Origin of the sequence: Nocardia beijingensis NBRC 16342, assembly GCF_001612785.1 — a bacterium.
In the GTDB taxonomy this organism is placed as follows: domain Bacteria; phylum Actinomycetota; class Actinomycetes; order Mycobacteriales; family Mycobacteriaceae; genus Nocardia; species Nocardia beijingensis.
Window position 1 is genome coordinate 57,672 of record NZ_BDBC01000029.1, and the last position, 57,671, is coordinate 115,342.

General features: G+C 68.4%; 37 protein-coding genes and 1 pseudogene (1 of these 38 only partly in view). 13 read left to right on the forward strand and 25 right to left on the reverse strand.

The window, feature by feature from the left end:
• The 3 genes from pglW to NB3_RS35915 form a co-directional block, all read right to left on the reverse strand.
• Positions 1–2,208, reverse strand: the 5' portion of a protein-coding gene (gene pglW, locus NB3_RS17850) for a BREX system serine/threonine kinase PglW (protein ID WP_244891950.1). Its footprint begins 2,304 nt before the window's first position; only the first 2,208 of its 4,512 coding nucleotides appear in the window; the start codon lies at positions 2,206–2,208; its stop codon lies off the left edge, out of view.
• A gap of 307 nt (positions 2,209–2,515) precedes the next feature.
• Positions 2,516–2,833 (reverse strand): Rv1352/Rv1906c domain-containing protein, encoded by a 318-nt coding sequence (locus tag NB3_RS17855; protein ID WP_067804316.1) that lies wholly within the window; start codon positions 2,831–2,833, stop codon positions 2,516–2,518.
• 127 nt (positions 2,834–2,960) lie between these two features.
• The gene (locus NB3_RS35915) at positions 2,961–3,377 is read right to left on the reverse strand and encodes a hypothetical protein (RefSeq protein ID WP_218020589.1); all 417 of its coding nucleotides are present in this window, start codon (positions 3,375–3,377) and stop codon (positions 2,961–2,963) included.
• Between the two features lie 159 nt (positions 3,378–3,536).
• Between NB3_RS35915 and NB3_RS17860 the strand changes: the two genes are divergently transcribed.
• From NB3_RS17860 to NB3_RS17870, 3 genes are read left to right on the forward strand one after another with little or no spacing between them, the layout of a single operon-like run.
• The gene (locus NB3_RS17860) at positions 3,537–5,537 is read left to right on the forward strand and encodes an N-6 DNA methylase (RefSeq protein WP_084823443.1); all 2,001 of its coding nucleotides are present in this window, start codon (positions 3,537–3,539) and stop codon (positions 5,535–5,537) included.
• Positions 5,534–6,169 carry a restriction endonuclease subunit S domain-containing protein gene (locus tag NB3_RS17865; protein WP_067804320.1) on the forward strand — a complete coding sequence of 212 codons (636 nt, stop codon included), beginning with the start codon at positions 5,534–5,536 and terminating at the stop codon, positions 6,167–6,169. The genes NB3_RS17860 and NB3_RS17865 overlap by 4 nt, the downstream gene beginning before the upstream one ends.
• A gap of 41 nt (positions 6,170–6,210) precedes the next feature.
• A complete protein-coding gene (locus NB3_RS17870) occupies positions 6,211–7,629 on the forward strand; it encodes a serine/threonine-protein kinase (protein ID WP_067804324.1) in 1,419 nt (472 codons plus the stop codon).
• A 439-nt stretch (positions 7,630–8,068) separates the two neighbouring features.
• Here NB3_RS17870 and NB3_RS17875 read toward each other — a convergent pair whose 3' ends face one another.
• The 11 genes from NB3_RS17875 to NB3_RS17925 form a co-directional block, all read right to left on the reverse strand.
• Positions 8,069–9,826: an Hsp70 family protein gene (locus NB3_RS17875; protein WP_067804327.1), complete on the reverse strand. Its 1,758-nt coding sequence runs from the start codon at positions 9,824–9,826 to the stop codon at positions 8,069–8,071.
• Positions 9,823–11,265, reverse strand: coding sequence for a hypothetical protein (locus NB3_RS17880; RefSeq protein ID WP_157111843.1), 1,443 nt, complete (start codon positions 11,263–11,265; stop codon positions 9,823–9,825). The genes NB3_RS17875 and NB3_RS17880 overlap by 4 nt, the downstream gene beginning before the upstream one ends.
• Before the next feature lie 8 nt (positions 11,266–11,273).
• Positions 11,274–12,845, reverse strand: a complete 1,572-nt coding sequence (locus tag NB3_RS17885) for a hypothetical protein (RefSeq protein ID WP_157111844.1) — start codon at positions 12,843–12,845, stop codon at positions 11,274–11,276.
• A 178-nt stretch (positions 12,846–13,023) separates the two neighbouring features.
• Entirely contained in the window at positions 13,024–19,029 is a 6,006-nt protein-coding gene (proA, locus tag NB3_RS17890; protein ID WP_067804336.1) for an anti-phage protein ProA, read from the reverse strand.
• A gap of 349 nt (positions 19,030–19,378) precedes the next feature.
• Entirely contained in the window at positions 19,379–22,858 is a 3,480-nt protein-coding gene (locus NB3_RS17895; protein ID WP_157111845.1) for an AAA domain-containing protein, read from the reverse strand.
• A gap of 353 nt (positions 22,859–23,211) precedes the next feature.
• Positions 23,212–27,018 (reverse strand): multifunctional oxoglutarate decarboxylase/oxoglutarate dehydrogenase thiamine pyrophosphate-binding subunit/dihydrolipoyllysine-residue succinyltransferase subunit, encoded by a 3,807-nt coding sequence (locus tag NB3_RS17900; protein WP_174553220.1) that lies wholly within the window; start codon positions 27,016–27,018, stop codon positions 23,212–23,214.
• A 106-nt stretch (positions 27,019–27,124) separates the two neighbouring features.
• A complete protein-coding gene (locus tag NB3_RS17905) occupies positions 27,125–30,892 on the reverse strand; it encodes an ABC transporter ATP-binding protein (RefSeq protein ID WP_084823445.1) in 3,768 nt (1,255 codons plus the stop codon).
• 51 nt (positions 30,893–30,943) lie between these two features.
• Complete coding sequence (locus NB3_RS17910; RefSeq protein WP_067804345.1) at positions 30,944–31,726, reverse strand: ABC transporter permease; 783 nt, start codon at positions 31,724–31,726, stop codon at positions 30,944–30,946.
• Positions 31,723–32,703: an ABC transporter ATP-binding protein gene (locus NB3_RS17915; protein WP_067804349.1), complete on the reverse strand. Its 981-nt coding sequence runs from the start codon at positions 32,701–32,703 to the stop codon at positions 31,723–31,725. The genes NB3_RS17910 and NB3_RS17915 overlap by 4 nt, the downstream gene beginning before the upstream one ends.
• Positions 32,700–33,431 carry a hypothetical protein gene (locus NB3_RS17920; protein WP_067804597.1) on the reverse strand — a complete coding sequence of 244 codons (732 nt, stop codon included), beginning with the start codon at positions 33,429–33,431 and terminating at the stop codon, positions 32,700–32,702. The genes NB3_RS17915 and NB3_RS17920 overlap by 4 nt, the downstream gene beginning before the upstream one ends.
• A gap of 138 nt (positions 33,432–33,569) precedes the next feature.
• Positions 33,570–34,595 (reverse strand): glutathione S-transferase family protein, encoded by a 1,026-nt coding sequence (locus NB3_RS17925; RefSeq protein WP_067804352.1) that lies wholly within the window; start codon positions 34,593–34,595, stop codon positions 33,570–33,572.
• Between the two features lie 38 nt (positions 34,596–34,633).
• Between NB3_RS17925 and NB3_RS17930 the strand changes: the two genes are divergently transcribed.
• On the forward strand, positions 34,634–35,428 hold the full coding sequence (locus NB3_RS17930; protein ID WP_067804355.1) for an enoyl-CoA hydratase/isomerase family protein: 795 nt from the start codon (positions 34,634–34,636) through the stop codon (positions 35,426–35,428).
• 92 nt (positions 35,429–35,520) lie between these two features.
• Positions 35,521–36,774 carry a class I adenylate-forming enzyme family protein gene (locus NB3_RS17935; protein ID WP_067804358.1) on the forward strand — a complete coding sequence of 418 codons (1,254 nt, stop codon included), beginning with the start codon at positions 35,521–35,523 and terminating at the stop codon, positions 36,772–36,774.
• A 7-nt stretch (positions 36,775–36,781) separates the two neighbouring features.
• Here the strand turns inward: NB3_RS17935 and NB3_RS17940 are convergent, their stop codons facing one another.
• A complete protein-coding gene (locus tag NB3_RS17940; protein ID WP_067804361.1) occupies positions 36,782–37,528 on the reverse strand; it encodes a tyrosine-protein phosphatase in 747 nt (248 codons plus the stop codon).
• Between the two features lie 416 nt (positions 37,529–37,944).
• Between NB3_RS17940 and NB3_RS17945 the strand changes: the two genes are divergently transcribed.
• Together NB3_RS17945 and NB3_RS17950 are read left to right on the forward strand one after the other, a co-directional pair.
• A complete protein-coding gene (locus NB3_RS17945; RefSeq protein WP_067804364.1) occupies positions 37,945–38,427 on the forward strand; it encodes a TetR family transcriptional regulator in 483 nt (160 codons plus the stop codon).
• 43 nt (positions 38,428–38,470) lie between these two features.
• On the forward strand, positions 38,471–39,649 hold the full coding sequence (locus NB3_RS17950) for an amino acid deaminase/aldolase (RefSeq protein WP_067804367.1): 1,179 nt from the start codon (positions 38,471–38,473) through the stop codon (positions 39,647–39,649).
• On the opposite strand, the gene NB3_RS17955 is transcribed toward NB3_RS17950, so the two are convergent.
• The gene (locus tag NB3_RS17955) at positions 39,619–42,981 is read right to left on the reverse strand and encodes an AAA domain-containing protein (RefSeq protein WP_244891951.1); all 3,363 of its coding nucleotides are present in this window, start codon (positions 42,979–42,981) and stop codon (positions 39,619–39,621) included. The two genes, NB3_RS17950 and NB3_RS17955, sit on opposite strands and share 31 nt — an antisense overlap.
• A gap of 116 nt (positions 42,982–43,097) precedes the next feature.
• Positions 43,098–44,888 (reverse strand): DEAD/DEAH box helicase, encoded by a 1,791-nt coding sequence (locus NB3_RS17960; protein WP_067804371.1) that lies wholly within the window; start codon positions 44,886–44,888, stop codon positions 43,098–43,100.
• Positions 44,889–44,950: 62 nt separating this feature from the next.
• On the opposite strand from NB3_RS17960, the gene NB3_RS17965 reads away from it, so the two are divergent.
• Together NB3_RS17965 and NB3_RS17970 are read left to right on the forward strand one after the other, a co-directional pair.
• The gene (locus NB3_RS17965; RefSeq protein WP_067804373.1) at positions 44,951–45,805 is read left to right on the forward strand and encodes a carbon-nitrogen hydrolase family protein; all 855 of its coding nucleotides are present in this window, start codon (positions 44,951–44,953) and stop codon (positions 45,803–45,805) included.
• A 12-nt stretch (positions 45,806–45,817) separates the two neighbouring features.
• Positions 45,818–46,441 carry a phosphoribosyltransferase gene (locus NB3_RS17970; RefSeq protein ID WP_067804375.1) on the forward strand — a complete coding sequence of 208 codons (624 nt, stop codon included), beginning with the start codon at positions 45,818–45,820 and terminating at the stop codon, positions 46,439–46,441.
• Here NB3_RS17970 and NB3_RS17975 read toward each other — a convergent pair whose 3' ends face one another.
• From NB3_RS17975 to NB3_RS17995, 5 genes are all read right to left on the reverse strand, one after another.
• Positions 46,442–46,966, reverse strand: coding sequence for a gamma carbonic anhydrase family protein (locus NB3_RS17975; protein WP_067804377.1), 525 nt, complete (start codon positions 46,964–46,966; stop codon positions 46,442–46,444). It lies immediately after the preceding gene.
• A gap of 136 nt (positions 46,967–47,102) precedes the next feature.
• Positions 47,103–47,927 (reverse strand): ESX secretion-associated protein EspG, encoded by an 825-nt coding sequence (locus NB3_RS17980; protein WP_244891952.1) that lies wholly within the window; start codon positions 47,925–47,927, stop codon positions 47,103–47,105.
• Positions 47,909–49,222: a WXG100 family type VII secretion target gene (locus NB3_RS17985; protein WP_157111846.1), complete on the reverse strand. Its 1,314-nt coding sequence runs from the start codon at positions 49,220–49,222 to the stop codon at positions 47,909–47,911. The genes NB3_RS17980 and NB3_RS17985 overlap by 19 nt, the downstream gene beginning before the upstream one ends.
• Positions 49,215–49,649, reverse strand: a complete 435-nt coding sequence (locus NB3_RS17990; protein WP_084823446.1) for a hypothetical protein — start codon at positions 49,647–49,649, stop codon at positions 49,215–49,217. Before NB3_RS17990 ends, NB3_RS17985 begins: the two co-directional genes overlap by 8 nt.
• A 34-nt stretch (positions 49,650–49,683) precedes the next feature.
• Entirely contained in the window at positions 49,684–50,394 is a 711-nt protein-coding gene (locus NB3_RS17995) for an alpha/beta hydrolase (RefSeq protein ID WP_067804387.1), read from the reverse strand.
• Positions 50,395–50,502: 108 nt separating this feature from the next.
• On the opposite strand from NB3_RS17995, the gene NB3_RS18000 reads away from it, so the two are divergent.
• Entirely contained in the window at positions 50,503–51,414 is a 912-nt protein-coding gene (locus tag NB3_RS18000; protein ID WP_067804604.1) for an SMP-30/gluconolactonase/LRE family protein, read from the forward strand.
• Positions 51,415–51,665: 251 nt separating this feature from the next.
• Here NB3_RS18000 and NB3_RS18005 read toward each other — a convergent pair.
• Positions 51,666–52,636, reverse strand: a pseudogene (locus NB3_RS18005) (helix-turn-helix transcriptional regulator).
• 96 nt (positions 52,637–52,732) lie between these two features.
• On the opposite strand from NB3_RS18005, the gene NB3_RS18010 reads away from it, so the two are divergent.
• Entirely contained in the window at positions 52,733–53,872 is a 1,140-nt protein-coding gene (locus tag NB3_RS18010; protein ID WP_067804390.1) for an epoxide hydrolase family protein, read from the forward strand.
• 8 nt (positions 53,873–53,880) lie between these two features.
• On the opposite strand, the gene NB3_RS18015 is transcribed toward NB3_RS18010, so the two are convergent.
• Positions 53,881–54,591, reverse strand: a complete 711-nt coding sequence (locus NB3_RS18015; RefSeq protein ID WP_067804393.1) for a hypothetical protein — start codon at positions 54,589–54,591, stop codon at positions 53,881–53,883.
• A 205-nt stretch (positions 54,592–54,796) separates the two neighbouring features.
• Between NB3_RS18015 and NB3_RS18020 the strand changes: the two genes are divergently transcribed.
• Both NB3_RS18020 and NB3_RS18025 read left to right on the forward strand, forming a co-directional pair.
• Positions 54,797–55,969 (forward strand): acyl-CoA dehydrogenase family protein, encoded by a 1,173-nt coding sequence (locus tag NB3_RS18020; protein ID WP_067804395.1) that lies wholly within the window; start codon positions 54,797–54,799, stop codon positions 55,967–55,969.
• A 9-nt stretch (positions 55,970–55,978) separates the two neighbouring features.
• Positions 55,979–57,103: an acyl-CoA dehydrogenase family protein gene (locus NB3_RS18025; protein ID WP_067804398.1), complete on the forward strand. Its 1,125-nt coding sequence runs from the start codon at positions 55,979–55,981 to the stop codon at positions 57,101–57,103.
• A 39-nt stretch (positions 57,104–57,142) separates the two neighbouring features.
• On the opposite strand, the gene NB3_RS18030 is transcribed toward NB3_RS18025, so the two are convergent.
• Positions 57,143–57,571, reverse strand: a complete 429-nt coding sequence (locus NB3_RS18030; protein WP_067804401.1) for a hypothetical protein — start codon at positions 57,569–57,571, stop codon at positions 57,143–57,145.
• Between the last annotated feature and the right edge of the window lie 100 nt (positions 57,572–57,671).

Genomic DNA, 57,671 nt, shown 5'->3' on the forward strand with positions numbered 1-57,671 from the left:
GCCCGACGCCATCTCGTGCAGCGTCACCGCCAGCGCGTAGCGTTCGGCCTGCGCGTCATAGACACTGCGGGTCAGGGTGCCGATGAACGGATCCAGGTAGCCGTCGGTGCCTGCCTCGGTGTTCTGCACCGGGTACCCCGCCAGCGAGAAGTCGATGAGGACGAGTTCACGGGTCCGGTTGGGACGCACCCGGATCGCGATGTTGTCCGGTTTCAGGTCGCGATGCCAGACACCCTCGCCCTCGAGGAAGTCGCTGGCGGCGAACAGGTAGTCGCTGTAGGTCTCCAGGCGCCCGACCTGCAAGCGGCCGTTGTCGCGCAGCTCGCGGGCGACGGTCTCCTCGGTGCGATGGCCGGAGTCCTGGTCCAAGCCCTGCTCGTCACCGACATACTCCAGGACCAAGGTGGTGAGGCCGCCGAGTTCCAGCACGCCCGGATCGACCAGGTTGATCACGCCCGAATGCCGCCGCAGGCCGCGCAGCACACCGGCCTCGCGTTTGAGCACGTCGGCTCGGTCCTGGGAGAGTGCGACCTTCAGCACCACATAGGTTTTCGCGCCGCGCTTGTCGGTCTCGGCCTGCAGATCGCGCGCGAGCAAGGCGCGGCTGGTCGATCCGGTGCCCAGTCGACGGCGCACCAGCCAGCGGCCCGAAAGCACGTCGCCGGGAACGGCTTGGAGGGGGTCCTTCTCGTCGGCGACGGCCTCTTCCTCGTCGGGAGCGGTGAGCGCCTCTTCGACATCCTCGAGCAGTTCCAGGAACTCGTCCATGGAGGTGAGCCGTTTCGACGGTCGGTAGTCCGTCGCCGCGGCCACCAGAAGATCGACATCCTGCGGCAGATTGTCGACCAGTGCGCTCGGGCGCAGTTCCTCACCGGCCTCGAAGCGGGTCAGTAGTTCCGCTTGGGTAGCGGCGGGAGCTCTACCCGTCACCAGCAGGTAGGTCAGCATGCCGAGGCCGTAGACGTCCATGGCGATGGGGTCAGGGGAGGGCGCCGACACCTCGGGCGCGAGGTAGGCGTCCGACCCGCTCGACAGGTGATGCGCCGACAGCAGAGTCGGGGCGTGCCGAGTCATCGTCAGCGCGGTGCCGCCCGAGCGCTGGGTCGCCACCTGCCAGTCCGAAATCTGCAGCCGGGGTGAGCGCCAGCGCTGGGTTTCACCCGCACCGGGGCGGGGGACCACATGGATCGAGCGGGCGGCGAGCGCACGGTGATACAGCCGGGCCGAATGCGCCGACCGCAACGTTTCCGCGAGCTGTCGCACGAGTTCGATCCGGTCGCCGAGGTCAAGCGACTCGCCATGGCGGGAGAGGTAATCGTCCAGGTGCAGCGTGTCCGGGTGGTATCGGAAGATCAGGGCAGGACCGGCGATATGGCCCGACGGATCGAACAATTCCAGTTGCACGGCGCCCGGGTGCCGGAACTTGCGCAGCACCGCGGCTTCGCGTCGAGCGGCCGCGTCAACAGATCTGCGGGCTTGCTCGTCGGCTCCACGTTCACGCAGGTAGACGCGGACGCGGACGGGTTCACGCAGCTCTGTGTGCGCGGCCAGATAGTCCTGCCAGGTCGGACCCGCGTCGAAGGGTTTGCGTTCCAACAGGTAGGGGCCGACGGTGAAGTCCGCATCGCTGCGCCGGATGCCGACCTGCTCGAGAGCCTTCTTGATCGCCTTCGCACGCTGGGCGCTGATCGTGTGCTTGATGTCGCGGACCGGCGCATCGAGCCGATCGATCAGCTCGCGGATCGTGTGCGTGTTGGCGCGGTCGCCCGCCGGGAGTTCGAATCGCAGACCCGAATTGGTGAGGCAGACTGCCGAGTTCAGAAAAACGCGTGCGCCGCTGTCGCCGAGCAGGCCCGCGAGTTCCTTGCTCTTCTGGTTCACCAAGTGGAGCGGGTTCCGGTGGAACCGGCGATCACCGCGCGTAGTGGTCTGGACCCAATCTCCGCCCTCGCCGGTGAGCCTGCCGCTCCAATCCTTGAGCTCGATCATGTGCACGCCGTTCGGGGCGATCACCAGCAGATCGACCTCACGCACGTGCCCGGTCTTGGCGGTGAAGGTGAAGTTCGACCAGGCGTACCACGGATCGACGTTCGGCAGCTGACTCCGGATCGCTTCCAGCCCCCGGCGCTCATGCTCGAAACTCGACTCGGTGACCGTTGTCCACCGACCCTCGTCCATAGATGCGCAGTCCTGTTCTCGTCGTGTCATACGTCGCTCGATCCCCCGCCGCCGCGACAGACCGTGCGATGCCCGCACCGCTTGTGCAATACGTCCATATCAGCAGTTCACCGCCGATATAGCCCACCTTTTGCAAGAAACACTAGTTTGCCCCGCGAGGCGCCGATGCATCGGAGGACCTGCTGGACCGTGCCGGCCCGCCAGGCTGTGTGCCGTTACTCAGAGGTGATCGGCGCGACACGCGGTTCTGTTTCGCATCGAGCCGATCCGCGCTCAGGAGTTCGGCCGCGAGCCTGGCCCAGTCGCGCTGCGACGCCAATCGGTCCGCCGCTCGGGATTATTCGTGGGTCCAGACGCATCCGGTGACATTGATGACGTCGCCGTCGTGCAACTGGACATATGACGCGCCCGTGTAGGACTGGATGTCGATGAGTTCCGACGATCTGGCTCCCTTATAGGGCAGCCATTCGATGAAGCAGGCGCCGTAGTCGTCGCGGCGTGGACCGGGCGTGTGGTAGACGCCGGCCTGGACATCTTGGCCGACGACCTGCATGCCCTCGTGGAGCCGGGCAGCGGGTTCGGCGTCGGCGATGCCGGTGGCGGCGAGGGCGGCGAGGGCGGTGCAGGCGATGGTGGTGAAGAACGTGCGGTACACGGTGTTTCGTCCCTTCGAACGGGTCAGAGCTGATGTTGCGGGCAGTAGGCGGTGATGGCGGCGTCGAGGAAGGTATAGGGGTATTCGACGGTGTCGCTTGTGCGCTTCGTGAGCACGGTCGGGTTGGTCAGCGGTTGCCGGAAATGAGGTAGTGGATCAGCCAGATCGGCAGCCACATACCGCACGTGACCAGCGAGAGCACCAAGTGCAGTCCGTGCGGGAAGGCCGAGCGCACCACGATCGGACCGGCGCCGAGGGTTGCGTTGTGCTGCACGACATTCACCAGCGGAGTCTGAGCAGGCTGGGGATATGGCATGGGCGGGTACTGCGGCGGTGCCGCTCGGTGCTGCGGGTAGTACGGGCCGGGCTGCGGCTGCGGGTGGGGAATCAAGGTCCGGGCGTCCGTGGCCTGGGTTCGGTGCGGTTGCGGCGTGTGGTGAACCGGCGCTTGGGCCATCGATTCGGGCGCGCCAGGTGTCTGGTGTGGACCCAGTGGCTGCGTCGACTTCCACAAGTCGAGCGGTCCTTGGGGTTCGGTGGTCACGGGAACTCCTCGTCGTGAGCGGTTGGTTTCGACGGATCAGCGTTCGGATAATGTAAGACCGTACGAGTGACTGAAAGCATTGTCAATATAGGCAGTCGATTGATTTTTGCTCACACCTGCGCGAAGGTGGCCTGGAAGTAACACGAGAGGAGGAGGGGTATGCCGGAGGTGAGTGCGGCCGAGATATCTCGGCTCGCCGGCGTCACCCGCGCGACGGTCAGCAACTGGCGACGCCGACATGACGACTTTCCCCAGGCCATCGCCGGCACCGACGCGCGCCCGCTCTTCGATCTGAACCAGGTGCAAGGGTGGCTGTCCGAGCACGGAGTCGAGGTGTCGGACTCGCCGGCGAGCGACCTGCGGACGCTGGTCCGATCGCGCGAACCCGAGCTTGTTCGCCAAGTGATGAAAGCTTTACGCCGCTCCGAAGACGGTTGGGTTGCGTCCGGCCTGAGTGGTGAGGAGTCGGCGTATGCGGCAGAAGTGGCGGAGGCGGTCGCCCGGACCGCCGAACGGGACGGCACTCGGGTTGCTGTCGACACTTTGGCGGAGCGGGCGATGGAAGGCACCCCCGCCACGGGGGTGTACACCACACCTGCCGAAGTGGCGAAACTAATGGCAGCACTGTCGGGGAAGTCGGCAGCGGCCGACGTGCTGGACCCCGCGTGTGGGAGTGGCTCGCTGTTGCTGGCGGCGGCCGAGGCAGGCGCTACCGAGCTGCATGGTCAGGACGTCTCGCAAATCCAGGTCGCTCGTACGCGGCTGCTGCTCGAGGCGGATACCGCACTCCAACCTGATATACGACTGGGCGACAGTCTCATGGCCGACGCGTTCTCCGGTCGTCGGTTCGGCTCCGTGCTCTGCAATCCGCCCTACGGTCAGCGCGATTGGGGTTCCGGTGAACTCGCGCTCGATACCCGGTGGGACTACGGACTGCCGCCGCGCGGCGAACCGGAGCTCGCCTGGGTGCAGCACGCCATCGCGCACTTGGAACCTGGAGCCGATGCGGTGCTGCTGCTTCCACCGGCTGTGGCCACTCGACCTTCGGGCCGAAAGATTCGGGCGAATCTTGTGCGGACCGGGGCACTGCGTGCGGTGATCGGCCTGACTCCTGGTGCGGCACAGCCGTGGCATATCGGGCTGCAGATCTGGATCCTGCGTCGGCCGGTGCCCGGCGCCACCGTGCCCGACGAACTGCTTTTTGTCGACACCACTCCTTTGTCCAAGGAGGCCGCGGGCGAGGATCGCGTCGACTGGGACCTGATCACCAATAGCGTTGTCGAGGTGTGGCGAGCATTCGATGCCGGGGAAGCCGATCGGGCGGAGGTCTCCGGTATGGCGGCGGCGGCGCGATTGGTGAATGTGCTCGATGACGAAGTCGATCTCACGCCGGCGCGATATGTGCGCTCGTCGCTGGATGCGGGGGCGGTCTCCCATCAGGTCGGTGACGCGATGAGCAGACTCGCCTCCGCGGCGTCCGAGCTGACCTCATTGGCCGCGGAGGTCACCGGCTGGTCCGAGGCGGCCGGCAAATCCTGGCGGTTCGTGACGGTCGCCGATCTGGCGTCGCACGGCCAACTCGAGTGGATTCGCGCGCGACCGACAGGCGCGGATCGCAGCGAGTCCACCGATACCAGACGTGTCTTGACGGCGCCCGATGTCGCCACGGGAAACCCGGCATCGGGAACGATGGCGACCGCGCGGCCGTCCGAAGCGATCGAGGTCCGAGCCGGAGATATCCTGCTTCCGGCCGTGCGCAGTGATCGAAGTGCAGGGCGCACGGCACGGGTAGCCGTGGCGGAGGACGCGGGTGCGGTGCTGGGTCCGCATGTGCACGCGCTGCGTGTCGATGGCGAACGACTCGACCCATGGTTTGTCGCCGGCTTCCTGACCGGGGCCGAGAATGTCTCTGCGACGAGGACATCCACCGTCCGGTTCGATCCGAGCCGACTTCGGGTGCCGGTACTCCCACTATCGGAACAACAACGATATGGGGTCATTTTCCGGAGACTGTTCCTGCTACGAGTTACCGCGGGCCGCGCTTTCAACGCCGCCGAGCATGTCATCGAACACATGACGACCGGACTGACGGCGGGCGCTCTGGTTCCCGACGACTCGATGGATGCCGGCTCGATCGCCGTCGGAAAGGTGCGACCGTGACCGACCGCGACGACTACGCCACGCTCCGTGCGGCGCTGCTCGACCAGCCGGTGTCGATGCCCCCTGCGCTGCTACCGAACTCGGCGTCGCACGGCACGGTTCTGCTCGAGGACTTGGTCGAGGCCGAGGCAGTCTCCGTGCACGAGTCCCCACTGGCGGTCGAGTCGGTCAGCGGCGATCTTCCTATGCTGTCGGCGAAGGACGTACGGCTCGATCGGCCACCGTCGAGATGGGGCGCGGCGGATGCTCCAGGGGCCGTCACAATGCGCGCCGGGGACGTGGCGGTCGTTATCGGCGTGGGCGCCGCGGTCAGGGTGTGCGTAGCCGACGGCGTCCTGTTGGGGCCGGGCATTCATCTCGTCCGCGGGAACCCCGACACGTTCGATCCACGGTTTCTCGCTTGTGTGCTGCGGAGTGCGGTCGATGCCGCCGACGGCTTTTCGTTCGATCTGTTCCAGGTCGAGGTTCCTCGCATTCCGCTCGCCGAGCAACGCCGTTATGGCGCCGCGTTCGAGCAGCTGACCGAACTCGAGTCGTCTTGGCGCCGCCGACGTGCGAGCATCGAACAATTGGTGCGCGTGGGCATCGGGGGACTGGCTGGGGGAATGCTGCGGCCCGGCCCCGGCGAATAGCGCGGCGAGGCAGCACATCAGGACTCACGGAGGTAGCCGCGGTGCAACCGCAGGTTGTCGGAGATAGGTACGAACTCATCGAGGAGATCGGCTCCGGTGGGATGGGGCAGGTCTATGAGGGATTCGATCGCCACCTGAAACGGCGCATCGCGGTGAAGTTCACGCAACCCGGCCTCGATAGCGATCCGGATTGGACCAAGCGCTTCTTCCGGGAGGCCGAACTCATGGCGCGGCTGCGTCATCCAGGGATGCCGGTGATCCACGATGCGGGCACGGTCCCGGGTGATCCCCAGCGGCCCTACCTGGTGATGGAGTTCATCGAAGGAGTCACCTTCGGCGAACTCCTGGACCGACGCGGGCCGCTGGCGATCGGAGTCGTAGCGACGCTCGGGGCGCAGGCGGCGGCCGTGCTCGCGGCGACTCACCGAAACCGCATCTACCACCGCGATCTGAAGCCGTCGAACCTGATGCTGTGCGCCGACGGGACCGTAAAGGTCTTGGACTTCGGTCTCGCTGTCATTCTCGATACCGACATGACCCGGTACACCAGCACCGGACACACTCTCGGTACGCCTGCTTTCATGGCGCCCGAACAGGTCGAGGGCCGACCGGTCGTGCCGCAGACCGATCTTTATGCGCTTGGGCTGGTACTGCACGAGCTGCTCACCGGTGATCGCGTGATGACCGGTAGTACGCCGTACGCGGTGTGGCAGAACCAAGTGCATCTGCCCTCGCCTGACATTCGCGAGATCCGTCCCGAGATTCCCGACGATATGGCCGATCTCATCATGAGCATGCTCGCCAAGGCGTCCGACCAGCGGCCGGAGGATGCCTCGACGGTGTACGCCGTACTCCTACAGCATGCGAGCGAGTTGGGGTCACTTCCGGAGATCGATGACCTCCACGGCCCGGCTTTCATGTACGCCAGAGCCGTTGGTGCGACGGGTGCGTCACCAGGTGATGCGGCGGACCACGCATTCACGCCGCCGGTCGGCCCGCCGGTCGAAGTCGCGACGACTACCGATTTCAGCCGCGGCGATCTGCAACGGGCAGTCGAACGCGCACGTGAGCTCGCCGACGACTCGCAGTACGATCCGGCACTTCACGCGCTGGAAACCATGGTGGACTGCGCCGTTCCACTGTTCGGGGCGCGGGATGCGGATGTGGTGGAAGCACGGATGCAGCTCGCTGACCTCCGCTTCGAAGCCGGCGAATACTCCAATGCTGCCGAGACATACCGCAGCCTTATCGACGACATCATGACGGAGCGCGGGCCGTATGACGATCAGGTCATGTACTGCCAAAGGAAGCTGGCGAGTTGTGACATGCAGAACGGTGATCTCCAGGCTGCCGTAGCCAGGCTCCGGCGCCTGCACAGCCAGATGGCGGTTCGGTACGGAGAGCAGGATCGCCGCGTGATCGAGCTGGCGCAGTTGATCAGAAGTACTGGAGCCGGATGATCCTCCAATCGCATCCGGGCGCGTAGCTCAGCGCTGTACAGCGACCGCTTGACCTCGTTTGCGCCTGATCGAACCCGACTGCCCCCGATCAATTCCTGTGCACGGCGCGACACCGAGTTAGCGCGGTGCCGCTGTCTCGCAGGCGGAGTGGGGTCGACGAGTCGCACCTCCAGAGGGGCCACGTTTGCGTCGAGACGTACGGCAGGACTGTAGACGCTGTCGGGAGGAGGATATCCGCGGATGTACGCGGCTCGTTGCACCCAACCGTCCTTCGTGAAAACGAGAATTCCGCACGGTAGGCGAATAGGGCAACTCCGTGTGAACCGTCGAGCATCGCCGCCGGCCCTACATCGTGCAGGACGGCGCGGGCTCTGCCGTACATAGTGCACCCGCTACGTGCGGCAGAGGCTGAAGCGACAGAATCGTTTGCGCCGGTGGATCAGCGCGATCCGCACCGGCATTCGGGGTCATTTGCCCGACGTCGGCAGACCGCGCACGGCTGGTAATACAGGCGTTCGTCGACCTGAATCTGGGGTGGGTTCAGTGCCCGGCTGAAATAGGTGGAATTGTAGGTGTAGAGCAGTTCGCCTGGCACGTAGTAGTCGTTCTTCTTGTCGGCGATGTTCGAACGTACGACGACGCTGCCGACTTCGGGTGCTTGGTGTTCGAGCTGCGGGCCGGGATCGTCGGCGACGCCCGTGTTCGTCTTTCCTGAACCGAGCGAGACGCTGAATTGGAGATCATGCAGCGACTTTCGCTCCTGATCACCGCGCAGGTCTGATCTCGCCGTGACATGGACGATGCCGTCCGGGTCGAGGGTTGTTTTCAGTGTCAGGCGCTCGATGAATGGCCGCGCCGCAGTGTCGACCGCGAGGCTGAGTGTTTCCAGGTCGTCACGGGGATCGGACCGCTGGGTGTCGGAGCCCGGCCGGGTCGGGGTACAGAACTGAAACTTCGCGTGGCCGTCGCGAGGATCGGCGCAGTACATCTCCAGCGACTCGTCCGAGAGTTCCTCGCCCTCGAACGGAACATGGGTGCCGGCCTTGAGGAGCTGATAGTACGAGCCTCGCGCCAGGCGGACCTCGATGTCCTTGGCCAACTCCAACTGCTGCCGGTCATGGGCGATCCACGCGGCGCCCTGAGCGATCAGCGTTGCGCTGTTCTGCGACACCTCGACACGGTGTGCGCCGAAGAACTCCCGCAGCCGGGAGGAAATCGCCGGCATGCGTGACATGCCACCGGTCACCAAGCACATCGCAACCTGCGAATCGCTCACGTGAGCGGCGTCCAGCAGTGCCACGATGTGGTCCATCGCTCGGTCGATCATCGGCTTTGCGATCGTCTCGAGTTCGTCCCGGGTCATCTGATGCATCAGCGGAGCGCCGGTGTGGGTATCGAAGTTGCGAAGGTACAGTGTCGCCGACTCTTTCCTCGACAGGGAGATTTTCAGCTGCTCACATCTGTGACGGACCTGGCGGCGACGGTCGGGGTCGACATCGAAGGATCCGTCGGTTACCTGGCTGAGAATCCAGTTCCGCAGAGCATCATCGAATACGTCGCCGCCGAGCTCACCGGTGCCCGCGTTCTGCAACTGGACCACGCGACCGTCTATCAACCGGCACAGCGTGAGGTCCAGCGTGCCGCCGCCCCAGTCCACGACCAGGACGTTCTTGCGGTCGAAACGCTGTACGAAATCGGTGCCGATTCGTGGCCGGAAGTGGCCGTAGAGCGCGGCGAACGGCTCATGAACGAACTGGACCACGCGAATACCCGCACGGGCGTAGGCTTCGCGCAGTGCTTGGCGTCGCCGCCCGTTCATATCGACGGGAATGGTGGCGACCGCAGCGGTGATCTCGGACAGAAGACGGTTGTTCCTGGGTGAGGCCAGCGCGCGTTGTCGCACATGCTCGATGACATCGTAGGTGACGTCGACGGGACTGCGTTCCACCCCGTCGACGTTGATCGTCTCCTCACCTAGGTAGGTCTTGGGTGACTTGACGAAACTGCCGTGTACACCGAGACCACCAGCGTCGAGTTCATCCTTCGCGGCCTGCCCGACCACCTTTCGGACACCCTCGTATTTGACGACGGAGGGCACCGGTCGGCCTTCTTCGTCGAGGAGATCGAAGACCAGTTCGTTATCGACGACCGAGACGAGGCTGTTGGTGGTGCCGAAGTCGAAACCTACGACAGTCATTGTTGTCCCCCTGACGTATCCTTCGCGGAACGTGGTTGAAGCGATGCCAAACTTCGCCGAAGATTCTCGACGGAGTTTCGGACGAACTCGTCGGTTATCTGCGGGTGCCCGTGTTGGAGAGCATCGACAGCGTCTTCGAGCGATTCGATTTGCTGGGAGATGACCCGCGCGGTATCGATTCGCATCGTCTCGAAGTGTGATGTGGCGACCATACGTTCGCTACGTCGAGCGGTGACTTCCTCTTGGAGCGCGGCTTGGACCTTCGCCAGTTCGGCCTCCAATTCGGCAGTTCGCGCACGGGCGGCGGCCAGGTCCGCCGCGGATCGCCGGATCTCTGCCTGCGCCATGTCCAGGCGATGGGTCTTCTGGTCCCGGTCGGCTTCGACGGCCTGCAACCTGCGACGTGTGGTCTGGACGATGAGGGCAGCCGCTTTGCGTGCAGTTTTCGGCAGGGTGGCCATCATCTCGCGGCCGGTCGTGGAATCGGCGAACGACTCGTCGGCACCCCAGGTGGTGTCCGCGAACGCGCCCGCACAATCGGTGAGGTCCCAATTTCGAGCCGACGCCGCGATGAGCACGAGGGTATGTGCCGCATTGTCGGACAAGGACTGCAGCGAAGAACCTTTCATCGAGGCTTTGCCGTCGAAGTCTTGGCTGAGCAGGTTCTGCATCCGCACGACCGACAGCCGCAACGTCTTCTGCTCGGGATCACCGGCGACGAGCCGGGCCAGTCGCACCCCGAAAGCGGAGTCTTCGGCGAAGGCCGGATGCCGCTGCATGATCCGCGCGGCCAGCGCGGTGACATTCTGTCGCGCGGTGCCGCGCAGATCGGACTTGTCGGCGGTCAGCATCAATGCCAAGGCGGTGGCGAGCTTGGAGTCGCGCGCGGCGATGTCGGCGATCAGATCATCGAAGTCTTCGAACTCGACCGTTTGCGCCAAGGCTTTTCTCGGAGAGGAATTCTGCGCCAGTTCGATTGGCTTGAGGTCCTTGTCGAGACCGCGTAGGTAGCGGAGGAAATCGGCGAACGTCTGGACGTTGTCGATTGACAGCGGCGCAACGGGATGTGGCTGGGCGGCAGAGATGGGCGACGGTGCCGGATCATCCTCGGTAGCGGCGTTCGCACCCTGATTTGTCGCAACGGGGAGTACGGGTGGTTTCTCGGTGGCCGCGCGCTCGGTAGGCCCGCTCGTGTCAGCGGAGCTCGAGGGCTTCGGGTTTCCTGCTGTCGGGGCTGCTTCAGAACGGTTCGCCGCTGTGGGCTGCTCCGCGCTGCCCGCGCTGGTGATTACATCCGGGGTCTTCGCGGCGTGCACGGAGGAAAGATTGTCCCGGGTGGTGTCCGTGTCCTCGACGGCGTCGGTCGGGTGGGGCGCGTTCTGGCTCATCCTCCCCGTCTCGACATCAGGCGTGGTCTCGCTCGTCGAAGCGTCGGGCATGGTGCGTGCTACCTCCGTCGTCGGTGAAACAGCCGCCGCCACGGCTTCTGCGGTTCGTCGTTCTCGCTTGACGCGTCGTTCTTTCCGGGTACCTCGTTTGCTGGGCCGTCGTTGTGGTTCGGCGTCGCGCCGCGTGTCTCCCACGGTGGAGTGTCGGACACCTGCGGAGCCGGGATCGAGGCGTTCGATGTTCCGGTGGCCGGAGCCGCTTCCTTCCGCGCGCGTGCCTGTGCGGCTGCGGTCGAGTGAGCCGGGGTGGCGGCGAGCCGGTGCTTTCGTGGTGTGCGGGCCCCATTCGAAGTCGCGGGGGCCTCGCTCGTCGGATGCGCCGTCGTTCCCGAGGCGAGGCCGGTAGTCCGTGGCCCGTCGGTTGTGCCCGCCCGCTCGGGGTACAGGTTCGCCGGTGTGGTCGCGATCCTCGCGGGATCGCTCGGTGTCGCGGCGGCGGCCGGGTTCTCCTTCAGCGGCACGCCCGCCAAGTCTCCGGTCTCGGTGCGAGGACTTGTTCGCTCGCTTCGGAGGTTTCGGCTTCTTGTCGCGGGTTTCGCTGCCGGTTGCGCCCCACCGGTCTTGCCGATCCTTGCGGTGGCCGTCTCTGCTGCCGTCTGCCACGTCGATCCTTCGTTGGTAGTGAGGTCCAGCCGGGAGTCCGCCCACTGCTCGGGCAAACCATTCTGACTGGCCTCCCGCACGGCGGCCACAGCGCGGGGGTCGCCCGTGGCGATGTGATGCTCCGCGATGAAAAGCGCCGCCTTGGCTCGGTCATAGGGTTCCGCGCTGCGGTAGTCGAAGCTCGCGACCGTGTCGCTCGCGGCGCCAGCGAGGGGCTGGCTGCACAGGTCCACGAGCGAAGCGGTGTAGTCGTCCATCAGCAGTTGTTCCAGGTGTGCGAGCCCACCGCTGATTCGGCTTCTGTCGACGGTCTCTGTCTTCGTCGCCCACATTCGTGCCAGACGGCCGGAAACGGCACGCAGCCGAGGGCTCAACGCACGATGCTCGGCATCATCGAAATGGTTGAAGTGAAAGCAGATCACACTGGTGATGGCATGGGCGAGCGGACGATGCACATCGCCCAGCAGGTGCGCGGCACGATTGAGTTTCTCGCGATTGCGGACAGCCGTGGCCGGGTCCACACCTGTTCGTCGGCCCGCCAGCCAATACAGGTATTCGGCGATGCCACCGGCGTAGTTGCGCGCTGTTTCGAAGGCCAGTGCCCGGTCGTAGAACGCGCTGATCGCATTCGCGGTGAGGACGTCGCTGGCGAGCAGTTGCTCGGCGGCGGTGTCGACGCCGTGTAGATCCCGGTCGGAGGCGATCGAGAAGTCGAATTCGTACGTGCGCTCGGATCGCTTATTGCCGGCCCGCACGTTGACGATGCCGCGCGCCGCAGTCAGCCGGGCACCGAGTTCGGCCGGATCAACCTCGATGTCATCGACGCGCGCCCACGTGCAGTGGGAGACCTCCCAGTCGCTCGGCTTCGTGTGCTGCTGCACCAGTAGCCGCGCATCACCGCACACCACACCGCGGTAGACGAGAACCGGTCGGGCGACGGGATGGCTGCTGAAGATGTGCTCACGCAACGCGTCCAGCTTCGGGAAGGTGGCGTCGCACTCACGGCAAGGCAGTCGCAGCGGCCCAGAGGGTTCCGGTAGCAGCGCCCAGATCTCCTCATGGAAGTCGGCATAGCCCGATGACCAGTGAGCCAAGGTCGTCAACTCCGTTCGTCGCGGCCCGAGAGTTCTCGATGTCGTATCGGCGTCAAGCCCCGGCGCGCAACAGGGAATTGATTCGAATCAGGCGACCGTTCTGCACACCCAGATCTATGCATGCTGCAAGCCGGGTGCGGCTGGGGGCCCTTAGGCGACTTTGATTGAAGACCGTCATAGTCTCACGCATCAGCGATTCCTCATCGAACTCTCGTCCGGCGCACACGGCACTCATCGCGTTGATGATCTCCTCGGGAGCAATGTCGCTCAATGGCCGCCCGCCATCGGCCGGGGTGGTGCGATAACCCCTCCACGCCATGCGATCGATCTGGCGAGGCCAGACGAACGTTCCGAGTGGGCTTTTGTGCACGAGCTCCGCGGGTACGCAGTTGGTGATGAAGTACTTGCGTGTTGCCGAGACCCGGTCATAACCGAAACGTTTGCCGAGCCCGCGTGCCAGCCTATCCAGTTCGATCGGGCCTTCGACTTCGACAGTCGCTCGCACAGCCTCGGTGATGATGCGCCGGATCGACGGTGAGTTCGTCCGGTCGAGATCATCCCGAGTGCCCAGCGTCGTCGTCGGGGCGCACTGGTAGGCGATGCCTTTACCGTGCCAGTCACGAGAGACGGACGGCTCGACTGGGCTGGTGTCGACATCGAAGGTCAGTGCCGGCGCCGCATTCGCCAGTCGCGAGGATTCGGCGGGCTCCATCGGGAGCTCGACAGGTTCGGTGAGTGTGGGTAACGGTGGATCAACGTCGATCTCGGCGACGAGTTCATCGACGGACGACTCGGCCACCGCCCGAGCTTCGGCCTCTGCGATCTGCGCCGCCCGCGCCGCGGCCGCGGCCGCGAGCTGCTCCTCGAATGCCCGGCGACGTTGACGCGAGTTCTCTATGGCAGCCTCGATCCGGTCGAGGACGGCATTGGGATCGTTGATCCACTCGGGCAGCCACACCCGCAAAGACGAACCCCAATGCATCATCGTTTCCAGCAACCGCGGTGTCAGATCCCGGTCGGCGACCGTCGGCCGCTGCGCCCACCTCGGGCCGTCGAGGACGAGCGCGACTTGCCAATGATCACAGTCTGATTCGCGGACGACGACATCCAGGAGGAAATCCGACAGACCGTAGTTCGCCTCCACCTCGTAGCCGCGTTTCCGCAACTCCGCACAGAGATCCTTCTGGACCGGATCGACGACAGCACCTTCTCTTGCCCGTACTGCCTTTCCAGACTTGTGCTCCGCCATCTCGAGGTAGCCGCGCAGATGCGCCATACCGACCGACTTGGTCCGCGACAGGTCGATGTCGGACGGGGCGAACGACGTGAAGACGACGACTTTGCGGCGGGCCCTCGTGATCGCCACATTGAACCGCTTCTCTCCGCCCGTCCGGCTGAGCGGACCGAAATTGAGGGGGAGCTGGGACTCACCGGGCTTCGCCGAAAACGCCGCGGTGAACAGGATGACGTCACGCTCGTCGCCCTGAACGTTCTCGAGGTTCTTGACGAAGATGCCTTCCTCGGCGTCGGGTCGCAGTTGCTCGTGGACGAGGGGATCGCCGCATTCCTCCAGCAGGTCCTGGACCAGATCGCGCTGCTGGGCATTGAAGGTCACGACGCCGATGCTCTGCCCGGCCAGGTGCGGCGTAGCCAGCCGCGTACGGATCTCCTCGACGACAGCTTCGGCCTCGACGCGATTCGTGCGCAGCTCCTTACCTCTCTCGCGGTTGAAATGGCCGTTGACGCGCCGCCACTCGACACCGGCGGTGACGTCTCCACCCGGAGAGGGCAAACTCGCGAGACGTCTCTCGTAGTACTTCTGGTTGGAGAAGTGGATGAGGGCTTCGTCTTGACTGCGGTAATGCCACGACAACCACAGACGCGGAATACCGGATTCGACACACTCGGTGAGGATGCTGTCGAGATCTTCGGGAGCGAGCTCACTGTCCTCGTCGGCTTCGTCGGCGGCGGCGGTGACCTGACCGAAGGAGGTCGGCGGCATCTGCTGGGAATCTCCCACGATGACTGCCGAGCGTCCGCGGCCCAGTGCGCCGATCGCCTGCGCCACCGTTACCTGCGACGCTTCGTCGAAGACGACGATGTCGAACGTCGCCGAGCCCGGTGGAATGAATTGCGCAAGCGAAGCGGGGCTGACGAAGACGCACGGCGTAGCGGCGAGGATGTGGTCGGCGTATCGGAGCATCAACTGCCGGAAGCTGGCGCCACCGCGTCTCCTGTCGAGCGAGCGCCGGAGCTCCCCGACCTCGCCGGTGAGCGCACTCGCCTTGAAAGGTCGCCTGCGCAGCAGGGCGGCCGGTAGCGCTTTCACCTGCTCCTCGCGCAGCGCCTCGGCGGCCCGCACGAAGTCATCGATCTCCCCATCGCGCATACTCAACTGGAAATTGTCGAGACCTTTGGAGCGACGCCGTTCCTCGAGCGATCGCTGCGCAGTCCCCCGGATGAAGGCTCCGATCGCCTCCGCGGGGGGGATCGCGCCGGTAAGAAGTTGTTCGACGAACGCACTCAGACCGGCGCGGCGAAGTGGAGCGAGATACTTCGACATATGAGACCACCCGAGGATTCGCTGGGCTCCGAAGTCTTCCGCGTCCTCGATGAGAGCGGCATGGGTGCGTTCCCAGGCAGCCAGCCAGTGCTCACCGTTCTTCCACCGCAGCAGATCCTCGTCCGTCGTGCCGAGGCACGACCGAACCTGCGCCCAGGTATCGCGCACTTCCTGGAGCACTCGTATTTCGCCCTCTGACAGGAAGCCCACCGATTCCAGCAAAGTCCAATCGTCCGGCTGGCGGCCGACGAATGTCACGGTGTCGGCGACGTAGTCGAAGACAGGGCGCAGGTCGTCGGCACTGTTCGCAGAGAGAGGAGTCCATCGCGGCGGGGCCCAAGGGCCGAGGAGATCCTTGGCGTGATCCTGTGTCCGTGACAGCCCCTTCCTCACGTCCGGGATCGCGCGCAGGAGGGGCAGGACCGTGGTGGGAGCCAGGTCCACACCGGGGTGGGCGAAGGGAGCCAGGTTCTGTTGGAACTGTTCGCCCCTCTTCTTCTTGCCGAACATACCTTTGCCACTGGCTTCGGCCTCGGCGATGAACCGATCGACATCACCGGATTCGAGGAACATCGGCGTGAATGTCGCCAGGATCGCGGCACAGCTCTGCTGCAGTTGCGCTATCTGGTCGAATAATTCGCTGCGCGACGCGGCGAACTGGGGACCGCGCATCCAGGCAAGAGCTGCGGCGTCCGGAACGGGATGTCCGACCTGGCGCTCTGCGGCGGGAACCAGAAGATCGATGCGTGCCGGGTCTTCCATGCCTTCCAGGAGTCTGCGAACCCGGTCACTGGTTCGGGCTGTATCCAACGCGTCGGCAGCGCGTCGCAGGGCTGCGGGGATCTGCTCCATACCGACCTCCGGCGGGATGGATCCAGCAAGCGACCACGCAGCGTCGCAGCGGACATCCACATTGCGAGCCGCCCTCGAGAATAGTTGAAGAGACTGTCTTACGTCTCCCCAGCTCACCGGTGGGCGTGTCACATACGAAATGGGAATGTCCGCCGCGAGCCCCTCACCGGCTTCAAGGAGCTCCTCGAACGCGCTCCACAGCGACTGGTCGATGCCGTTGCGATCGTGAACCTTATCCGGGTAGTCGGACAAAGGCAGGAGATGCGTGCCGTAATCCCCGAGGCGCATCTCCCACGTGCGTTCGTTGTAGTGGAGCGAATTATCGATCGCCTCTCTGAGCTGATCCCGGATGGCGTTAGGACTCTGGCTTTTGCCGTGCAGATCGAGGCTGAAGTTCTGCAGTCCCACCTTCTCGAGCCGCCTCTTCACCACGTCGAGGGCGGCCTGCTTCTCCGCGACGAAGAGCACGGTCTTCCCGAGGTCGAGAGCGTGCGCGATGAGGTTGGTGATCGTTTGAGACTTGCCGGTCCCGGGAGGGCCTTCGAGGACGAACGTCCGGCCCGCCGCAGCGAGCGCGATTGCCCGCAGCTGCGAACCGTCGGCCGGTATGGGCACAGGAACAGCGCTTTCGTCGACCTCGATGTGGTCGAGACCGATGTCACCTTCGGCGTGCGGATCGCGGAACGATTCTCCGGCGCGATGGGTCAAGTGCCGGACGACAGGGCTCTGTTCCAATGTGTGCCAGCAATCGCTGAGATCCTTCCACATTCCGAAGGTGCCGAACTGGCAGATCGCGAGTGTCGCCACCTCATCAATGCGCAGATCGAGGTTGTGTTCCACCAGCGCGGTCCGGATGCCGCGAAGCGCAGCGGTGACGTCGAGGCCGCTGTGGTCAAGCTTCGGCGACTCCAGCGCGTCGATCGATACGTGGTGCTTGAGCCGCAGCCACTCCACTAGGCAGTGGTTCGGGGTGGCGACCTCGGTCGTGTCCACGATGATCTGATACGGCTTGCGTCCTGTTCCACCGATGATCTTCACTGGCAGCAGGAAAAGCGGGGCCCTGGCTTCTGCGCCGGTGGAAGTGTGATGGATCAGTGCGCCGAGCGTCAGATAAAGATTCGCGCTTCCCGTCTCTTCGAGCAAGGTGCGTGCGGTGCGGGACAGGTTCTTGAAGCGACGAACGTAGGTCTCTTGGGTGACGGCAGCAAAGATCTGATGATCGGCCGAAAGATAGGTGTGCAGAATCTCCGGGTCGATGTCGGCGGCACGGCGTGCGCCTTGCAGCTGATGTATGGACGATAGGTCGTCATGTGGAACCAGCGTGATGGCGGTTCCCGCGTGAATGATGTCGTCCAGAACCGGAAGTCCATTTCGTGGGACATGCAGATCGATAACTTGCACCGATGACTTGAGGTTCAGCAGCCGATTGCGCGTGCTCAGATCGAGCAGAGCCCGCTTCCATTTGCGGACCCGGGCCGGAGCGTTGTCGGTGACGTCGAGGACGTCGTCGTTGTCCGGGGCGGTTCGCAGTTCCTCAGGCAGCTCGAGGACAACGGCGCCTACGGTCGTTGTGGCCTGGGGTGAGCGGTCGGGCACAATGTCGTCCGTGCTCGGCAGCGGAAGCACGCCACTTTTCCTGGCGGCGGCGATATCCACAACGCCCGCCAGTTTTTCTGGCGTGCTGAAATGCCGGTGGGCCTGAGCAACCGCATTTTTGAAGGATCCGTTCGCCGACTCGTCGTAATACACCGCCTCGACGGGTACGGCTACACCGGACTCGACGAGGTTGACCAGGGCGTTCTGCTCGGTCAGCGAAGGGTGGGACAGGGACGTTTCTTTACTGAGGAAGCCTGCGAACGCGTGATCGTCCAGCAGCCACACCAACGGGCGCAGCCCTGCGGCTTCCAGGCACGCCGCATAGGTCACCGACAGATCGATACAGGTGCCGAAGCGCTGTTCCAGCACCTGTGCGGTGGAACGGATCTTCTGTCCGGTCGCCTCGAAGGAGGCGGGGGGAGTGATGTAGCGGATGCGTTGGGCGCGAAGCGTTTCGTAGATGGCCGCGGCGATCCACCCGGCGCGCTCCTCGCCGCCTTGGTAGCCACTGATCGAGGAATCACCGGTACTCGATCGCAGCAGTTCGGCGGCGCAGTCGAGCACCGACTGCACTGCTCGGGTATTCGGCTGGACGAAGGCCGCCAGGGAATCGTAGAAGATGGGTGCGTTGAACCACTCGTTGTGGGCAAGGACCTTCACCGGAACTGTGAGATGAAGATCCTGGCTCCACAGCCGGCTGACGGTAACGCTGACGGTCGCGGGGTGGCTTTCGTCCAGACCGCGGAGGTACGGCATCTGCGGAGCGAAACCGGCAAAATCGTCCCAAAATACGTCTTCTCCGTCGGAAAGCTCCCCATCGTGCGTGCGGGCCCAAGCAGGCGTGAGTTCGGAGCCGTTGCCATGCAACCGAACCGTCACCGTGACGTCGACTGCCGCCGACCCCGTGGTGTTCGTGACGCGAACTCCGGCAATCAGCGGGACGTTGTTGTGGACGAGCGCAAGATTGATCGCGGGTTGGGTCAATACCTGCACCCTGAATCCCGAGTCCGCCGCCGTGCTGTCCTCCCACAGCCGCGTATGCGTCACATCTTCCTCCGCTTACTTCGAACTCGCTACGGCCCCCAGGCGGGTGGATCCCCCCGGTGAAGCACTGACCCCTCATCGGCGCTCGATGATCAATCGTGACATGTGGCGCACATCGTTTCAGCCTGAATCAGTAGATGGGCTGAGGTTGTCTGGTTGATCGCGGAATCGGCGTCTGTGTTGGAGGGGTGCTTTCCGCGTACTGACCTGCACCAACTTTCCAACAGGTAGGTCTCCGATCGGGCCTGTGATGCCGCGTGGGCGGGACGGAAGCTGGCCAGCCAGCCGCGTCTTTTCGGTCCCCGGGCGACCGGGTTGCGTGGCGGGTCCTGCCTTGGCGGTCGCTTGGTGACTAGGTACGGTTGCGTCTGGTGCGGCTTCCCGCCATCCGTGTCAGCTGGACCTTGGCGTTCCAGCCGCGATTCCCTCTACGACCAGGGCATTTCTCGTTGTAGCAGTGCCAATGCCAACCTCCCTTCTTGTACCATCTGAGATCTACACCGTCGGACTTGCAGTGCGGGCAGCGTGGGGGCTTGGCGAAGTCTTCGGCATGTTCGTGGATGAGTACTCTGCGTGCGAAATGGCTGCCATGGATGGCCAGCATGACTTCGCGACTGTGGCTGTGGGACAGCGTGTTCAGACTGCCCAGCAGAACGATTCGTTCATCGATCACGACGATCTTCTGGTGCATGTAATTGACCGCGACCACGGTGGGCGCGACGGTCTTCAACTCTTCTACGAAGTCGAGAAACTTCTGCTGTTTGGCGCTCCCGGGATCGCGAACAAAAATGGTGATCCGCACGCCGCGCCGGTTGGCCGCCTCGAGAACGGGCAATAGCGAGCGGACGCGGTTGGCTACCCAGGGGGACCAGATCCAAATAGAGTGCCGTGCCTGGTCCAGACGTCCGGCGAGCGTCGCGTAGAACGAATGCTCGTCGTCGATATCGGACACCTCGACGTGACGGCCCAGCACTTCGGCCAACTGTGCGCCGACCGGTCCGAGTTGGGGTATCGATGTGCCGGGCGGTGTGATGAGCTGTGTCGCGGGGATGGTGCGGACCCGGCGAGCATCGATCAGTTCCCGCAGCGCTCCGAAAGCGGTGTCCGGCGCGGCCTTGGCAATCCGACGGCGGCTTCCTACAAGGTACAGGCGGTGTTGTACGCGGGTGACAGCTACGTTGAACAGGCGCAGCCCGCTGCGTTGCCATGTCTCCGCATCGGATCGAATGGATGCGTTGGCCATCCACATGCCATCGCCGTCGCCGGTTTCTACCAGATCGAAGATGACGACGGAAAACTCGCGACCTTGGAATCGGTGCGCCGTGCCGACGTCGGCGATCATCCCGTTATCGTGCTCGAGCTCACGCATCGCCTCGAGGGTCGCGTCGGCTTGCGCGGTGTACGGGGTGACCACTCCGACGGTGTCGCCCGCACTCCGGTGGAGATCAGCCAGCGCGCGAGACAACAGCATACCGGCCGGCCACCATCCTTTTGCCTTACCGAGCCGGTAGATCTGCGCGAGGTCGCCGAGGCCGTCGGTGTCGACGATGACGATTTCCGCGTCGCCCGCGTCCGCCGCTCGTGCGCGGGCTTCGACCACGTCACCTGCAGTCAGCACACCGCCGTAGGCGAGCGAGTTCGCCAGTCGCATCACGTCGACGCCGAAACGATGCTGCGTGTGCAGGGTGATGCAGAACGGCTGGTTCTGTGCGGCATCGGGGCTGTCGATGCGGCAGTGTTCGAAGACCTCGGTCAGCAGCCAACGCCGGACATCAGGTCGGCGGATGTCGCGCAGTTTTTCCGGCAGGACTGGGCCGAGTTGCATGAAATCGCCGAGTAGAACCGCGGTCGTCCTGGCGACCGCGACCGCGAGCAGCACCTCGGGCAACGTGGCGGCGCCGACCTCGTCGACGAGCACTACATCGTAGGGGCCCTCGAATGCCGCGGTATTGGTACGGAACCTGGCAAGGGTGGTCGCGACCAACCGGGCCGAGCGGATGATCTCGCCCTGTGCGTCTTTGGCGAGCTGGTCGTACTGCTCCTGTGCTGCGCGATACTGTCGGAGCAACTCGGAGTGACAAGTCGTGTCGATCGCGACCCGTGGTCGCAGGAGTTCGGCGTCGTGGTGGAAATCGGGGTATCTGTGCCGTGCAGCTTCGGCGACGATGTCAGCGGCCATGACGGACTCGCGCAATTGGTTGTCCAGCAGCAATAGCCGTGCAGAAAGTGCATGCTCCTGCGTCCGTAGTCGACGTGCTGCCGCGGAGGTCTGGCGGAGGTCGGCGTCTATTCGATCAAGAGTGTCGCGGTCCGTTGAGATCCGTCTGGTCAACTGCTCGATCTCTGCGTCGATATCAGCAAGACGACGGTCTGCCAGATCACGGGCGTGGCGCGCGCTTTCGGCCTTCCCCTCGTAGTGCCTCCTCGCCTCTTGCAAAGTCGATTCAGCCGCGGCGATAGCGGCACGGGACCGGAATCTAGCCAGTTTCGATTGCGCCTGAAGGCGTGCCAGCTCCCGACTCGCTTCCCGCACCGGCTCCTCGGCGAGCAGGGCATCGGACTCCGCCTTGGTGGCCGCCTGTTCGACCCGGGCCGACTCCTGGCTCAATTCGTCGACCTGCGCCCATGCTCGGCGATCTTGTGCGACCGCCGCCTGTCGGTGTTTTGCCTTTTCGGCCCGGCGGTCGGCGGCTGCAGCGGCATCGGCTACCGCGCGTTGCTGTTCGGCGATGTGGGTCAGCTGTGCGGTCAGGTGTTCGACGGTGAGTTCGGGATTCGTGATCCGTGCGTGGGCATCGGCGTAGCGGGCGGCATCGAAGCCGGTGAGTTGTGCGTCAAGCGCGTCCAGCCGCTTCTTGCGCTCTGTGATTGCGGTGATTTCGGCGGCCAACGATTCGCGTTGCTGGTCTACCGCGGCGAGCCTGTCCCGTATGAGCAGCGGCAGACAGACATCACGGTCCTCGGCGATCTCGCGCAGATGTGGCGGGCCGACGCGCACCAATTGACCCGGCGCGTGGCGATGCTGGCTCACCACCCCCAAAAGGGCGTTGTCGACAGCGATATTCGTCGCCGATACCAGCAGGACACGTTTGCCATCGGCGATCAGGTCGCTGATCGCTCGTTTCAGCACCGTAGTTTTACCGGTCCCCGGCGGCCCCCAGACCAGCCACAGCCCCGTGCCGAGACACGCCCGGTATGCCAGTTCCTGGGCAGGTGCGAATATATCGGTGGCCGGGCCGATCGGAGCGGGCACACCTGCGAGCTCGCCACGAGCCAGAAGACCCGCCAATCCGTCCACGGTGAGGCCGGCGATGCCTTTGCGCAGTGACTCGATCAGGAATGTCGGCGGCTGTTGGAACAGCCACAGCGTGGGATCGAGCGGATCGGCGAACTCCGCGACACGTACGCGCAATGTCGAACCGTCCTGAGCGACATCCATGATCGGATGACCGGAATCGACGTCGGACCCGTCCGGGCCTGCCAACCGCAAGCTGTCCGCCTGCACGTGGTCGGCGTTGATGTTCAGGCCGCGTATATCGACGGCGAAGGTCCCCGGGGTGGCCGTCCGCACCGCTGCGCCAACTCGTCGCCAGTACGGCTTGTCAGGGCCGGCGCCTTCGACGGCCAGCCAGGCGTCCAGTGCGGTAGCTACCTCTTCGCGCCAGCCCACGAACACCCCCTCCTGAGTTACCGCAGAGAATGATAGGTCGACTGGGTCCGAGATGTCCGTCGATCGCCATGTGACGAAGGCGGCGGTGTGCTTGCCTCGGTGGGCCAGCGCGATCCGGAACGGCACTTCGGGCCGCTGGCCCAACGTGGACAGACCGCTCACTTCTCGTAGTACATGCGTTCGTCGACCTGGGACTGGCCAGGGGTCTCAGAGCCTGACTGGAAGAGTCGGCTTGTACCTGTAGGCAGTTTGCCAGGAACGTAGCAGTCGTTTTCTGTCGGCGACCTCGACAGCACGACGACACTACCGATCTCGGTGGGCTCCTTTTCGAGCGGCGGAGCATGGTCGTCTGCGACACCCGCGTCCGTCTTCCTGCACCGAGCGAGATGCAGATACGCTCCGCTATAACAGCGAAAGTGGATTCGGCATCCGAAACTGTCTTTGTTCGAGAATGCGAATCCGGGCCGGATCGCTCTATGTAACAGTGCGATCCGGCCCGGTGTCAGCTCAAGAAACTAACTAGTCGGCTCGAACGCCTCCGCGATGATCTCCGCCTGTTCCACAGCGTGCACCTTGCTCGAGCCCGAGGACGGGGCCGACATCGCCCGGCGGGAGATGCGGCGCAGGCGGGTGTTGGCGAAGCGGGCGGGGAGGGTTTCGGGGAGGTTGAGGCCGAAGAAGGGCCAGGCGCCCTGGTTGGCCGGTTCCTCCTGGACCCACGCCAGGTCGGTGGCGTTGGGGTAGCCCTCCAGGGCCTCGTTGAGGCGGCGGACGGGCAGCGGGTAAAGCTGCTCGATCCGCACGATGGCGACGTCTTCGCGCTTCTGCTTGGCCTTTTCGGCGGCGAGTTCGTAGTAGAGCTTGCCGCTGGTCATGAGGATGCGCTTGACCTTGCTGCGGTCGCCGATGCCCTGCTCGTAGGCCGGTTCGTCGAAGACCGAGCGGAACTTGCTCTCGGTGAAGTCCTTCAGGTCGGAGACCACGGCCTTGTTGCGCAGCATCGACTTCGGGGTGAAGACGATCAGCGGGCGGCGGATGCCGTCGAGCGCGTGGCGGCGCAGCAGGTGGAAGTAGTTCGCCGGGGTGGACGGCACCGCGACGGTCATCGAGCCCTCAGCGCACAGCTGGAGGAAGCGCTCGATGCGGCCGGAGGTGTGGTCCGGGCCTTGGCCCTCGTGGCCGTGCGGCAGCAGCAGCACGACGTCGGAGAGCTGGCCCCACTTGGCCTCACCGGAGGAGATGAACTCATCGATGATCGACTGCGCGCCGTTGACGAAGTCACCGAACTGCGCCTCCCACAACACCAGCGCGTTGGGGTTGCCCAGCGAGTAGCCGTATTCGAAACCGACGGCGGCGTATTCGCTCAGCGCGGAGTCGTGCACGGCGAACCAGCCCGGGTTCTCGCTGCCGATGTTGTGCAGCGGGGTGTACTCCTCGGCGGTCTTGCGGTCGATGATCACCGCGTGCCGCTGGGTGAACGTGCCGCGGCGGGAGTCCTGACCGGTCAGGCGCACCGCGCGACCCTCGTCGATCAGCGTGCCGAAGGCGAGCAGCTCGGCGAAGGCCCAGTCGACCTTGCCCTCGTAGGCCATCTCGCGGCGCTTCTCCAGCACCGGCTTGACGCGCGGGTGCACGTTGAAGCCGTCGGGCACGTTGAGGAACGCGTCGCCGATGCGCTGCAGGATGGACTTGTCCACCGCCGTCACGACGCTCGCAGGCACCGGCTGGTCGCCTTCGACCGACTCGCTCGGCCCAGGCGAGTATTTCTCCAGCTCGCGGACCTCGTTGAACACCCGCTCCAGCTGGCCCTGGTAGTCGCGCAGCGCGTCCTCGGCCTCTTTCAGCGAGATGTCGCCACGGCCGATCAGGCTCTCGGTGTACGCCTTGCGGACCGAGCGCTTGGTGTCGATGACGTCGTACATGTACGGCTGGGTCATCGACGGGTCGTCGCCCTCGTTGTGGCCGCGACGGCGGTAGCAGATCATGTCGATCACGACGTCCTTGCGGAACTTCTGCCGGAAGTCGACCGCAAGGCGCGCCACCCAGTCACACGCCTCCGGGTCGTCGCCGTTGACGTGGAAGATCGGCGCGCCGATGAACTTCGCGATGTCGGTGGAGTACTCGGTGGAGCGGCTGTTCTCCGGCGCGGTGGTGAAGCCGATCTGGTTGTTCACCACGATGTGGATGGTGCCGCCGACCCGGTAGCCGCGCAGACCCGACAGGTTCAGCGTCTCGGCGACCACGCCCTGACCGGCGAACGCGGCGTCACCGTGCAGCATGAGCGGCACGACCGAGAAGCCTTCCGCGCCGTCGCCCTTGTCCAGCAGATCCTGCTTGGCGCGCACGAGGCCTTCGAGCACCGGGTCGACCGCCTCCAGGTGCGAGGGGTTCGCGGTGAGCGAGACCTCGATCTCGTTGTCGCCGAACATCTGCAGGTAGGTGCCCTGCGCACCGAGGTGGTACTTCACGTCGCCGGAGCCGTGGGTGGCGGCCGGGTTCATGTTGCCCTCGAACTCGGTGAAGATCTTCGAGTACGGCTTGCCGACGATGTTGGCCAGCACGTTCAGCCGGCCGCGGTGCGGCATGCCGATGACGACCTCGTCGAGGCTGTGCTCGGCGCACTGGTCGATGACGGCGTCCATCATCGGGATGACGGCCTCGGCGCCCTCCAGCGAGAAGCGCTTCTGCCCGACGTACTTGGTCTGCAGGAAGGTCTCGAAAGCCTCGGCCGCGTTCAGCCGGTTCAGGATGTACTTCTGCTGCGCGACCGTCGGTTTCGCGTGCTTCTGCTCGACCCGGTCCTGGATCCAGCGCAGCTGCTCCACGTCCAGGATGTGGGTGTACTCCACGCCGACGTGGCGGCAGTAGGCGTCGCGCAGGACGGACAGCACGTCGCGCAGCTTCATCCGCTCCTGGCCGTGGAAGCCGGCCACGTTGAACGTGCGGTCCAGGTCCCACAGGGTCAGCCCGTGCTGGGTGACGTCCAGGTCCGGGTGGCTGCGGAACTTGTCCTTGACCAGCCGCAGCGGGTCGGTGTCGGCCATCAGGTGGCCGCGGTTGCGGTAGGCCGCGATCATCTCCAGCACGCGCGCGCTCTTGTCGACGCCGCGTTCGCGGACGTCCTTGCGCCAGCGGACCGGCTCGTACGGCACGCCGAGACCGTGGAAGATCTCGTCGTAGAACTCGTCGGCGATCAGCAGCTGGTGGATGGTGCGCAGGAAATCACCGGACTCCGCGCCCTGGATGATGCGGTGATCGTAGGTGGAGGTGAGCGTCATCAGCTTGCCGACGCCCAGATCGGCGATGCGCTCGTCGCTCATGCCCTGGAACTCGGCGGGGTACTCCATCGCGCCCGCGCCGATGATCGCGCCCTGACCGCTCATCAGGCGCGGCACCGAGTGCACGGTGCCGATGGTGCCCGGGTTGGTCAGCGAGATGGTGACGCCGGAGAAGTCCTCGGCGGTGAGCTTGCCGTCGCGGGCGCGGCGGACGATGTCCTCGTAGGCGGTGTGGAACTGCCCGAAGGTCATCGCCTCGCAGCCCTTGATGGCGGCGACGACCAGCGATCGGCTGCCGTCCTTGCCGGGCAGGTCGATGGCAAGGCCGAGGTTGGTGTGCGCGGGGGTGACCGCGTTCGGCTTGCCGTCGATCTCGGCGTAGTGCCGGTTCATGTTCGGGAACGCCTTGACCGCCTGCACGATGGCGTAGCCGAGCAGGTGGGTGAAGGAGATCTTGCCGCCCCTGGTGCGGGCGAGGTGGTTGTTGATGACCAAGCGGTTGTCGATCATCAGCTTGGCCGGGATGGCGCGCACGCTGGTCGCGGTGGGGATGCTCAGCGAGGCGGACATGTTCTTCGCCACGGCGGCGGCGGCGCCGCGCAGCACCTTGGCCTCGTCGGCGGCGGTGTCGGCCTGCTTCGGGCCGGAGGTCGGCGCGGCGTTCGACGTCGGCGCCGGGGTGGTCTGCGGTGCGCGGGCGGTGACAGCGGCGGGCTTGGCGGCGGCCGGTGCGGGCTTGGCGGCAGCGGGGGCGGGCGCTTTCGGGGCCGCGGGAGTAGCAGGCTTGGCGTCGTTGCGCGTGGCGGCGGCGGGCTTGGTGGCCGTCGGAGCCGGTGCGGGAGCGGCAGCCTGCGCGGGCGCGGGGGCGGACTGGCTGTTGCCGGAGTCGCCACTCGCGTCAGGCGTGTAGTCGGCCAGGAACTCGTGCCAGCTCTCGTCGACCGATGATGGATCTTGTTTGAACTTCTGATACATCTCGTCGACTAGCCACTGGTTCTGTCCGAACTGGGATGTTGAGCTGCTCACAGCAGGTGTTCGCCTCATTTCGTTCTTCGCGCTGCGACGTTTGTGACGTGCCCGGCACGGGGATCAGCGGATTGCGCGCCGATGCGCCCTATCTGAGGATAGGCCCAGCAGCAAATCGGCGGATTCACTGACCACCCGACACCCCCGACCCTATTGGTGATGACCCGGCGTCATCCGAGAATATTCCCTCCGACGCCTGCGCCGCTGCCCAGAGCCGGGCATACTGCCCGCCCGCCGCGAGCAGTTCGGCGTGCTCGCCGAATTCCACGATCCGCCCATGGTCGACCACCGCGATCCGGTCGGCGCGCGCGGCGGTGCCGAGCCGGTGCGCGACGATCACGGTGGTGCGGTCGCGGCTCAGCGATCGGCTCGCTGCCAGCACCGATGCCTCGGTGTCGGGATCGAGCGTCGCGGTGGCCTCGTCGAGCAGCAGCAAGTCCGGAGCGACCAGTTCGGCGCGGGCCAGCGCGATCAGCTGCCGCTGCCCGGCCGACAGGCCGCGGCCCCGCTCACCGACCGGCTGGTTCATCCCGAGCGGGAGGCCGGCGATCATCTCCGTCGCACCGACCGCGTCCGCCGCGGCGGCGATCTCCTCGTCGGTCGCGAATGGTTTCCCGAATGCAATGTTGCTCGCCACGTCTCCGGTGAACAGGTGAGCTTCCTGCGGGACGATGCCCAGTCGCGAGCGGTACTCCGCGAGGCGATAGTCCCGCAGGTCGACGCCGTCCACCCGGATCGCGCCCGGAGCGGTTTCCCCGGGGAGTTCTCGCGGGTCGGTGCGATCATCCGCGGGCAGGTCGTAGAGCCGCGCGAGCAGCTTGACCACGGTCGACTTGCCCGCGCCGGTCGGACCGACCAGGGCCAGGGTGGAACCCGCCGGTACGCGCAGCGAGACGCCGTCCAGCGCAGGAACGCGACTGCCCGGGTAATGGAAGCGGACGCCGTCGAACGCCACTTCACCGCGCAGGCGCGACCCGATGGGCGCCGGGTCGGCCGGATCGGCGGCGATCGAGGACGGTGTGCGCAGCAGGTCACCGATCCGGCGCAACCCGACCCTCGCCTGCTGGTAATTGTCGAAGACCTGGGACAACTGCAGGATCGGCACGAACAGCAGCTCGAGATACAGCACGAACGCGACCAGGGTGCCCGCGCTGGTCGCTCCGGTGGCGACCTCGCGGGCGCCGAAGAACACCACCACCGCCAACGCCACGTCGGCCCATCCGACGACGAACGCGAAGTACAGCGCGATCGCCCGCTGCGCCCGCAACCGGCTGTTGCGGTAGCGCTGCGAGTACTCGGCGAAGCGGCGGGCGGCGCGCGGCTCGTGCCGGTTGGCCTGCACCGCGCGCAAGCCCGTCACGTTCTCCTGGAAGTCGGCGTTGACCGCCGACACGTGCTCCCGCGACACCGTGTACGCGGCGGAGGACACCCGCCGGAACAGCACCGTCGCGATCGCGAGGGCGGGCACCGTCGCCAGCACGACCAGAGCCAGTGACGTATCGATGACCAGCAGCGCGACCGTGATGCCGACCAGCGTCAACAGCCCGACCAGGCTGGTGGCGACGCCGGTCTGCAGGAAGGTCGACAGCGCGTCGACGTCGGTGGTCATCCGCGTCATGATCCGCCCGGACAGCTCGCGCTCGTAGTAGTCGAGGCCGAGCCGTTGCAGGTGCGCGAAGCTGCGCACCCGCAGGGCGAACAACACCCGTTCCCCGGTGCGCGCGGTGAGCAATGTGGTTGCCGCGCCGACCGCCAAGCCCGCCGCGGCCAGCGCCGCGCCGAGCACGGTCGCGCGGACCAGCGCCGCGGCGTCGTCGCCGAGCACGCCGCCGTCGATCGCGTAGCGCACCAGCGGCGGGAACGCGATGGCGATCGCCGCGTCCGCGGCCAGCAGCGCCATGACGGTGAGCACCAGCCCGCGGACGGGACGCAGCAGGCGGGAAAGCCGGAAGTGCGGGTCCGGTTCGCGAATGCGTTCGGAGTCCATGCCCGGCTGCTCGGTGGCGGGCGGCAGTTGCTCGATGGTGCGGCGCAGCTCGGGGGTCTCGCTGATGTCGGCCGCCGCGGCGCCGAAGCGCCGACCGGCGGAATCGTGGGCGACTAGCCGGTCCGGAGCGGACGTGGCGCCGGGCTCGGGAACGAGGTGCCCGGCGGGCGCGGGCAGCCGGATCACGCGGTCGGCGTGCGCGAGCGTCGACTCCCGGTGCGCGAGGATCAGCGTGGTGCGCCCGCCGCGGTCGGGCAGCGCGTCGAAGATCGCGGCCTCGGTCACCGCGTCCACCGCGGAGGTGGCGTCGTCGAGGACCAGGATGCGCGGACGGGTGAGCAGGGTTCTGGCCAGCGCGATCCGCTGGCGCTGGCCGCCGGAGAGGGTGAGGCCGCGCTCGCCGACCACGGTGTCGTAGCCGTCGGGCAGCTCGCCGATGAATTCGTCGGCCGCGGCCTGCACGGCCGCCTGCCTGATCTCCTCGTCGGTGGCGTCCGGCCGCCCGAGCGCGATATTGGCCGCGATGGTGTCGGAGAACAGGAACGGATCGTCGAAGACGACGCCGATGGCGGCACGCAGGTCGGCGGCGCGCACGTCGGCGATGTCGACGGTCTCGGCGCGCGCGTCCCCGGTGCCGACCGGACCGGCGTGCGCCGCGCCGGCTTCGGTGAACAATCGGATCCGGCCCGCGTCGGGCGCGTAGAACCGCGGAAGCAGCAGGGCGAGCGTGGATTTGCCCGATCCGGCCGGGCCGATGACCGCCACCGTCTCGCCGGGGCGCACTCGCAGGTCCAGTTCGCGCAGCACCGGACGGTCCGGATCGAAGCCGAAACTCAGCGCGTCGATCTCGATGCCGAGCGGGCCGTCCGGCAGTTCGACCGGGCGCTCGGGTTCGGCGATGACCGGCGCGGTGTCGATCACCTGGAAGACCCGCTCGGCCGCCGCCCTGGTCAGCTGGGCCATGACGATCACGGAGGAGAGGATGCGCGCGGTGCCGGTCATGACGGCGACGTAGGCGGCGAACGCGACGAAGGTGCCGATGCCGATATCGCCGTGCAGCGCGAGCAGCCCACCCAGTGCGATGACCGCGACCATCCCGAGCTGGGGAATCGCCGCGACGGTCGGCGCGAACCGGGCGTCGATCCGTGCGGCGCGCATCCGCTCGGCGAACAAGGTACGGCCGTGCCGCTCCAGCAGGTCGACCATCCGCGCTTCTTGACCGAAGCCTTTGACCACCCGCACCCCGGTGACCGTCTCCTCGACGTGCTGGGCCAGGTCGGCGGCGCGTTGCTGCGCGGACCAGGTGGCCGCGTGCAGGCGCGGCCGCATGCGGTAGACCACCAGGCCGATGGCGGGCACCACCAGCAACGCGACGGCGGCCAGCGGAGGGGACAGCCAGATCATGACCGCGGCGGCGAGCCCGAATTCCAGCAGCGCCATGCCCGACAGCGGCACCATGGCCAGGAGTCCTTGGACGAGTTGCAGGTCGGTGATCGATCGGGACACCACTTGCCCGGTGCGCAGGGTGTCCTGCCCCACGCCGTCGAGCCGTTGCAGCGCGCCGAGCAGCCGCACCCGCAGCGCGTGCTGCACGTCCAGCGACAGCCGCCCGGCCAGCCAGCGCCGCCCGAACCCGGCCGCGGACCGGCTCACGGCCAGCACCAGGATCAGCCCGGCGACGACGCTGATGGCCGCCGTGTCACCGACCCCGGCCGCGTCGACGGCCCGCTTCGTCAGCAGCGGCCCCGCGGTCTCGACGAGCGCCCCGCCGAGCACCGCCGCGGCGAGGCCGCCGAGCACCGCGCGGTGCGGTAGGCATTCGGCCCACAGCCTGCGTATCCAGCCCGGACTGCATCCCCCGTCCACGTCGCTCGCCCGTCCCCTTCGTCGTACCGTGTTCGTCATCGACGGTACCGACACCGGCCGACAAGTCGTTGTTCCCGGCGCCGCCTCGGATCACAGGTCGCGGGTGCGCAGGTTCCACCAACTCGCGGCGCCGAGACCGATGGCCCACAGCAGCAGGACCACCACGGCGGCCGGGGTGGGGGCGAGGAAGTCGCTGTCGGGATAGGAGCCGACCGCGACGGTGCCGACGGTGGCGGAGACGGGCAGCAGGGTGACCACTCCTGGAATCCCGAGACCGCGCGCGATCAGCCAGATCAAGGGCTCGGCGACGACGCTCCAGCCGAGCAGCAGCGCCACCGTTCTGGTCGAAGACCGCAGCAGGATGCCCGCGCTCGCGCCGATCAGCGACCAGCACACCGCGGCGAGCAGTCCTCCGCCGAACACCGCGAACAACTCCCCGGTGACGGGGACCTTGCCGCGCCCGACGCCGAACAGCGCGCCGGCCGACACCAGTTCGACCGCGACCGCCGCCGCGAGCGCGCAGCATCCGATGACGATGAACTTCGCGGCGGCGAGCCGGTCGCGGTCGGGGCTGAACAGCGCGGTCACGGCCATGCTGCGGTACTGGTACTCCGCGCCGGTCGCCACCGCGCCGAAGATCGCCGCCGCCAGCACGACGAAGGCCAAGCCGACGTAGAGCCCGATCGTCGCCGCGCCGGTGGCGGGGTGGCCGCGCGGATCCGGCGGTCCGGCGAGGCTCGCCGACGCGACGCTCGCCAGCAGCGCGACGACCAGCAACGCGGCGGCGAGTGTCCGGCCGCGCGGCATGGTGAGCACCTTGCGCACCTCGGAGTTGACGTTCGGTACCAGGTCCGCGGGCAGCGTGGCGATCATCGTGGGATTCCGTACGGCGTCGGCGAGGGTGGCTGGGCGGCGAGGCCCGGGTAGTGCGGCGCGGGCGTGGCGGTGGGTTTGGTCAGCGACGCGAGCACGCGGTCGGGGTGGATCGGGTCGGGCACGATGCTATCGATCCGCACCTGAGCCGCGGTGGCCGCCGTCCTGATCTGCGCTTCGCTCGCTTCGGCGACGGCCAGGCGGCCGTCCGGCCGGATCACCGCGTCGGTGAAGCCTTGGGCGGCGAGCACGGTGGCCAGCGCGATGGGGGTGGACGCGGCGACGACCAGCCGGTCCGGATGCCCGCGCCGCAAGCGCGCCGGAGTGCCCTGATACACCACCGCGCCCTCGCTCAGCACGACCAGCTGGTCCGCGGCCGGCAGCACCGCGCCGAGACTCTCGCTGGTCAGCAGGACGCTGCCGCCGCGACGGGTGTGCTTGCGCAGGAAGTCGTGCAGCCAGCCGCGTTCGGCGGGATCGAGTCCCTCCATCGGATCGTCCAGCACCAGCAGCGGCGGGTCGCCGAGCAGTGCGGTGGCCAGCGCCAGCCTGGTCTGCTGTCCGGCCGACAGGTTGCGTATCTGCGTCCTCGCGTGCGCGTCCAGCCCGACCAGTTCGAGCACTTCGGTCGCCCTGCTGTCGACGACGTTCGCCGCGGCCGCGTGGATCCACAGGTGTTCGCGGGCGGTCCGGGACGGATGCAGTCCGCGCGGCGAGAGGACGCCGCCGATCACGCTCGCGGAGCCCGCGCCGTCGCGCCGGGAACCGGGCCCGCCGACGGACGCCGTCCCCGAGGTCGGGGCCAGCAGACCGAGCAGCACGCGCAGGATGGTGGTCTTGCCTGCGCCGCGCGGGCCCACGAGCGCGGCGATGGTCCCGGAGGGCACGGTGAAACTGACGTCCGCGACGGCGGTCGCCAGTTCGTACCGCTTGGTCAGTCCCCGGACCGCGAACGCGATCGGCCGCGTCCCGCTCATCGCGGCGTGGCCGGAGGGCGCGGCTTCGCCGGGTCGATCGCGGTGAGCGGATCGGCCTCGACGACCAGGTGGCGGTCGGCGGGCCAGGTGCTGGGCGGCGGCCCGAATGCCTTGCGCGCGTTGGTGATCGTGGCCTTGCCCAAGGCGCGGTTACCCGCGCCGCCGATCACGGCGCCGATGCCCGCGGGCAGCACCTTGCCCGCCATCAGCGCCGCGCGCTTGGTGATGAACCGGATGATGAACCGCTTCAGCAGCGAATCGTTCATGCTCGACAATCCGGGGATGCGGTTGGCGAAGGCCGTGCCCCAGTTCTTCGCCGACGTGCCGACGCTCTTCTGCACGATCTGCATGCCGCTCTCGCCGAGCACGACCGCCAGCACGAGCGCCCTGCGCTGCTCCTGGTCTTCCGGCGTGATGCCGTGCACCGACGCCACCGCCAGGGTGAACACCGCCGAGGCCTCCATGAAGAAGGTGGTCTCCGCGCTCACCGCGGCGATGGCCGCGACGGTGCCGACGCCAGGGAAAGCCGCGGTCGCGCCCACCGCGCTGCCGCTGCCGGTCACGGCGAGCAGATACTGCTTCTCCAACCGGTCGATGATCTGTGCGGGGCTCTCGCCGGGGTGCGAGCGGCGAATGCGGTCCACGTACTTGGCGACCGCGGGGGCCTGCAGGCGGGACCCGGTGTCGAGCAGTTCGACCACCGTCTTCTCGAACGCGCCTTTGAGCATCGGCGGCATCCTCCTCTTCCGGTCTGCTGGGTAGAACTGTATGGCACCGGTTGCCGTCAGCTCGTCATGACAACGAAGTACCCAGCCGCATCGGTTCCACCGGCGGCTGCCTCGCTTTCGACCCGGCCGGGTGCGCTCTTACCCGGGAGTGTGGATCGCGGGCACGCGTTCGCCCGGCGCGGGAGGGGGCGGCGGGGTTCCGTCGCCGAACGGCCTGCCCCCGAGGGCTTCTCGGCCGTGCGGAGTGAGCCAGTTCGACAGATCTGGACCCTTGGGGACGATGCCGGTGGGATTGATGTCCCGGTGCACCACGTAGTAGTGGGTCTTGATCTGCCCGAAGTCGATCGTGTCGCCGAAGCCGGGGGTCTGGAACAGGTCGCGCGCGTACGCCCACAGCACCGGCATCTCGTCGAGCTTGGACCGGTTGCACTTGAAGTGCCCGTGGTAGACCGCGTCGAAGCGGACCAGCGTGGTGAACAGCCGGACGTCGGCCTCGGTGATCGTGTCGCCGACCAGATACCGTTGTGCGGCAAGGCGTTCGGACAGCCAGTCCAGCCGGGCGAAGAGCCGGTCGTAGGCGGCGTCGTAGGCGTCCTGCGCCCCGGCGAACCCGCAGCGGTAGACGCCGTTGTTGACGTCGCGGAACACCGCGAGGTTCACCTCGTCGATCTCCGCGCGCAGGGGTTCCGGATACAGCTGGGGCGCACCGGGGCGGTGGTACTCGGTCCACTCGGTGGAGAAGTCGAGCGTGATCTGCGCGTAGTCGTTGGTGACGACTCGGCCGGTGGGCACGTCCACGACGGCGGGCACCGTGATGCCGCGCGGGTAGTCCGGGAACCTGGCCAGGTAGGCGTCGCGCAGCCGCGGGATGCCGAGCACCGGGTCGACACCGCCGGGATCCAGATCGAAGGTCCAGCTCAGCTTGTCGTGCGTGGGTCCGCACAGGCCGAGGGAGAGCACCGGCTCCAGCCCGAGCAGGCGGCGCACGATCAGCGTGCGATTGGCCCACGGGCAGGCACGCGCCGCGACCAGGCGGTAGCGCCCCGGCTCGACCGGGTAGCCGTCGCGGCCGTCGGCCGTGATCCGGGTCGTGATGTAGTTCGTGTCGCGTTTGAACTCGCCGGGCTCGACGTAGGAACCGCTTGCGCTGGCCGACTTGGTCACATCGACAGTCTTCCAGATCGACCTCGTACGCTGACCGGATGAGTGAAACGAAGGCCACCCGCCTGGAACGAGACGTCACCGAAGGCGGAGCGGAGGTGGCGACCCTCACGCTCGCCCACCCGCCGCTGAACCTCTTCGACCGGGCGATGCTGGACGCTTTGATCGCCGACATCGCCGAGCTGTCGGCGCGGCCGCCGCGCGCGGTGCTGCTGCGCGCCGAGGGCAAAGTGGTCTCCGGCGGCGTCGACGTGCACGTCTTCGACGGCCTGACCCCCGAGCAGGGCGCCGAGTTGTGGCGCACCCTGTTCGCGCAGATCATTCATCCGCTGGAGGCGCTGCCGTGCCCGGTGGTGTTCGCCGCGCACGGGCTGACCCTGACCGCCGCGTTCGAGATCGCGCTCGCCTGCGACATCCTGCTCGCCGCGCCGAAGGCCAAGTTCGGGCTGGTGGAGATCGTGGTCGGACTGACCCCGTCGATGGGCGGTCCGCAGCGTCTCGCCGAACGCGCGGGCTCCGGACGCGCCCGCGAGTTCGTGATGACCGGCGACCTCTACGACGCGGCGACCATGGCCGAGTGGGGCGTGGTCAACGCCGTGCACGAAGACCTCGACACCGCGGCGCGCGCGCTGACCCACCGGCTGGCCGACGGCCCGACGAAGGCCAACGCGGCGACCAAGAAGATCATCGAGGCCTGGCGCTCCGGCGGTGTGGCACATGCGGATTCGGTGACCCCCGAGGTGTCCGGCGTGCTGTTCGGCACCGAGGACCTCCAGGGCGGTGTGCGTACTTTTCTCGAGCAAGGTCCGGGGAAGGCGCGCTACGCGGGCCGGTGACAGCTGGGACACGTTCGTCGCCTATTGCAGCGAAGTTGTGACATGCGTCATATAGTCGCAATGCCTGATAACTCGAGGCACGCGGAGGACGAATGTCGCAGTTGCTCGTCGAATATCCCCTCACCGGCCCGCTCGTCTGGGACAACCCGCTAGCCCGGGGCGCCGACGGAGTGCTGCGCTACGGAAACCTCACGCCCGCGCTGACCGAACTACTCGATCTGCAAGTGCATGCCTTCGGCGGTCGCGAAGCCGTGGTCGAGGTCGGCGGCCCGCGCCTGACCTACCGGGAGCTGTGGCACTCCGCCTCCCGCATCGCGGGCGGCTTGCAGGAGCACGGCATCGGATACGGCGACCGGGTCGCGATCCGCATGCCCTCGGGCGCTCGGTGGGTGCAGGCATTTCTCGGCGCCCTGCTCAGCGGCGCGGTGCCGGTGCTGGTGCACGACGAGCTCCCGGAGGGCGTGGCCGAACGCGTGATCGCCGACAGCCGTGCGGATTTCGTGCTCGGCGACACAGGCCGCGAGACCGACCTGCCCGACGGCGCCGCCTACATCGATGACGGCGCGGCGCTGGGCGACCTCGCGCTGCTGTGTTACACGAGCGGTAGCCGCACGCCCAAGGGCGTCGAGCTGACCAACGAGAATCTGCTGTCGGCCGTGCGCTCGGTGGTCGCGGCGCTCGACCTGCCGACCGACGGTCTGCGCAATCTGGTGCTGTTGCCGTTGGCGCACGCCAGCGGCTGTGTCGACCAGCTGCTGCCGACCTTCGCCGTCGGGGGCACCGTGGTGCTCACCCGGGACACCCGCGGCATGGCCGAAGCCATCACCGCCGAGCGCGTCGACATGGTCTCCGCGACGCCGCGGATCTTCGCGGGCCTGCTGCCCCGGCTCGCCGAACTGCGCGCGGGCGGACTACGCACCGATCGCATCGCGCGGATCAGCAAAGCCGGTCATCGCGCCGAGCGCGCCGCGTCTCCGGTCGCTCCGGTCGCGCTCACGGCCGAACTGCGCGGCGTGTTCCCCGCCGCAAGGCAGTGGTCGGTATGGGGCGCGACCGAGACCAGCGGGATCGGTCTCGCGGTGGACGACGCCGAGCGGGCGGACTCGCCCGACACCGCCGCGGTACTCGGTTTCCCTTTCGGCGGAACGGAATTGGCGCTGTGGGGCCCACGGGCGATCGCGGGACACGGTGAACTGCTGTGCCGCGGGCCGAATGTCACCCCGCGCTACTGGGACGACCCGACCACTACGGCGGCGCGGTTCACCGGAACCTGGTTCCACACCGGCGACCAGGTGACGATCGACGCCGACGGCTTGGTGCGCAGGCAAGCGGTGCCCGTCGAGTGAGCTCGGCTCACTCCAGCATGCGCTCGCGCAGCCGCCCGAGCAGGCCGGGCGTCAGCCCGATCGTCGCGAGATAGCCGTCCAGATCGCCGTGCAGCTCGCGCATCGAGGCGGTGGCGATGTCCAGGTATTCGTCCCGCACGCCGAGCAGGTCGATCGACAGCTCCTCGCCGCCGAGCAGCTTGTCCGTCATGAGGGCGCGCAGCGCGGGGACGGCTCCGTTGCTGAGCAGGTAGTCGGCCTCGACGTCGGCTTCGGTGACGCCGACCGCGCGCAGCAGCGTCGCGACGGCCCATCCGGTGCGGTCCTTGCCCGCCGCGCAGTGCACCAGCACGGCGCCGTCGCCGCGCAGGATGGACTCGGCGAGGGAGGCGATGGCCGCGTGCGCCTCGGGGAGTGCCGGGAACATCCGGTACACCTCGAGCATGTGCGTGTAGGCGGTCCGCGCGCTCGCCTCGTGAGGTGGCGCCTCGGCCATGCGCGAGTCGAACGGCGTGATGGTCAGCCGGACGTCCGCGGGCAGCCGGTCGGCGCCGATGTGGTCGATCTCGCGCTGTCCGCGCAGGTCGTGGACGGCGCTGACGCCCAGTTCGCGCAGCGCGGCGTGGCCGGCGTCGTCGAGCCCGCTCAGTTGCGCCGAGCGCAGCAGGACGCCGGGGCGGACCTTGGCGCCGTCATCGGTGCGCAGCCCGCCGGTGTCGCGGAAGTTGAACGTGCCGGAGAGGAAGTACTGGTCGGCGGGGGGCGAGAGTGTCACCGATCCAGGCTATCCCCAGCGCGGAACGGAAACGATGGCGATGGCGGATCGAACCCGGCACGATGAGCTGACCGTTTTGGGCGGGTTCGGCTGTGGCATTCGCCACAGGATTTGGGTTGCCAGACCCCCGGACCGTACCGTTGTCAACGGTCTGCCAGCGTGCGGGCATCGTCCAGATCCACCGTCATAGCGCGTTTTCCAGGCGACACGGGCCGATCGCATACCGATCCCGGTTGGGTAACAAAACATTCTTTCAGTCTGGAATTACCCATCGAACCCGTTCTCAAACCCCGAAAAATGTCTACCATTGGTGAACGTTGGACCGGGCAGCCAGGTGTTTCCCGAAGTTGCCCGCCCTGTTCAGCGAGTCGCGCCGACGCAGGTGCGTGAGTTCTTTCGCCGAGAGGGAGTCGTCGTTGAGCGCACGTGGAGAAGTGATAACAGAAATCCGGCTACGACCCGCCGTCATCGAGGCGGTCGAAGCGGCGGCGGCCACGCTCGACTACAAGGGCCTCCGCGCGCTGCGCGTGCTGCTGCACGCGGGGGTCAGTGCCTACTGGCCGCTGGTCAAGGCCACCCCGGAAAAGCAGATCAGGTCGTATGAGATGACCCTGCAGGCGCTGCGCGCCCGCTGGGCGGTGAAGACCGATTGCTTCCCGGATCCGATCGCCACGGACTTCTACCGGGAGAAGGACGCGGAAGTCACCGCCTTCTTGGAGATGTGTGCCGAGTTGTCGGACACGCAGTGGCTGGAGCCGGTGGAGGCGATCGCCTGCAATGTCGTGTCGATCGTGCAGGGCACGGTGCTGCGCTGGCTGGCCGATTGCAACGACGAGACCATGCTGGTGGTGCTCGACGAGATGGTCAGCGGGCTCGCCGCGAAGGCCGCGGAGCTCTGACAAATACTGGACGTTTGACCAACTTGGTGGTTGAGTTGTCCTGGTGACCGAGACGTCGCCGATCGCGGGGCTGCACGCGGCCACCGCCGAACTCGACCCGCCGCTGGCCGCCATCGACCTGTCCACCCTGCGCGCGAACGCCGCCGACCTGGTGCGGCGAGCCGGTGGCACGCCGGTGCGGGTGGCAAGCAAATCCGTGCGCTGCCGCGCCGTACTCGCCGAAGTCCTCGGCGCCGAGCTGACCGCGGCGGGCGGCTTCGCGGGCATCATGTCCTACTCCCTGCGCGAGGCGCTGTGGCTCGTGCGCCACGGGGCGCGCGATTTGCTGCTCGGCTATCCGAGCGTGGATCGCGGCGCGCTGGCCGAACTGGCCGCCGACGACATCGCGTTGCGCTCGATCACGCTGATGATCGACGACGCCGCGCAACTCGACCTGATCCGCGCCGCCGTCGGCTCCGACCTGGTCCGGCCACGGGTCTGCCTCGACGTGGACGCCTCCCTGCGACTCGGCCCGCTGCATCTGGGGGTGCGCCGCTCGCCCGTTCGCACGCCGGGACAGGCGGCCGCGCTCGCGGGCGAGGCGCGGCGGCGTGGCTTCGACGTGGTCGGCGTGATGACCTATGAGGCGCAGATCGCGGGGCTGCCGGACACGAACGTCGCGGTGCGGTTGGTGAAGCGGGCGTCCGCGGCGGAGATCCGCAAGCGCCGGGCCGAGGTGCTCGACGCGGTCCGCTCGGTGACCGGCGCGCTGGAGATCGTCAACAGCGGCGGCAGCGGATCGGTCGAGGTCAGCGTCGCCGATCCGGACGTCACCGAGGTGACCGCCGGATCCGGGCTGTATGTGCCGACGCTGTTCGACGGCTACCGGTCGTTCGAGCCGAGGCCGTCGCTGTATTTCGCGCTGCCCGTGCTGCGCAGGCCCGCGTCCGGCATCGCCACCGTCTTCGCGGGCGGCTACATCGCCTCCGGTCCCGCCGGGCGGTCACGGGTGCCGAAGCCGGTGTGGCCGCGCGGGTTGAAGCTGCTCGGCGCCGAGGGCGCGGGTGAAGTGCAGACCCCGTTGTCGGGCGCCGCGGAACTGCGGATCGGCGACCGGGTGTGGTTCCGGCACGCCAAAGCCGGTGAAGTGTGCGAGCGGTTCGACACCGTGCACTTGGTGGAGGAGGACGGCTCCCGCGTCAGCGTGCCGACCTATCGGGGCGAAGGCGTCTGCTTCGGCTGACCCGCGCCGGTCAGCCGCAGGAACGCGCCCAGATCGGCGAGTTCGTCGGGGTTCGCGGGCAGATACTCGGTGAGCAGCGGTGAGCGGATGACGATCGCCTTCCACATGGCGCGGCACAGCGCGTGGATCAGGCCGCGGGCCAGCAGCGACGGCATGCCGTAGGGGGCGTCGGCGGGGGAGGAGGTGGTCATGGACAGCAGCACCACCGCCGCCTCCCGGCCGCGGAAGCGCTCCGGCGTGCCGACCAGGACGTCCTCGATCTTGGCGCGGGCCAGCAGCGTCCGGATGCGTCCCACCTGAGCGGCGTACGGAGCCACCACGAAGATGTCGTGGGGGTGCATCCGGCGGGTGGTCGCGCCGCTGGTCCAAGACCTGCCGAGCAGCGCGCGCACCCGGCGCACCACTTCGCGCGCCTCCGCGGGCGACTCGGTGGCGTTGCCGTAGTGGTCCACCAGGACGGTCTCCACGCCGGGGTCCTCGCCGTGCAGTCGCCGGGCCAGGGTGACGGTCTCGTTGGCGCGCAGGCGGCCGTCGTAGTAGAGGCGGGAGACCGGTTCGCACACCGCCGGATGCATTCGCCAGGTGCGGTCGAGGAAGTAGCCGCGCTCGGTGGGCAAGGTCTGGCGCCCATCGGCCAGCCAGCCGAGCACCGATTCGCCGACCGGGGCCGGATGGGCGCCGCGCGCGGCCGACGCCACCGGGTCGCCGAGCAGCAGCAGATTGCGGGCGCACCCGGCGACGGACACGGTCTCGGCCAGCGGGAAGCGGCCGGCGTCGGCGATCACCAGCAGGTCGAGGCCCGCGCGGGGCACCAACTGCTCGTTCGCGAAATCGGCCGGTTCGCCGCCGAGGACGCAGCCGCTGATCGCGTTGTCCAGGAAACGCCGATAGCGGGCGGCGTCGATCACCACCCACTCCGGCGCGACGGTCGCCGCGTCCTTCTTGGCGACCAGTTCCGGCAGCACACCCGCTCGCACCACCGCGTCGAGCAGGTTCTCCACGGCGGCGGGCGTCTGCGCGACGATGCCGATCCGCCACTTGTTCCGGGTGATCAGCCGCTCCAGCACCCTGGCCGCGGTCGCGGTCTTTCCGGTGCCCGACGGGCCCTGCACCGCGACGTAGGAATGGTCGAGAGCGCCCAGCGCCGCGGTGATCGCCGCGGCGTAGTCGCCGTGCACCTCGGGCAACCTGGCGTCACCGCGCAGCCGGGGCCTGCGGCGCGCGAGGAGGTCGAACACGGCCGTACGCGGCGTGTCCGGCAAGGTCATCAGCAGTTCCTGCGCCGCGAGTTCGATCGCGAGTTCGGCGTTCTCGTCCCACGCCGGGAGGCCGGGCGCGATGGCGGAAGGCAGTTCGTCGTAGGGTTCGCACCCCTCGGGCAGCGATTCCTCCAGCCGGACGGCGTCGTCGAATTCGGTGTCCACCGAGCAGCCGAGCACCGTCGCCGTCGCGGTGGCCCGCCGCCCCGCGTCGGTGACCATGCCATCCGGCATCGGCTGCTCGTAGAAGGTATAGACGGCGGTGCCGGGAGTGAGCGCGCTCGGACCGGGAGCGCCGCTGGGACCGGTGCCGATCCGTCCGGTCAGGGTGAGATAACGCCGCATCGCCGGGCGGTCGGGACGACGATGCCATTTGGTGTCGACGGTGCCCCAGTCGGCGACCAGCACGCCCGGCGCGTCGTCCCATTCCTCCACCGGGTGGGTGAGCCGGTCGGCGTGCGCCCACCACAGCGGCTGCCGCTCGCGGCGGTGATAGCCGAGCGTCGCGGCCATCAACGCGGCGGGATGCAGCGGATCACCTTGCGCCGCGGCGTATTCCGCGAGCGCGGCCTCCAGTGAGGACGGCCGCGACGACGGCGGCGCCGGCTCGCCGGGGACCCACCGTGCGGCCGGTGCGCCGGTCCGCGTGGCGACGCGCTGCTCGGCCGCGCGATCGAGCAACCAATCGCGCAACCGCAGCACCGCCCGGCAATCATGTTCGTCGGCCGGGTCGGTTCCCGGCAGCACTCGGCGCAGCCCGCCGAGCCGGTAGGAGGACTCCCCGATGAGCAGCGCGCCGCGGACGATCGGATACAGATCGACCAGGACGCCGTCGCGCAGCAGCTCGTCCACCAGTTCCTCGTTGACGCCGTGCCGTCCGGTGCAGCGCAGCAGCGCCGTCCGCACCGCCGCGGAGTAGTGGTAGACGTGCAGATCCGGATCGATCCGGCGCCGCTGGGTCAGGTAGTCCAGCACTTGCTCGAGCACGCGGCGTTCGGCGGCCGCGGCAGGGCCGGGTTCGCTCGACCCGAGCGGCCCGCGCAACGAAAGATGCACGGTGTCGGCGCCGCCGACCTCGACGACGAGCGGGGTGCGGCCGCCGCCGGCGATGGTGAGCGACAGATCGCCCGGGGAGGGCGCAGGCAGCGCCGCGAGCACGTCCGCGTCGAGCACCGCGTAGGTCGGCTCGCCCGAAACTTCGCGCCGCAGCTGGATTTCCGCTTGGTGGCGCAGCGCGGCGACGGTGCGCGGCGGCACGCCGGGAACCGTGATCTCGGTGGTGGCCAGCCGATCGATGGTGTTCACGCCAGCTTCGCGCAGCCGGGCGCGGGCAGCGGGCGGCATGCCTGCCACCAGCAGCAGGTCACGCGCGGCGGACAGGGCCTCGGCGCAGGTGCGGCAGCGGCCGCAAGCGAGGTAGCGGGGATCGCCCCACTGCACGGGCAGCAGTTCACCGAGCTTCTCGTCCACGATGCGGTCCACCCGGCCCCGGCGCGCCCGGTACAGCGGGAGCAGTTCGCTCAGCGCTTGCGCGCTGCTCTGGGCGCCGAGATGCAGCCGGACCAGCGGTGCGGTGAGCGCGCCCGCGTGGTCGAGCGCTTCGGCGCAGGCGGCGAGTTCGAGCGCGGCGGCCACCCGGTCGGCGGTCGTGGGCGCGATGCCGTGCACGGTGTAGCGGACGCGGTGTTCGGCACGCACCAGAAAGTCGGCGGAACAATGGAATCGGCCGTCGAAGAACGTCGCGCCGTGCACCACGTGTGCGCCGGAGCGCAAGGCGGCGACCGTGTCGGCGTGCGCGGCGGTCAGTGCCGCGACGCGGCGGCCCGGGTCGCCCGGTTCGTCGGGCGGGCGGTCGATCTCGACCACCGCGCCGCCGAACCGCGTGCGGTAGTCGTCGAGCAGGCGCCGCCGGACGTCATCGTTTCCCGACGCTGGCTCGTATCCGGATGCGGTGCCCGCGGCGTCGGCCGGGATGGTGCCGAGTTCGGCGTCGAGGGCGCGCAGCAGGGCGAACTCGCAACGCGCCGCGCGGACGAGATCGACGGCAGTGCAGACGACACGATCACCGAACACGAACAAACGCGGCCCTCCTGTGTCTTCGCGGGACACCCGCTGCCGGCGTGCGCCGAATTACACACGGACCGCAACACTGTAGCTAGCGCGCCTGACCTCGGCCTACCCTGCCCGGCTCAGGAACGCGGCTTACGGCGCTCGGGCCGCTTGCCGCCTTCGCGCTCGCGGCGCTGGCCGCGGCTGAACGCGCGATGCTGCGGCGCACCCTGATCCAGTTGCAGCTGGATGAGCACACCACTGATCCGTGTGCGCCGCAACGCTTCCAGCGTTTCCTCCGGCAGCTGCGCGGGCAGTTCCACCAGGCTGTGGTCGGGGCGGATGCTGATGTGCCCGAAATCGCTGCGGCGCAGACCGCCTTCGTTGGCGATGGCGCCGACGATCGCGCCGGGCACCACACGATGCCGTTTGCCGACGCTGATGCGGTAGGTCGCCAGCTCGGTGCCGGTGGCGCGGTGGTGCGTGGCACCCTGCCGCTCCTCGTCGAAACGCCGGACGGGCCGCTCGCGCGGCGTCCGGTCGCGCTGCGGGCGCTCCACCGGCTCCGGCTCCGGCTCCATGAAGAAGTTGTCGCCGTCGTAGGAGCCCACCGCCAGCGCCGCGGCGATGTCGGCCAGCGGGATGTTGTGCTCGCGCTCGTAGTCCTCGATCAGCTTGCGGAACAACGGGAGGTTCGACGAGGTGAGGTTCTCGGTGATGGCGTCGCCGAACTTGCTGACGCGCTGGGCGTTGACGTCCTCCACGCTGGGCAGCTGCATCTCGGTGAGCGGGTGCCGGGTGGCCCGCTCGATCGACTTGAGCAGATGCCGCTCGCGCGGCGCGACGAACAGCAGCGCCTCGCCGCTGCGCCCGGCCCGTCCGGTGCGGCCGATGCGGTGCACATAGGACTCGGTGTCGTGCGGGATGTCGTAGTTGACCACGTGCGAGATGCGGTCGACGTCCAGCCCGCGCGCGGCCACGTCGGTGGCGACCAGGATGTCCAGCGCGCCGGACTTGAGCTGGCCGATGGTGCGCTCGCGCTGATTCTGCGCGATATCGCCGTTGATCGCCGCGGCGGAGAACCCTCTGGCGCGCAGCTTCTCGGCGAGTTCCTCGGTGGCCTGCTTGGTGCGGACGAAGATGATCATCGCCTCGAACGACTCGACCTCGAGCACCCTGGTCAACGCGTCCAGCTTGCGCTGGTGCGACACCAGCACCCAGCGCTGGGTGATGTTGGTGGCCGTCGAGGTCTTCGCCTTGACCGTGATCTCCACCGGATCGTGCAGGTACTGCTTGGAGATCTTGCGGATCGCGGCGGGCATGGTCGCGGAGAACAGCGCCACCTGCTTGTCCGACGGAGTGTCGGCGAGGATGCGCTCGACGTCCTCCTGGAAGCCCATCTTCAGCATCTCGTCGGCCTCGTCGAGCACCAAATACTGCAGCTGGGACAGGTCGAGCGTGCCCTTCTCCAGGTGATCGATCACCCGGCCCGGCGTGCCGACCACCACGTGCGCGCCGCGGCGCAAGCCCGACAGCTGCACGCCGTAGCTCTGCCCGCCGTAGATGGGCAGCACGTGCAGGCCGGGAATGTGCGCGGCGTAGCGGCCGAACGCCTCGGCGACCTGGATCGCGAGCTCACGGGTCGGCGCGAGCACGAGGGCGCGCGGGGTGCGACCGGTGGCTTCGAGCCCCATCAGGATCGGGATGGCGAAGGCCGCCGTCTTGCCGGTGCCGGTCTGCGCGAGACCGACGACGTCGGCGCCGGAGAGCAGCGGAGGGATCGTCGCGGCCTGGATCGGCGACGGCGATTCGTAACCGACGTCGGCGATGGCCGCGAGGATGCGGTCATCGATGCCCAGATCGGCGAAAGACGGGCCGTCGGTGTCCCTGTCGTTGTCGCCAGAAACGCTGTCGACCTGATTGGTGCTCATTGACCAGGAGTTTACTGCCTCGTGCTGGTCGTCCCGGCCACCGCCCCAATACGGTGAGACCTATGCAACTGGACAACTCGCCCGCGCATCGCGATATGACGCCGGATCAGCTGGACGTTGCGGTCGTCCAGTTCGCCCCGTCGACCGACCCGGCGCAGAACCTCGCCACGGTCCGCGAACACGTGCGGACGGCCGGTGAACGGGGCGCGCGCGTGGTCGTCGCGCCGGAGTACTCGATGTTCGCCGTGACCCGGCTCGACGAGCGGGTGGTCGCCGTCGCCGAGCCGCTGACCGGCCCGTTCGTCACCGGCCTCGGCGCGATCGCCCGCGAGTTCGGCGTGTTCCTGGTCGCCGGAACGGTGGAACAGATCGCGCCCGGCGGCGACCGCATCCGCAACACCTTGGTCGTGCTCGGCCCCGACGGCTCCCTCGTCACCCGGTACCGGAAGGTCCACCTCTACGACGCCTTCGGCCACCTCGAATCGGACGTGGTCGAGCCGGGCGTGATCGAGGCGCCCGCCACCTTCACCGTCGGTGATGTGACATTCGGCATGCAGACCTGTTTCGATCTGCGCTTCCCGGAAGGCGTGCGCCGGGTCGCCGCCGCGGGCGCGCAGGTGCTGCTGCTGCCCGCCCAGTGGATCCCCGGACCGGGCAAGGTCGACCAGTGGACCACGCTGGTGCGGGCGCGGGCGATCGAGAACACGATCTACGTCGCGGCCGCCGACCAGGCCGCTCCCCGGGGCGCGGGCGCGTCGATGATCGTGGATCCCGCCGGTGCGGTGCTCACCGAACTCGGCGACGAGCCGGGCGTGCTGACCGCGGGCATCGACCTGGCGTACCTGGGCAAGGTGCGCACCACGAACCCCAGTCTCGCGTTGCGTCGATTCGCGATCACCGAGCGCGGACCGGAGTAGCGTTCGGAATCGATGGTCTACACCGATCGGACCTCGGCGGGTCACGCGCTGGGTGCGCATCTGGAACACCTACGCGCGGCGGACCCGCTGGTGCTGGGGCTGCCCCGCGGCGGGGTTCCGGTGGCCGCGGCGGTCCGTGCGGTGATCGGCGGCGACCTCGACATCCTGCTGGTCCGTAAGCTGGGCGTGCCGTGGCAGCCCGAGCTGGCGCTGGGCGCCATCGGGGAGGACGGCGTGCGGGTGCTCAACCAGGACGTGCTGGCGCACACCGGGATAACGCCGAAGAAGGTGGACTCGATCGAGGCGCGGGAGCGCGCCGAACTGGAGCGGCGCAGGCAGGTGCTGCGCGGCGCGGCGCGGCCGATCCCGCTGACGGAGCGCACGGTGGTGATCGTCGACGACGGCATGGCGACCGGCGCCACGGTGGTGGCGGCCTGCCGGGTCGCGCGCTTGCACCGGCCCGCGCGCGTCGTGGCCGCCGTCCCCGTTTCCTCGACGGAGGCCATGCGCCGGGTCGCCGACGAGGCCGACGAGGCGGTCTGCCCGTGGGTGCCGCGCTCGCTCGGCGGCGTCGGCGGCGCGTACCGCGACTTCCACCAGCTGGAGGACGCCGAGGTCACCGCGCTGCTGTGCTGATCAGATCTCCCTGATGCCCTTGCGGTGGCGTTGCGCGAGTTCGGCGTAGAAGCCCGGATTGAGCTGGACCCACATCTGCGCCTGGGTGCCTTCGATCGGCCGTTTCACCTCGGCGGGGGATCCCGCGGCGAGCACGCCGTCGGGAATCTCCGCCCCCGGCGGCACCAGCGAATGCGCGGCGATCATGCTGCCCGCTCCGATCTCGGCCAGATCCAGCACCGTGGTCCCGTTGCCCACGATGGCCTCGGCGCCGACGGCCGCGCCGTGGAACACCACGCTGTGCGCGATCGTCGCGCCGGGGCCGATCTCCATCGGCACGTCCGGCGGCACGTGCAGCACCGCGTTGTCCTGGATGTTGGCGCGTTCCCGGATGACGATCGGCGCCAGGTCCGCGCGCAGCACCGCGCCGTACCAGATGGAGGCGCCCGCCTCGACCCGGACGTCGCCGATCAGGGTCGCCGTCGGCGCGACGAACGCCGTCGGATCGACCTGCGGCCGTTTGCCTTCGAATTCGTAGAGTGGCACTCGTCCACCGTAAATGGTTCGGTCGCGCCGGCCCGGAGCGGTGTGCCGCGTGACTCGGCGACGAATCCGATGTCGGCCGAGGCGGCGCTGCCCCACCGTCGTTGCAGGCCGGACTCGCATCGGGCCTGCGAATGGTTCAGCGCGCGGCGTACGCCGTAGAGGTGCGCGCGGCCGCTGCCACCAGCGGCCGCAACTGGGCGGCCAGTCGTTCCGCGGTCACCGCGACGACGTCGACGTCCGGGCCGGTGCGCACCGCGTACCGGCCGTCGGCGACCACGTCGATCCAGCACAGCACGCCGAACGGACGCAGTTCCCCCGCGCCCCGGCGGGCGGAGACGACCATCTGGCCGATGCCTTCGCGCGGCTGCCGCAGCAGCCTGCGGATCCGGGACGGAGTGGACGGACCGGCGACCGGGACGGTGACCAGGTTGCGGCTGTCCTCGCCGACCTGGGACAGGGGAGCGGTCAGGCGCGGGAGCATGCCGGGGGCGTTCTCCGGGAGCATCGAGACGATCCGCGGGCACAAGGTCTTCGAGCCGCCCGCGAACAACCGCACGTCGCCGCCGCGATCGGGTGTCGCGCCGGGGCGCTGCGCCGCGACCACCGCGATGTTCCCGGCGGCGGCGCCGAGGATACGGATCGGCCGGGGTTCCGGGCCGCTGTCCGTGGGCGGACGCGTTCCGCCCCTGTCGCGCGGCGCAGGGTCGGGCGCGTCACGCTGACCGAACACCTCGACCCGCAGGTCCGGCTGGGCGAGGATGCGCAGCGCCGCTTCCAGATCGGCGTCGAGCACCTGATCGCACCAGCGATCGAGCGCGGGAAGCTGTGCGGCGCGTTCCGCGGTGTCGCGTGCCGACAGGCGCACGGCGAGTGGATAGGGGATGCGATCCCCGTCGGTGCGTGACCAGGCCAGTGCGAACTGGTCCGGGGTCAGCGTCCAGTTCACTCGTACTCGGTCCATTCGCCGAGCACGGGCGGCGTGGTCGGATCGAGCGACCCGATCAGTTCACCGCCGTCGTCGGAGGGCTCGAGGAAGGTGGGGAGATCGTCGAGGTCGAACTCGTCGTCCTCGTCGTCGATCGGCGCCAGCCGTGCGCTCGCGGCGTTCGCGGCCACGCTCGAACCCGAGCGCGGGGTGTCGGCGGCGGCCACCGCACCGCCCATCAGGCCGCCCACCGCTCCGGCGCCCAGACCGGTGACCGCCGCGTCGGAGCCGTCGTCGTTCTTGCGCCGCTCGTCGCGCTTGCGCTGTTCCTCGGGCGGAAGCTGGTTACCGACGCCGGGAACGGCGGGCACTGTGACGGGCTCGCTCGTCACCGAAGCGGGTGCCGTGGCCGGAGCCGGAGCGCCCGCGGCGGGCGCGGTGCGGAGGACGGAGGCGGCCGCGACCGTCGGGAACGCTGCCGCCGCGGCGGGTGCGACTCCGGGCGCGGTCGGAGCCGATGTCCCGGCCGCGACCGTGGCGGCGGGTGTCGGCGCGGCAGGCGGCGGCTGCGGCGACGTGGCGGGTGGCTCCGCGGCGGGCGCCGGATCGGCAGGCGTCGCGGAGACGCTCTGCTCCACCACGTGGATCGGCTTCGGCGCGTGTGTCCCGGACCGGGTGGGTTGCGCGTCCGGTGCGGCCTCGGTGGTCCCGGCGATCTTGCTCGTCGGCGCGGCGGTGGGAGCAGGGGCGGCGGGTTGGTCCGATTCGTCGGGGAAGGCGGGCACGTCGGTGCCGGTCCGGATGAAAACTCCCGCGTAGATGTCGTTCATCGCCCGCACGACGTCTTGCCGGGCGTGCTCGCTCGCCTTCTGCCCCTCGACATTGCTGGTCGCCCGGGACGGATCCAGCAGCGCCGCCCCCAGATCCGGTGCGCCGGCGCTCGGTTCGGTCACCGCGGCCCGCAGCGCTTCCGCCGCGTCGCTCGCCTGCCCGAGGCGCTGCGAGACGACCGCGAACACGTCGGCCAGATCTTGCCCGCTCTGCTCGAACACGCGCACCACCGCGTCCGCGCTCTTGGCCGCCGAGCCGCGCCAGCCGTCGGCGATGGCCGCGCGAATCTCGGTGTGCGCCTGGAAGACGGCGTCGGCGAGGTGCGCCGCCGCGTCGCTCCACGCCTGCTGGCCGCCCGCGAGCACGGCCGGGTTCAGCAACTGGACCTTGGCGTGGATCTCGTCGTGGGTGAGGTTGTCGAACACTTCGACGTTCGGGGCGTAAGCGGGGTCGGTGCGCCGGTGGGTGGCCCGCTCGCCCGCGCGCGGCATCTCACGCATGCGCGACTCCCGTCGCGTCGATCCGTTCGACCGCCAGTGCGAGCGCCTCGTCGGCCTGCCGGTAGACGGCGGCCGCGGCGCGGAAGGTCTGGGCGAGTTCTCGTGCGGCGGCGGAGTATTCGCGCAGCCGGGCGATCGCGCCGTCGGCCTTGCGCTCGAAACCGGCGCGCAGCGCGTCGCCGGAGGCGAAGCCGCCGAAGCCTGGCAGCGCGGTGGCGGCGCTCAGGACGCCGATCTGCTCGTCGACCCGATCGGCGAGCAACTCGTATTGGCGCGCGCACCGTTCGTGCGCGCCGTCGGCGACCAGCAGGCCGTCGATCCAGAGCGAGCCGTCGTCGACCGCGCGGTTCAGCGCGGCGATGTCGACGCCGGGAGCGGTGACCTCCGCGGGCGGCTCTCCGCCGTACCCGTTCTCCTGCGATGGCATCTGCGCCGTCCCCCTTCCTCGTCCGAAGTGCGGTTCACGGATGTCGTGCCAACCCCACGACGACACCCTGCATCCAATCCGCGATGTCGGCAGTGACCCGCGCGTGCACCGGCTCGTGCAGCAGGTCGTGCCCGGCGTCGATGTACTCACGTAAATGTACCGATTCGTGGCGGCTAGTCCAGACCCTGATCGCATCGATCGGAGCGCGCCGATCGTCGATGCCGTGCACCGCGAGCACCGGAAGACGCTGCGGCAGCGGCATTCCCGGCGCGCCCGGCGCACCGCCGCCGAGCGCGCGCTTCGGAACGCCCGAGAGCACCAGTCCCGCCAGCGTTTCCGCGGGCGGGGCGGGCCGCAGCGGATAGTTCCGTTCCAGCACCGCCGGACTCGTCGCGTCCGCCGGTTCCGGCACAGCGGCCCCGAGCATGCCCAGCGCGGTCACCGCGCCGAGCGAGTGGCCCATCAAGATCAGCGGCTGATCGCCGCGCGCCAGCTCGACCAGCCGCGCCGCGTCCGCCACCAGTTCGGCCAGCGTGCCGGGTTGTTCCGGATCGCCCTCGCTCAACCCGTGCCCGGCGGTGTCCAAGGCCCACACTTCACCGGCGGGGCGCAGGGTGCGCGCGAACCGGTGGTAGTGGCCGCTGTGCTGGCCGATTCCGGGCAGCAGGACCACGGTGTAGCGGGGGTGTTCGATCGGCCACCGCCGATAGTGCATCCGGCCGCGGTCGCCGTCGAAGAATGGCATCCACCGATAGTGCCAAAGATCGTGGCGCGGATGTGACCGCCCGATTCCGCGCCGGAAACGGCTAAGATCCGCGACGACTCATACCGACCCGAGCCCGAGGTGCCCGCGTTGCGAATTCTCCGCCGTCGAGGCGTCTTCCTCTTGTCCGCCGCCGCGCTCGCTCTGACCGGAGTGCTCACGCCGGTCGCGGGCGCCGCGCCGCCGATCGCCGCTTGTGACCCCGCGGGCGCGGTCACGGCCGTCGCGGCGCGAGTGCCGGTGCTCGACTGGGCGGAGAACCTGGGCTACGACGCGCAGGGCAACCTGTGGGTCTCCCGGCTCTACCGCAACGAGGTGCAGCGTTACGACGCCGCGGGCACGCTCACCGCGACCGTTCCGGTGGAGTTCCCCGGCGCGGTCCGGCTCGGCCCCGACGGTCTGCTCTATGTCGTCTACGGCGATGCGCCGGTCAGCGTCGTCCGTCCCGGCGGCGTGATCCGGTTCGATCCGGCGGCGGCCGTGCCGCAGCCGGAGGTCTTCGTCTCCGGTCTCACCATGCCCAACGGCGCGGCCTTCGACCCGAGCGGCAACCTGTACGTCGCGAGCATTTCCGGTGTGGTGAAAGTTCGTCCCGACGCATCCGTCGACACCGCATGGGGCGCGCCGTCGGCCGGACTGGCCGCCAACGGCGCCGTCGTGCACGACGGCGTGCTCTACCTGACCGCCAACGGCGGCCCGCTCGGCCGCGTCGTGCGCGTCCCGCTCGACGCGCCCGCGTCCCGCAGCACCGTCGCCGACCTGTCCGTGCAGCTGGCGGGCCTGCCGGATTTCGCCGACGACCTCTTGGCCGATCCGAGCGGCATCCTCTACGTCACCACCCTCACCGGCCAATTGGTCCGCGTCGATCCCGCCACCGGCGCCACCTGCGCCGTGCTCAACGGCCAGCCGCTCACCGCGGTGGCCGCCGTCCCCGGCCGTCCCGGCGAATTGATCGCGAGTACCGAATCCGGGGCTCTGCTTCGAATCACCCTGTCCCGCTGAGTCCGAGCCGCGGGCGGGCTAGAACTTCGCGGGGGAGTATGCGCGGCGGTCGCCCGACTGCTCCGCGTGCTGTCGCTACTCCAGACGCCCTGCGAACAGTCGGCAGCGAATCGGGCGAACGGGGGCCGGGCGCCGGGGGTGTAGGTTCAGGCGCTGCCGCGCGATCCTCAGCGCGCTGACACGTCTTACCTCCGATTCGACAGACACGGCGCGTATGACCAGTGCCGTCACCGGGTAGCGGCGCATTGAGGTCATCGGGGTGCGTTGCGGGTTGCCCGCTCGGCACGACCGGCGATGGTGCGCAGGTGGGCGATGAGTTCCGGGGGCTCGTGGACTTCGAAGTCGGCTTCCAGCGCGAGCAGCCGGTGGGCCAGCCATTCCGGCGCGTCGTCGCGCAGGGCATCGATCCGGCAGGTGTCGGCGTCGATCGCGACGACATCGCCGGGGTGCTCGCCCAGCCGTCCCGTCACCCGGTCGGCGGAGTCGTGGATGGTCACGCGGAGCCGGAAGGACGGTGTGCCCCAGTCGGTGCGGCGGCCCGCGACGTAGGCGGCGGCATCGGCGGCGGGCAGCGGGCGCGGGGTGAAGCGGGCGGCGGTGGGCTGCGGACGGTCGATCCGGTCGACGCGGTAGACGCGCCAGCCGGCCCGGTCGAGGTCGTAGCCGACCAGATACCAGCGCCGCCGCGCAGGCACGAGGCCGATCGGCTCGGTATGGCGCTTGGTCTCGGCGCCCGCCTCGTCGCGGTAGGCGAAACGCACGCGCTCCCGGTTGGTCACGGCCGCGCCAGCGTGGCGAGCACGCCGGGATCGGCGGCCGGCCCGTCGGCGGTGGGCGGGGTCAGCGCGACGGCGAGGACCCGCACTCTGCGCCGCAACTTCGCGGGCAGCACCTGCTCGACTTTGGCCAGCGCCCGCACCGACGCCTCCTCGATCCCCGCCACCGCTGACCCGGCGGCGGCTCGCAACCCGACCGCGATGGCGACCGCCTCGTCGTCCTCGACCAGTAGCGGCGGCATGGCTGTGCCCGCCGCCAGGCGGTAACCGCCCGCCGCGCCGAGCGTCGCGGTCACCGGATAGCCGAGTTCGCGCAGCCGATCGATGTCGCGGCGCACCGTGCGGTCGGTGACGCCGAGGCGTTCGGCCAATTCGCTGCCCGGCCATTCGCGGGGCGTCTGGAGCAGCGACAGCAAGCGGAGCAGCCGGGCGGGAGTGTCGTTCACGACTTCACAGGATGCCGGAAATATAGGACCTGTTCGGTCCTAGTTGCTTCCTAACGTCGTCGCCGTACCGCAGCACCGACCGCCGAGGAGGCACCGATGACCACCGCCATCCGCCCGTTCCGCATCGAGATCCCGCAGTCCGATCTGGACGACCTGCACGACCGGCTCGCTCGCACGCGCTGGGCGGCGCAACTGCCCGGCGCGGGCTGGGATCGCGGCGTGCCGGTCGACTATCTGCGCGAGCTGGCCGATTACTGGCGCACCGGATTCGACTGGCGGGCCCGTGAAGCGGCGCTCAACGAGTTCCCGCAGTTCAAGACGCGCATCGACGGGCTCGACGTGCACTTCCTGCATGTGCGCTCGCCGGAGCCGGACGCGATGCCGCTGATCCTCACCCACGGCTGGCCGAACTCGTTCGCCGAATTCGCGCGGACCATCGGCCCGCTGGCCGATCCGCGTGCGCATGGACTCGATCCCGCGCAGGCGTTCCACGTCGTGGTGCCCTCGGTGCCGGGCTTCGGCTTCTCCGACGGTCCGCGCGAGCCGGGCATGACACCGGCGAAAGTGGCCGCGATGTGGCTGACCCTGCTGGATCGGCTCGGCTACCGGCGCTTCGGCGCGCAGGGCGGCGATCTCGGCGCCTACGTCGCGCCCGAACTCGCCATCGCCGCGCCGGACCGGGTGATCGGCGTGCACATCGACGGCGGGATCGGGATGCCGACCGAGGCGGACGTGCCGACCATGACGTCGGACGAGCGCGCCGAGTGGGACCTCATGCAGCAGTGGATGACCGGGGGCGTGAACCATCACGTCCTGCTGCGCGCTGCCCCGCAGACCTTCGCCCACGCGTGGACCGATTCACCGGTGGGCTTGCTCGCCTGGCTGATGCAGAAGTTCACCGAATTCGCCCCGCTCGCCGATCGGGTGGAAGACGTGATCGACCGCGACCAACTGCTGACCAACGTCAGCCTGTACTGGTTCACCGCCACCGCTGCCTCGTCGTCATGGCCGATGTACAACGGCCTCGGCAACGGCGCATTCACCTGGCCGAAGGGGCAGAAAGCAGTGCCGACCGGCACGTACGGCGGCGGCTCCGCGCTGATGCGCAGGCTCGCCGAGCGTGACAACACGATCGTGCACTGGCCGGAGGGCAACACGGGCAATCACTTCATCGCGATGGAGTGCCCGCAGGCGCACGTCGCCGACATCCGCGCGTTCTTCGCCACCGTGCGGTAGGGAGTGGCCTACGGGGTCGGGGTGGGTTCGCCGCCGGAGCCGCTCGGGGCGGGTTGGGCCGGGGCGGGAGCCGGGGCCGCGGGCGGCGGAGCCGGGTTGTCCGGGACCGTGAACAGACCCACGGTGGGAGTCATCACGCAGTGGGCGAACGGGTAGTCGATGATGCCCCACATCGAGGCCAGCACGGTGCCCGGTCCGCTTCTGACCGTCTTGGACAGCGTAGGCATGCGGTACTCGGTCAGGTCGTCGAGCGGGTCGATGCCGCTGGCGCCGGTGTTCGCGTTCACCCAGGCGACCACGAGCCCCGAGGCCAGCGGTGCGCCGGAGTGCGAGGGGGTCGCGCTGAACCGCAGCTCGCCGGGGGCGACATTCAGGTCGCGGCCGGTGCCGGTCCCATCGGTCGTCGCGGCGGCGATGATCGTGGTGATCGGCCCGTTGCTGCCGCAGCCGAAGGTGGGCGCGGCGTAGGAGAACGGGGTGAACACGCTGGATACCTCGCGCAGGTGCGCGGCGCCGATCAAGCCCGCGTAGCGCGTGAGCGCGGCGACGCCCTCCTGGGCCGACGGGTCGGTGCCCGCGATGTCGGCCAAGTGGGCCAGACCGGTGTCCACCGGCTCGGGAGGCTGGTCGGCGGTGGCGGGCGCGGAGAAGGTGAGAACCGCGCCGATGCCGAGGGATGCCGCGGCGGCCGCGGCGCGTGCGATGGTCCTGCCGTTCACTCGTTCTCCTCGATACCGAACCCTGTGGGCACCCCGGCCCACCTGCAGCAACGTACCAGCTCGCCGCGGTCGCCGTCCCGGGGAGCGGCGCGGAATCCGGCGCCGCGAACGGCGAGTGTGTCCCGCACCTGTGATCCAGTCGACAGGGGAGGATTACCGGGGGGTAGTTTGGACTCGGACGTACGAGACACGCAGGGAGATGCGTATGAAACTATCCTTGTCCCCCGACGACGTCGCCTTCCGCGACGAACTGCGCAAGTTCTATCGGACCGAGATCCCGGCCGACATTCGCGAGCGCGTCCGGGACGGCCGTGAGCTGACCCGCGACGACATCGTCACCGCGCACAAGATCCTCAACGACCACGGCCTCGCGGTGCCCAACTGGCCCGTGGAGTGGGGCGGCAAGGATTGGACGCCGATGCAGCGCCACATCTGGCAGGACGAGATGCAGCTGGCCTCGGTGCCGGAGCCGCTGACGTTCAACGCGCAGATGGTCGGCCCGGTGATCGCCCACTTCGGCTCGCAGGAGCTGAAGGAGCGTTTCCTGCCGCCCACCGCGGCGCTGGACATCTGGTGGTGCCAGGGCTTCTCCGAGCCGGACGCGGGTTCGGACCTGGCGTCGCTGCGCACCACGGCGGTCCGCGACGGTGATTCCTACATCGTCAACGGCCAGAAGATCTGGACCACGCTGGCCCAGTACGCCGACTGGATCTTCTGCCTGGTGCGCACCGACCCGAGCGCGGCGAAGAAGCAGGCGGGCATCTCCTTCCTGCTGTTCGACGTGAAGTCGCCCGGCGTCACCATCCGCCCGATCAAGCTGATCGACGGCGGGTACGAGGTGAACGAGGTCTTCTTCGAGAATGTGCGGGTGCCCGCCGACCAGCTGGTCGGTGAGGAGAACCGGGGCTGGACCTACGCGAAGTTCCTGCTCGGCAACGAGCGCACCGGCATCACCGGCGTCGGTCGCACCAAGGTCAAGCTCGGCGTCGCGAAGCAGTACGCGGCGAAGACCAAGTCGGGCAACGGCACCCTGCTGGAGGACCCGGTGTTCGCGGCGCGGGTCGCCGAACTGGAGAACGAGCTGCTCGCGCTGGAGCTCACCCAGCTGCGGGTGGTCTCCAACTCCTCCGACGGCAAGCCGAATCCGGCCTCTTCGGTGCTGAAGCTGCGCGGTTCGGAACTCCAGCAGGCCGCCACCGAGCTGCTGCTGGACATCGCCGGACCGGATGCCATCCCGGTGGGCGCCGACGACATCGCCTCCCCGGGCTGGGCGCAGCGCAGCGGCCCCTCCTACCTGAATTACCGCAAGACAACCATCTACGGAGGCTCCAGCGAGGTGCAGCGCACCATCATCGCCTCCACGATCCTCGGATTGTGAGGCGCCACCATGGATTTCGATCTCACCGATGAACAGGTCATGCTCCGCGACACGGTCCGTGACCTGCTCAACCGCAACTACGACGCCGAATCCCGGCTGAAAGTGGTCGATTCGGAACTGGGCTGGAGCCGCGACGTGTGGCGCCAGCTCGCCGAACTCGGCGTGCTCGGCCTGAGCTTCGCCGAGGAGGACGGTGGCGTCGGCGCCGGTCCCGTGGAGACCATGGTCGTGCTCGAGGAGGTGGGCCGCAGGCTCGCGCCCGAACCGATCCTGGACGCGGTGCTGATCCCCGGCGGCCTGGTCGCCGCGGCCGGCAGCGCCGAACAGCGGCAGCGGATCCTGCCCGAGGTGGCCTCGGGTGCGAAGCTGCTCGCCTTCGCCCATGCCGAGCCGGGGGTGCGCTGGCCGGCGGCCGAGCTGGCGACCACCGCGACGGCGCAGGGCGGTTCGTACACGCTGACCGGTGTGAAGAACCCGGTCGCGCACGGCGACAGCGCCGACGAGCTGGTGGTCAGCGCCGCGCTGCCCGAGGGCGGCGTCGGCCTGTTCCTGGTCGCGCCGGACGCCACGGGTGTGGTCCGCAAGTCCTACCGCACGGTGGACGGCCAGCGCGGCGCGCAGCTGGAGCTGACCGACGCGCCCGCCGAGCGGCTCGGCGAGGCGGACGCGGCCGGGGCGATCGAGTCGGTGCTCACCCACGCGCAGGCGAGCCTGTGCGCGGAGTCGGTCGGCGCGATGGAAGAAGCGTTGCGGCTGACCACCGACTACCTCAAGCAGCGCAAGCAGTTCGGCGTCACGCTGTCGAAGTTCCAGACGCTCACCCAGCGGGCGGCCAACATGTACGTCTCGCTGGAGCTGGCGCGCAGCATGAGCCTGTACGCCACGGCGTCGCTGGCCGACGGGGCCGACGATCCGGTGATCGCGTCGCGCGCACGGCTGCAGGTCGGCCGCGCCGCCAGGCACATCGGGCAGGAGGCGATCCAGATGCACGGCGGCATCGGCGTCACCGCGGAATACCCGGTGAGCCATTACGTGGCCCGGCTGACCGCGATCGAGCGCACCCTCGGCAGCGGGCTGGAGCACCTGCGGGTGCTCAGCTCGCGGGTCGGCGACTACGAGCTGCCCGAACTGTAAGGAGTGGCGCGGTGGTGCGTGCCTGCGCACCACCGCGTCTCACCGCTCGTCTGCCGGGCCGGTCCGCAGTTGGGTGGGCGCCTCGTCCGTCGAGTCGCTGCTCGGCGCTCGCGCTGCGGTCGGCCTCGGCTCCTCCGGCGGTGCGGGCTGCGTGGTGTCCTCGCGCGGATTCCCCGGGGACGGCTCGGCGGTGGTACTGCTCATGAACCCCGCGAACGGGGTCGGGCGCCGCTGGTCGGCCGGTGCGATCCGCCAAGTCGGCGACGGCGGGATGACGACCTTGGGGGTCGTCGAGCCGGTGCCGCTCTCGTGGACAACGGGTTCGGCGTACTCGCCCGCCTTGAGCGGTGGGGGCGGCACGTAGGTGTCCTGTCGACCGACGCCGCAAGCGCCGATCAGGACGAGTCCGATGGAAACCGCTCCCGCGGCGATCGCCGGACCGGCGATCTTGGCCCTGCTGCTTTCCAACGGTGACGCTCCTCGTGTGTATCGAGTGGACTCACCTTACTCGAGGCCGGTCGGTCCGGCGAGGCGAGTGGTCGCTGGGGATACGCCAGGCGGCGTATTT

What these genes read in the sequence shown, in the direction of transcription:
- NB3_RS17860 (WP_084823443.1), top strand. Translation starts at nt 3,537, where the DNA reads ATGCCGGAGGTGAGTGCGGCCGAGATATCTCGGCTCGCCGGCGTCACC.
- NB3_RS17875 (WP_067804327.1), bottom strand. Translation starts at nt 9,826, where the DNA reads ATGACTGTCGTAGGTTTCGACTTCGGCACCACCAACAGCCTCGTCTCG.
- NB3_RS17880 (WP_157111843.1), bottom strand. Translation starts at nt 11,265, where the DNA reads ATGCCCGACGCTTCGACGAGCGAGACCACGCCTGATGTCGAGACGGGG.
- NB3_RS17900 (WP_174553220.1), bottom strand. Translation starts at nt 27,018, where the DNA reads ATGAGGCGAACACCTGCTGTGAGCAGCTCAACATCCCAGTTCGGACAG.
- NB3_RS17905 (WP_084823445.1), bottom strand. Translation starts at nt 30,892, where the DNA reads ATGACGAACACGGTACGACGAAGGGGACGGGCGAGCGACGTGGACGGG.
- NB3_RS17910 (WP_067804345.1), bottom strand. Translation starts at nt 31,726, where the DNA reads ATGATCGCCACGCTGCCCGCGGACCTGGTACCGAACGTCAACTCCGAG.
- NB3_RS17915 (WP_067804349.1), bottom strand. Translation starts at nt 32,703, where the DNA reads ATGAGCGGGACGCGGCCGATCGCGTTCGCGGTCCGGGGACTGACCAAG.
- NB3_RS17920 (WP_067804597.1), bottom strand. Translation starts at nt 33,431, where the DNA reads ATGCTCAAAGGCGCGTTCGAGAAGACGGTGGTCGAACTGCTCGACACC.
- NB3_RS17930 (WP_067804355.1), top strand. Translation starts at nt 34,634, where the DNA reads ATGAGTGAAACGAAGGCCACCCGCCTGGAACGAGACGTCACCGAAGGC.
- NB3_RS17935 (WP_067804358.1), top strand. Translation starts at nt 35,521, where the DNA reads ATGTCGCAGTTGCTCGTCGAATATCCCCTCACCGGCCCGCTCGTCTGG.
- NB3_RS17960 (WP_067804371.1), bottom strand. Translation starts at nt 44,888, where the DNA reads ATGAGCACCAATCAGGTCGACAGCGTTTCTGGCGACAACGACAGGGAC.
- NB3_RS17965 (WP_067804373.1), top strand. Translation starts at nt 44,951, where the DNA reads ATGCAACTGGACAACTCGCCCGCGCATCGCGATATGACGCCGGATCAG.
- NB3_RS17970 (WP_067804375.1), top strand. Translation starts at nt 45,818, where the DNA reads ATGGTCTACACCGATCGGACCTCGGCGGGTCACGCGCTGGGTGCGCAT.
- NB3_RS17980 (WP_244891952.1), bottom strand. Translation starts at nt 47,927, where the DNA reads ATGGACCGAGTACGAGTGAACTGGACGCTGACCCCGGACCAGTTCGCA.
- NB3_RS17985 (WP_157111846.1), bottom strand. Translation starts at nt 49,222, where the DNA reads ATGCGTGAGATGCCGCGCGCGGGCGAGCGGGCCACCCACCGGCGCACC.
- NB3_RS17990 (WP_084823446.1), bottom strand. Translation starts at nt 49,649, where the DNA reads ATGCCATCGCAGGAGAACGGGTACGGCGGAGAGCCGCCCGCGGAGGTC.
- NB3_RS17995 (WP_067804387.1), bottom strand. Translation starts at nt 50,394, where the DNA reads ATGCCATTCTTCGACGGCGACCGCGGCCGGATGCACTATCGGCGGTGG.
- NB3_RS18010 (WP_067804390.1), top strand. Translation starts at nt 52,733, where the DNA reads ATGACCACCGCCATCCGCCCGTTCCGCATCGAGATCCCGCAGTCCGAT.
- NB3_RS18020 (WP_067804395.1), top strand. Translation starts at nt 54,797, where the DNA reads ATGAAACTATCCTTGTCCCCCGACGACGTCGCCTTCCGCGACGAACTG.
- NB3_RS18025 (WP_067804398.1), top strand. Translation starts at nt 55,979, where the DNA reads ATGGATTTCGATCTCACCGATGAACAGGTCATGCTCCGCGACACGGTC.